Here is a 57,671-nt window from a genome sequence, read left to right as displayed (position 1 = left end):
AGGCATTTCAGAAAGAAAACTATCTGAAGTGTTTGAATATCAAGCGCCAGCAGCTTCTTTTTTAATAGTGATATTCAATACTTGCACCGCTTGCTCACGAAAGTATTCCTGCAGAAACTCCACGCAGACGCGCACCTTGGCCGAGCGCTCCAGCCGCGTCGGGTACACAGCCCAGATATTGGCCACCTGCCGCCATTCGGGCAGCAACTGCACCAATCGCCCGGCTTGCAGGTCCGCAGCCACATCCCAGAGCGAGCGCAGCACAATACCGTGGCCATCACGCGCCCATTGCACGGCCATTTCGCCATGATTGGTGGATAGCGGCCCGGTCACTTTCACACTGCGCTCTTGCGCACCCGCACGCAGCTTCCACACACCGAACGGGTGATCACGCTCCTTGATGACCAGGCAGTCGTGGCCCGCCAGCTCATCGATCGTGCGGGGGCTGCCGCGCCGCTGCAGATAGGCAGGCGCGGCACACAGTACGCGGTGGTTGTCGGCCAGATGCCGGGCAATCAGATGCGGCGCGATCTCGTCGCCCACGCGCACATCCAGATCAAAGCCTTCAGCCGCTACATCCACAATGCGGTCAAACACCTCCAGTCGCAGCTGCAGCGCCGGATATTTGGCAATCAGCTGCGATAGCGCAGGTGCCACCACCTTGCGGCCAAAGCCGAAGCTGGTGGATACGCGCAACAGCCCGCGCGGTTGGCGGCGTGTCACGTCCACCTCCTGCAGCAGGTGCTCGACCTCATCCAGAATGCGCTGCGCCCAGTGGTAGACGCGCTCGCCCTGCTCCGTCACCGTCACTCGCCGCGTGGTGCGGTGTAGCAGCTTGACGCCCAGCTCTTCCTCCAGCAGCCGAATGCGCTTGCTGACATAGGCCGCAGAGGCATTGTGCGCTGCAGCCGCTTCGGCAAAGCTGGCCTTGCGCACCACGGTGGTGAAGACGCGCAGATCTTCTGGCGAGGGCATTTTCTGCACGATATGTAAACAATCAAACCACGATCATGCGATTGTATTCAGTGCAGCAGGTTGCAAAATAGACCCAACGACCTGCAACGTCACGCACAGATACCCTCCTTCACAAAGAAACGCCATGTCCACTCCTAAAAAAATCGCAGTCATCGCCGGCGACGGCATCGGTAAGGAAGTCATGCCCGAGGGCCTGCGCGCCCTTGAAGCCGCGGCCCAAAAATTCAATCTGCCGCTGGAGTTTCACCACTTTGACTGGGCCCATTGCGACTACTACGCCGAGCACGGAAAGATGATGCCCGATGACTGGAAGCAGCAACTCTCGGGCATGGATGCCATCTTCTTCGGTGCTGTGGGCTGGCCTGCAACGGTGCCCGACCATATTTCGCTGTGGGGCTCGCTGCTCAAGTTCCGCCGTGAGTTTGACCAGTACATCAACCTGCGCCCGGTGCGCCTGTTTGAAGGCGTGCCCTGTCCACTGGCCGGCCGCAAGCCCGGCGATATCGACTACTACGTGGTGCGCGAGAACACCGAGGGCGAATACACCTCGCTGGGCGGCATCATGTTCGAGGGCACGGATCGCGAGATCTGCATCCAGGAATCGGTCTACAGCAAAAAGGGCTCCGAGCGCCTGCTGAAATACGCATTTGATCTGGCCCAAAGCCGCAGCAAAAAGCATGTGACGCTGGCCACCAAGAGCAACGGCATCGCCATCAGCATGCCCTGGTGGGACAAGCAAGCCGACGCCATGCACAAAAACTACCCAGAGATCACACTGGACAAGCAGCACATTGACATCCTGACCGCACGCTTTGTGCTGCAGCCCGGCCGCTTTGACGTGGTGGCCGCGACCAATCTGTTTGGCGACATCCTGAGCGATCTGGGCCCGGCCACCACCGGCACGATTGGGCTTGCGCCATCGGCCAATCTGAACCCTGAGCGAACCTTTCCCAGCCTGTTCGAGCCCGTGCACGGCTCGGCCCCGGATATCTACGGCAAGAACATTGCCAACCCCATCGCCATGATTTGGTCAGCTGCGCTGATGCTGGATTTTCTGGGCCACAGCCAGGGCGAGTGGCGCGCTGCGCACGACAGCATGGTGCGCGCCATTGAAGATGTGATCAAAACCGGCCCTAAGACGCCTGACCTGGGTGGCACGGCCAGCACCACCGAAGTGGGCCAAGCCATTGCACAAGGGATTGCCTTGGTTGCCAACCATAGCTGAAGTCAACCTTCGCTATCAAAAAAGCTGCCTGCGCCCTATTGATGGGCACAGGCAGCTTTTTTGCTTTGACTCTGGTCGCGGCGCGAATGCAATATCGCCAATCAGCACACAGAAAAAAGCCCCGCATTGCAGGGCTTGTTTGAGAAGGCTATTTTACCCATCAGCGCCTTAGCCAGCGCCCGCCAAACTGGTTGACCATCATACCCAGCAGCACACCCAGTGTTCCCAGCCACTGCAGGCCACTGGGCACCTCGCCCAAGAGCAGCATGGCTGACAACAGGCCAATGACCGGCACCAGCAACGACAGCGGTGCCACGGTGCTGGCGGCATAGCGCTGCAGCAGACGCGTCCACAAGCCGTAACCCAGCAGAGTCGACAAAAAGGCCAGATAGGCAATGACACCCAGTTCACGCCAGCCAATCGACTGAAGCTGGGTCACAACGGCCTCGCTGCCCTCCATCCACCAGGACAGCAGCAGCAGGGGAAGCATAGGGAACACGCTGGTCCAGACAATGAAAGACGCCGGCTCATACGAGCCTTGACGGGCTGCGACTCGCGTCAGCAGATTGGAGATCGCCCACATCGCAGCGGCGCCCACTGTCAGAACAAAGCCCAGAAGAGTCATGTCTGTTGCGCCATCGCCGTGCGCCGCACCAATCAGCACCAGCCCCGAAATGGCGATAAGCAGACCGATCCACTGCCAGCGCTGCGGCTTCTCATGCAAAAAGGCGGCCGCCAGCAGCATGGTGATGAAAGCCTGGGTCTGCAGCACCACTGAGGCCATGCCAGCAGGCATACCCAACTTCATGCCTGTGAACAGCAAGCCAAACTGCCCCACGCCCTGAACCAGCCCATAGCCCGCCAAAATACCCCAGGACAGATTGGCCGGAGGCTTTACAAACAACAGCAGCGGCAACGATGCTGCCGCAAAGCGCAGTGCGCATAGCAATAGCGGCGACAGGGTGGCCAGACCCCATTTCATGACCACGAAATTTAGCCCCCAGATCACAATGACAATGATGGCACTGAGCCAGTCAGCACGGCTCATGCCGGTGGCGGGTGAAGAAGCGGAACTCATAAAACGGTCACAACGATGATTAACGGCAAGCGCTGGAGTATGAACGGGTTGCAGCCACAGCGCCGAGCAACTTGTCGCCCAGGAAACTACTGCAGCTCATAAAGATTGCGCCGTGCGGGCATCAGTGCCAGCGCCAGTTTGGCCCCGTACAAAATAATCAGCGTGCCCATCAAGTCCCCTATCACTATGACCAGCAAGCGGTCGGGGTGCAGGCCACGCCCCATCAGCCAGCCGCCGATCTGGTGCAGCACGGCATTGGACAATGCATACAGCACGCTCAGAACCAGCAGCCGCGAAGCGGTGAGATTGTTCAGCGCATGGCCCAGCCCCATCCAGCGCCGGGCAATCAGGTACATGGCATAAGGTGCCAGCGCCGCCACAATGCCGCCAATAAAAGCGCGCGCCATGTCATCGGGGAAGAAGTAGAAAAAGCAGACCAGCCAGGATGCAATCAACAGCCCCACGCCACCTGCACCGGCAAAAAGCAAGGTACACAGCAGGCGCACACCGGCCGGCAGATAAATCCAGTTGGCCCCCTCACAAACTCAAGTGAACTAAAGAGCCACTCATTCAAAGCCAGCATCGCCACAAAGAAAATGATAGTGACGATGACCATTGCGCAGTGCTGACCGATATTTTTCATTCTTGTTACAGTTCAATATTTATCGCGAGGCAGTACTATCATCCACTCGCCTTTGGTCTGAGAGACAGATGACTTTCTGTCCGCTCCGCACTTGTGATGAAAAATTCTTTGTCCGCCGATATCTATCTACGTTTTCTGCAACTGGCAGAGTCCATACGAGGATTGCCAGCCCTGCCCCTGCTGGACCCTCTGGAGGAGCGCCTTCTGGAGCAGATCGCCAATGCTGGCACACGCCAGCAGCGGCTGTGCGTACGTGATCTGATGGCGCAACGCGAGATGGGGTCTCCTGCCACCATTCATTCCCGCCTGAAATCCATGCGCCAGAAAGGCTGGATCTTACTGGCCGATACCGAAGATGCGCGGCGCAAACAGATTGAACTCAGCCCGGATGCCCACAAGCATTTTGAAAAACTTTCCCAATGCATTGTGGAGGCTGCAGCTGAACGCTGAGCCTTCAACTCCTTAAAAAAAGCCAGCCAGATTGATTTCTGACTGGCTTTTTTTTTCAGTGCGGCCTAGGCATCAGACCTTGCGGCGGCGCAGCAGCCAGGCGATGACGCCGAGCACGATCACCAAGCCCACTGCCATGCCCACACGAACCAAGGTCAGCAAACTACTGTCCGAACCAGCTGTAGCAGAATCGCGCAGTTGAGCCACTTGCTGCTCCGTAACCTTGGCTGCGGGATTGCCGTAGCTGGTCAGCAGATAGTTGCCCAGTGCAGTGATCTGCTTGTCGCTCAACTCATCGGCAAAGCCTGGCATGACGGTATCAGCGCCGTGACGCTCAATACCGTGCAGCAGGACCTGCACCAGGTTGTTGCTGTTGGCGTGGCCGAGCGAGGTGTTGTGAAACAAGCCAGGCAAGCCACCGCCCTCTGTCCCCTGACCCTGGGCCTGATGACAGGCGGCGCAGTAGCCGTCATAGATTTGTGCGCCGGTCATGGCGTTGTAATCCTTGGGCAGATCCACACCACGCAGGGTATTCAGCGCATCGGTCTGCTTGCCAAAGCTGTCGGCCGGCTGCTTGAGGCTGCCATCATCCACAGCCGGCACAGTCTTGATGTAGACAGCGATGGCTTTCAAGTCATCCGGGCTCAAATGCCTGAGACTGTGATCCACTGCCTCGGCCATGGGCCCTGCAGCGGGGCCTTTGCCAGGAACCGGCTTACCGCTCATGTAAGCCACCAACTCATCCTGCGTCCAGTCACCAATGCCGCTGACCGCGTGCGACGTGATGTTGGGCGCATACCAGCCACCGACCTCCCCTCCGCTCAGGCTTCGCTTGAGATCCTCTGCCATCAAGGACGTTCGCGGTGTATGGCAGGTTGTGCAGTGCGCCAGGCCTTGGGCAAGATAAGCGCCGCGATTCCATTCCGGAGTTTGCGAAGCATCGGCCTTGTAAGGCGTGGCATCGAGGAACATGGCATTCCAGACACCCAGCGAAGCGCGGATGTTGAATGGGAAAGGCAAGGCGGTCTGCTTGGCCGGCGCCTCATCCACGGGCTGCACGCCTTGCATGAAGTAGGCGTACATGGCAGCGATGTCCTCGTCCGTCGTCTTGGCATAGGCTGTATACGGCATGGCCGGATACAGATTCGCTCCATCTGCACGCTTGCCATGACGCAGAGCATCGGTGAACTGCTGCAGCGTGTAGCTGCCAATGCCGTGCGTCTTGGAAGGCGTGATGTTGGTCGAATAGATAGCCCCCAGCGGGCTGGCCAGTGGCAGGCCACCCGCCATGGACTTGCCACCAGGCGCGGTGTGACAGGCCACACAGTCACCAGCCGTCGCGAGATAGCGGCCACGCTCCACATCCGAATTTTCTGCAGCGAAGGCAGGAGCCGCTGCCACAAGGACGGCAGCCAGCCAGAAGGATTTCATCAATGTCTTGTTCATGGTGTCTGTCCTCCTTCAGGCCTGTGGCTGCCATGCAGGAACCAGAGGCTTCCAGTTCGTCTGCGTGTTGCTGCGCGGCAGCATGGCGGGACCGCCGCTCTCCGCAAGGATATGAGCCGCAGTGCGCATGGCTACGGCCAGCGCATTCACGGTCGAGTTGCAGGTGGACGAGGTGGGCAGCAGGCCGGTAGAAGCCATGTAGAGGTTTTCGTGATCCCAGGCGCGGCCAAACTGGTCAACCACGCACTCCTTGGGGTCCTTGCCCATGCTCAAGGTGCCACAGATATGCTGGTTGTTGGCATAGACATGGTCCTTGGTGTAGCGCAGATTGGTGGCCCCCATCAGCTCGGCAATCTTGGCGAAATCCTTTTGCGAACGCTGATGGCCCTTGAAGGTGTATTCGTCGATCTGGTAATGCGCACGAGGCTTGGGAATGCCCATGCTGTCCTTGTCATCGGACAAAGCGATGCGGTTTTCCGGGTTGGGCAGCACTTCCAGCACATTCTTCACGTTCATTTCACGCGCTGAAATGTGGCGCAGCTTTTCCTCGAACTCCTTGCCATACACGCCTTGCTTGAGCAGGCTGCTGGTGGCACCGTCAACGCGGGAGATATTGGTGAAGTCCAGACGGTAAGGCGCATGTTCCGAGCGGAACGAACCATCGCGCATGGCGTTGATGGAGCTCGGACTTTGCGGGCCGCGGCCCAGCCACACATCCTCGTCGGCATCAAAGGTCAGCGAAGTGCTGGGGTGGTCCATGAGATTGCGACCGACCTGATCGTGCTCATTGGCCAGGCCGTTCTTGAACTTGTCGCTCTTGGACAGCAGCAGCAGGCGCGGCGACTCGATACCGTTGGATGCCAAGATAAAGGTCTTGCCAGTGACGCGGTGCACTTTCTTGTCCACGTCGTAATAGTTGGCCGCCACAATACGCCCCTTGTCGTCATGCTCGAGCTGGAACACATTGGCATGGATCTGCATCTTCACGCCTGCAGCCAGCGCCTGCTTCACGGCAATGCCGCCGTGGTATTGCGCATCAATGGGGCACACGGGCTGGCAGTTGTTGGCACCGCAGCATGGCGGGCGACCATCAAAGCTGCGGCTATTGCGCGCCACGGTATTGCTGACCACGTCGAACGTGCCTTTCAAGCGATCCGTCAGGCGCTGCATGGCATAAGGCACGGCCACTTCACCCATGGGGAAAGGCTTGCTGCGGGGCGAGCCGGTCTCGGTAGAGCCGCCCACACCCATGATTTCTTCGACTTCCTGGTAGTAGGGCTCCAGATCGTCATAGTCAAAAGGCCAGTCCTTGCCCACGCCATACAGGCTGTGGATTCGGAAGTCATTGGGCACATTGCGCCAGGCCTGAGCGGCCCAGTGCCAGCTGGTGCCGCCCACCTGGCGGATGTACTCGGCCTTGTAGGGCTCGGGGCCAGCCTGCTCGAAATAGTTATTGTCTTCAGGGCGATAGATGGGGTGCGGAGCCGTGGGGATGGACGGATAAGGAGTCATCCAGTCGCCACGACGCGAGGCGTTGTGAAAACGGGCGACAAAAACGCCGCGGTCCGATGGGCCGCCAGCTTCGAGCATCAGCACCGATGCACCGGTGCGAGCCAGCTTTGCGCCCATCATGGCGCCGACGATGCCGGCACCAATGATGACGAAGTCTGCAGATAGAGTGGAATCAGCCATGGTATTTCTCGTGGATTTTTATGAATGGGCTGTACTTCAGGCCTTGGGCTGAACCGTGATTAGCTGAAGCTTGAAGGTGGTCGGGTTGCTGCTCCAGCTGCCGTATGCGCCATAGACATAAGAAGGTGGGCGCAGCCTGTCGGCCACCACAGCGGCATTGAGCGCGTGCTCGTAGGCCACAACACGTGTGGCGGTGCCGCTGCCTGCGATGCCCTGGTACCAGAGCTGCATCACATTCATGGGGACATCGGCCAGATCGGGCTGCTCGGCCTTGAGGCGCTCGTTCAGATTGGCCAGTGCCACTTGGCTGGAGCCAATCCACTTCCACAGAGTGTCAAGTTTGCCGTTGAACTTGCCGTCCAGCTCGTTCTGAGCGGCAAGCAGCCTTGCACCTTGCGCCTGGGGCAAATCGCTGCGCTCAGTCAGATAGCGGGACAGCGCCATGAAGCTGTCGGCACCCGTTGCCGGAGCATCAGCAGCCCAGCTGCCGGGGATGAGTTGCGCCATACCGGCCGCCAGCGCGCCACCGAGCAGGTGACGGCGACTCAGGCCGAACGTCGGGAATTGAGGTGTTGAGGTCATGATAGGAATGGGTCAGTGTTTCAGTGCACAACATCACCTATTGAGGTGACAAAGACCGCCCCAATCAGTAGGACATCGCCATCAGTTATCAGCTGCCCAAAGCCGTTTGCAGGACAGAGATTGACTACAAGCTGCTCAGGAACAAAGCTTGCTGCGGCAGCGAAGCCGGACAGAACTCTGTTCCTGGGTGTTATTTGGAGAGGGGTGGCAGCACTTGTGCCGCATTGCGCGAAAAAGCCGATGTTTGCACTTGCTCTCACTTTACGTCTTATACAAGAGTGCACCAATGCACCTAGACACAATGCTTTATTACGGCATCCGTAATAATTCGAGGCCATGTGGCTATTCGAAAATGAGGGCTTGTGCTTGATCGCTTACACACCATGACGGTGTTTCTGGCCGTCGTCGATGAAGGCGGTTTCACGGCTGCAGCGCGCCGTCTGTCCATGACCGTGCCCCATGTCACGCGTCACGTGACGGCACTCGAAAAACAGCTGGACACCCGGTTGCTGCAGCGCACCACACGCAGCGTCAGCCTGACGCCTGCGGGCGAGCGCTATGCCTCCCGTGTCCGCGAAATTCTCGAAGCTGTGGACAGCGCCACAACCGAAGTACAAAGCAACACCAGCGCCCTGTCCGGCGTGCTGCGCATCGTCTCCACCCCGTCACTCACGGATGCACTGATTTCGCCGCTGGCAGCCGACTTTCGCACGCAGTACCCGGGCATTGCACTCGATGTGCATGTGGACCCCAGCCTCACACCCGATATGAACCGCTATGACCTGGGGTTCATGCAGGTGTTCGAGAACTTCAACGCCAGCATCGTGGCCCGCAAGCTCTCGACATCGGAAGCCATTCTTTGCGCTGCACCGTCTTACTTCCAGAGGTATGGCACACCGCAGACTCCTCATGAGCTGGCGCAGCACAGATGCGTGCTGCGCCGCCGCGAGGGCCAGCAGCGCGACAGTTTCTCGCTGTGGCATAGCAACCAGCCCACCAGCGAGCCACCGGTACACGACATTGAAGTGACTGCATCCATCACCATCAGCCAGACAGCAGGCATTCTGCAAATGGTGCTCGACGGCGCAGGCATTGCCGAGTTCACTCTGGATTCGGCCCGCCCGTTTCTCAATGAAGGTCTGCTGCAGCCTGTGCTGCCCGGCTGGATCACGGGCCGCCTGCATGTGCTGATGGCCCTGCCCAGCCACAAGCACATACCGCTGCGCACCAAGGCGTTCATGGACTTCATGGCGCAGGCCCATCAGGCTGGCAAGATTGATCGCTGCTGAGTAGACAACTTAAAACCATAGCAGCTAGCGACTAATGATCATGGATTTCTACATTAAAAGATGCTGAATTCATTGATGAACCAGCGCAGCTAGCTATCAAAAAATCTTTAACCTCTCTGCAATGCGCAATAAAAAAGGCGAAGTGCCATCACACTCCGCCTTGGGCTGCATCAGCCGCAAAGATCAGGCCATCAGCTGCCCGCCACCTTCATGCGGTTGATGAGGATGGAGCCCACGGTCTTAGCACCGTAGTTATAGGCATCGGCACCAATGGCTTGAATGCCCTTGAACATGTCCTTCATGTTGCCGGCGATGGTGATTTCATCCACGGGGAAGGCGATTTCGCCGTTCTCCACCCAGAAGCCGCTTGCGCCGCGCGAGTAGTCGCCGGTCACATAGTTCACGCCCTGGCCCATCAGCTCGACCACGAACAGGCCGGTGCCCAGCTTTTTCAGCATGGCATCCAGATCATCACCCGCCTTGGTGCGGCGTGAAGTCATGACCAGATTGTGCGAACCACCGGAGTTGCCCGTGGTCTTCATGCCCAGCTTGCGCGCCGAATAGCTGGAGAGAAAATAGCCTTCCACGCGGCCGGCATCCACCACCTTGCGGGCCTGCACGCGCACGCCTTCTTCGTCGAAAGGCGAGCTGCCCTTGCCGCCCAGAATGAAGGGGTCTTCTTCAATGTCGATGTGCTTGGGGAAGACGGGCTTGCCCATCGAATCCAGTAAGAAGGTGCTCTTGCGGTACAGCGCACCGCCGCTGATAGCCTGCACAAAACCACCCAGCAGGCCAGCAGCCAAAGGTGATTCAAATAGCACAGGGCATTCGGTGGTCGGAATCTTGCGGCTGCCCAGACGGCTCAGCGTGCGCTCTGCAGCGTAGCGGCCCACGGCTTCTGGCGATGCCAGCTCGGCCGCATTGCGCATGGAGCTGTACCAGTAGTCGCGCTGCATCTCACCGTTCTTGCCGGGCAGCTTGGCGATGGGCGCCACCGACAGGCTGTGGCGCGAACTGGCATAACCACCGCGGAAACCGTTGGTGTGGGCCGTGAAGAAATGGCTTTGCTGGGCCGAGACACCAGCGCCTTCGCTATTGCTCACGCGGCGGTGGGTCTTGAAGGCAGCTTCTTCGCAGCGCAGGGCCATTTCGGCAGCGGCCTCGCTGCTGATCTCCCAGGGGTGGAACAATTCCAGATCGCGGTGCGTGCCGGGCAGCGCAATATCAGCGCTGTCAGGCAGGCTGGCAAACGGGTCTTCGGCGGTGAAGCGGGCGATGTCGTAAGCAGCCTGTACGGTCTGCTGAATAGCAGCTTCAGAGAAGTCCGAGGTGCTGGCATTGCCACGGCGCTGGCCCAGGTACACGGTCACGCCCAGCGACTTGTCGCGGTTGCGTTCCACCGTCTCCAGCGCGCCCTTGCGAACGCTGACCGAGAGGCCGCAGCCCTCGGAAGCCTCGGCTCCGGCGTCCGTCGCACCCAGCTTTTTGGCGTGCTTCAGAGCCTGGTCCACCAGGCCTTCAAAAAAGGATTGGCTGAAGCTAAAACCGGCTTGCGGTTCAGATTGGGCCTTTGCACTAGAAGTGCTTGTAATGCTGGAGCGAGGTTTTTTCATAGCGGCGGATATGATAGCCGCCACTGCAGCGCCCTCTGTGCTGCCACAGATATTGCCCCCTTACCATGTCACGCAAACCTACAAAAGGCTATTTTGTTCGCGGTAAGTTCGTTGCCGAAGGCAGCGAGCTGGACGTTGAACTGAAAGCCGAACTCAAAGGCACCTACGACTCCACCAAGACGGACCTGAAGCGCGAAATGGATGCGCTGCAGGACCTTGGCAAGGAGTTGATGACGCTACGCAGCGACCTGTTCAAGCGCCTGCAAATCTCCGATCAGCTGATCGATGCTCTGGCCGAGGCCAAGCGCATCACCAACTTTGAAGGCAAGCGCCGCCAGCTCCAGTACGTGGGCAAGCTCATGCGCAAGCTCACAGATGAACAGCTCAACGCCGTCAAGCAGGCGATGGATGAGCAGCGCAACGGCTCGCCCAGCGAGAAGATGTCCGTCCAGGTCTCCGAGCAATGGCGCGACCGCCTGATCGTGGAAGACGGAGCACTGGCCATCTGGCTGGAGCACTTCCCCGAAACCGATGTGCAGCAACTGCGCTCACTGATTCGCCAATCCCGCAAGGACATCGAAAAGGCCAAGGAGCAAGCCGCTGCCGCACAGGCCGCCAGCCCCGATGCCGAGCCCAAGGAAGTCAGCAAGGGCCGCGCCTACCGCGACCTGTTCCAGCTGGTGCGTGAGCAACTGGCCAAAGCGGGCAAGTCCAGCGCCGCAGCAACTGACGGCAGCGATGAGTGAGCAAGCTCCGCACGATGCTGTGAAAATCGGCATCGTCTCCATCAGCGACCGCGCCAGCAGCGGCGTTTATGAAGACAAGGGCTTGCCCTCGCTGCAGGACTGGCTGAGCCGCGCGCTGCAAAACCCCATCACTTTTGAGGCACGCCTGATCCCCGACGAGCAGGCAGGCATCAGCGCCGCACTGATCGAGCTGGTGGATGCAGGCTGCTCGCTGGTGCTGACCACCGGCGGCACCGGCCCCGCACTGCGCGATGTGACGCCAGAGGCAACTCTGGCCGTAGCCGACAAGGAAATGCCTGGCTTTGGCGAACAAATGCGCCAGATCAGCCTGACCTTTGTGCCCACAGCCATCCTCTCGCGCCAGGTAGCGGTGATTCGCGGCAATAGCCTGATCATCAACCTGCCCGGACAGCCCAAGGCGATTGCCGAGACCCTGGAAGGCCTCAAGGACGCGGACGGCCAACAAAAGATCAACGGCATTTTTGCTGCCGTGCCTTACTGCATCGATCTGATTGGCGGGCCTTATCTTGAAACCCATGAGCAGGTCTGCAAGGCCTTTCGCCCCAAAAGCGCCATTCGCGCACCACTCAACCAGTCACGCAGTTAATAAACGGCGTAGATCACAAAAAAGCAGCCTGATGGCTGCTTTTTTGTGGCTGGAGACTCCGTAATTTGCCCTGAATATCGACAGCGTTTCTTCAGCGTAGATCAATAAAGCGCTTGGCTGATATCCAGGCTCTCGCGGGGGAAAGTGTTCTGCCAGACCGTACTTTTGCTGAAGCGCTGGAGAATAAAGTCTCCATTGAAGTCCTGAGTCAGAGGCGCATTCTGATAAGCGGCTGTGAGCTGTGCCACTTCAGTGCGGTATTTCTCAACGCCCGCCCATTTCTCCGCCACAGAGCGGCGCATCATGGCCGTGATCTTTTCTGCCGGGTTCACAGCCTTGCATGCAAAAGGCACAAGAATGCTCACCACGCCTTGTCTGACACCTTCAGTCTGAGGTTTGGCCTCGCCGGTTGTACAGACCGTGCGCTTTTGCGCATCGCGTACGCTCTGCAGCATGGCCACGGTGTCTGGCAACAAGGCTTTCTGTTCTTCTACAGTCAGCTTCATGTTCGCCAGAAATTTGGGGGCCAGATGATCTGCGTAAATGCGATCCGTCTCCTGCATTTGCTCAATGTCGATGAAATCACCGCTATTGCCCGCTTCAGCACGCGCAGGCCTTTGATATTCATTCAAGGCCTTCATGGCGGCCTCATCCGTATGCACCAGCGTCTTGATAAACAAATCCGTGACTTGCTGCGGATTCAGGGGGCCTTTACCGGCTCTTGCGCATGCACGCCCGCCGCAAAAAACAAACAAGCCATGGAGATGGGCAGAATTTTTTGGATTTTCATGAATTTTTTGAATACTTCTGGTGATTGGCCTTAAGGGCTAAGGGCAGTCTAGCAAGAGTACCCAGCCTCTCGATCCGTCGAAGATTTGGCTTGCGATAAGGCTTGCATGAGTCGCGCTAAGTGCCGGCACTTGGGATTTCCCGCAAGTGCTTGCCCCGATGTAAGAGCCGTGAGCCAGTCCTAACATGCTCGATGCAATGCAGCAGTTAGCACCACAACTATCTTAAAACCAACTTGGGGTCCTACTGCAGCAGCAGCCAAGTCGCACCTGAGCGACCGCCACGCGACTTGATTTTGCTTGTCATTGACATTCACAGGAGACTTCATGCACCGCTCGTCAACGCCTGCCTCCCTTCAATCTCCTGCCATCCAGGCCAGCCGCACCACTCTTTTGAGCATGGCCCTGGCTGCGGCATTCGCCTCACCGGCCATGGCGCAGGACAAAGTCAAGATCGGCTTCATCACCGACATGTCCAGCCTCTATGCCGACGTGGAAGGCAAGAACGGCGGCGTAGCCATCCAGATGGCGATTGACGACTTTGGCAGCAAGGTGCTGGGCAAGCCCATTGAGCTGCTGACGGCAGACCACCAGAACAAGGCCGACATCGCTGCCAGCAAGGCCCGCGAATGGATTGATACGCAAGGCATCAGCCTCGTGTTTGGCGGCACCAACTCTGCCACGGCCCTCGCCATGGCCAAGGTGGCGCAAGAGAAAAAGCGCGTCTTCATCGACAACGGCGCAGGCAGCTCTGCCCTGACCAATGAGCAATGCAGCCCCTACACCGTGCACTACGCCTTTGACACCGTGGCCCTGGCCAAGGGCACAGGCGGTGCTGTCGTGGATGGTGGCGGCAAGAACTGGTTTTTTGTGACCGCTGACTATGCCTTCGGCCACGCGCTGGAAGCCGATACCAGCAAGATCATCGAAGCGCGCGGCGGCAAGGTGCTTGGCTCGGTCAAGACACCGCTCAATGCCAGCGATTTCTCCAGCTTTATGCTGCAGGCCCAAAACAGCAAGGCGCAGATTCTGGGTCTTGCCAATGCGGGCGGCGACACCATCAACTCCATCAAGGCTGCCAAAGAGTTTGGTGTGACCAAGAACATGAAGCTGGCCGGCCTGCTGGTGTTCTTTTCGGACATTCACAGCCTGGGCCTGAAAAATACCGAGGGCATGCAGTTCACAGCGCCCTGGTACTGGGATATGAATGATGGCTCGCGCAAGTTTGCCGATGCCTTCATGGCCAAGACTCAACGCCGCCCCAGCGAAATTCAGGCCGCAGACTACTCGGCCACCATGAACTACCTCAAGGCCGTGGAAAAAGCAGGAACGCTGGATGCCGACAAGGTCATGGCGACCTTGAAAAGCACCAAGATCGACGACTTCTTCGGACAGGGCTATATCCGCGAAGACGGCCGCTATGTGCACGATATGTACCTGATGCAGGTGAAGTCGCCCGCCGAATCCAAGGGCATCTGGGACTACTACAAGATCATCAAGAAACTGCCCGCTGAGCAGATCTGGACCACCAAGGCGGAAAGCAAGTGCCAGTACTGGCGCTAAGCCAGCAAGTCACCAGCGCTTCGCTCAAAAAGGCTTTGCTCTGCACAGGCAAGGCCTTTTTTAATGGCTTTTGATACTTCAGCCGAATCCCAGACTTGCCGTTGAATAAATCCGCCTGTTACTGGTTTATGGTTGCACTATCTCGCACTCGTCCATCGAGCCGTGCGACATTGATCTGGGCACCATATGAACATCACCATCCGCAAGGAAAGCAGCGAAGACATAGACGCCACCACGGCCTTGACCGCTGCAGCATTCGAGCATGAAGAGCATTCAAGCCATACCGAGCAATTCATCGTCAATGCATTACGCCGCAGCAAGCAACTCACCATCTCCCTCGTCGCGGTCGAGAACGATAAGATCGTTGGCCATGTGGCCCTCTCTCCGGTCAGCATTTCCTCGGGGGCCACGGACTGGTATGGACTGGGCCCCATCTCCGTCAGGCCGGATCGCCAGAAAAAAGGCATAGGTTCAGCCTTGATGCACGCCGCGCTGGCCGAGCTCAAACGACTGGGTGGCGCTGGCTGCGTACTCCTTGGTGACCCTGACTACTACTGCCGCTTTGGCTTCAAGGTTCAGCCGGGGCTTACGCTTGAAGGTGTGCCGCCTGAATACTTTCAGGCGCTGTCGCTGAACGGGGACTGTCCCGTGGGCAGCGTGCAATATCAAGCGGCCTTTGATGCTACCGAATAGGCTGAACTCCCTTTTTCTGCGAGCCTGTGCTCTGCACTTGTGAATCTCTCACTGCTGCGCTTGACCGCAAGTCAGCCCGTACTTGTTGAGACCCGTCCCCATCAACTAACCGTTTACTCACCATGAAGCTTGGCTACACCATCGTCTACGTTCCCAACGTAGCAGCATCCCTGCAATTTTTCACCTCGGCGTTTGGCTTTGCCGTGAAATTCCTGCATGAATCTGGCACCTACGGCGAACTCAGCACCGGCGAGACGACACTGGCCTTTGCCTCGCATGAGCTGGGCGAAGGCAACTTCCCCGGCGGCCATGTCGCCGCCTCCGAATCCGCCAAGCCCTTGGGAATGGAAGTTGGCTTGGTAACCGATAACGTGGAGGCCGCACATGCGCAAGCTATCAGCGCTGGTGCTATGGAGCTTACCAAGCCAATCACCAAGCCCTGGGGTCAGGTCGTGTCTTATGTTCGAAGCCCTGATGGCACCTTGATAGAACTCTGCACGCCGATTGGCAATTAATTAGCCGTTAATTGGCAGTGAAGCGGATGGCTAAACCATTCCGGAAAATCGATTCTGTAATGCAAGCCTCAATAAAAAGCGCCAACCGAACCTGCGCTTTTATTTAGTAGCTGCCATTGCTTGATTTAAAAAGGCTTCAGCCCTTTTTCACCTCAAGTCAACGTACCATGGTATCGGCTTATGCATTAACGATGGGAATGCAGAGATCACTGCCCACCTTCGCTTGCATACCTGTGGTCAACACCTGTTCTTCTGCATACCTTTGGCAGCAGGGTATTTACGCACTTTCTGCGTGATTTTCATGGAGCAGAAATCGGAAGCATACATGCTGCAGAAGTGCCAAGTCATGAACGCGCTTAAAAATCCATGTATCCGGCATCTTGAAGTTTCAATCCGTAACAAATTCAATATACAGAATTTGTGCCTTATCAAAGCATATCTATGCAGATGCCAGCACTTGCGATAAAGCGCATGTTTTGCGCCAGGGACGCGCGCTACAGCCAGATACACTTCGCTTCCCGTCCTCATTTTCGCCTGCATTCATTTTCTATCTGAATGCAGCTTCTTTTGCATTGCACCAGTTCGCTGGGGTTAGACGGATGCAATGCATTCTTCGGCCTCCTTAATGCTCTCTCGCTGGACTCTCACACTTTTGGCAAGCCTTGCCCTGACCGCCTGCGGCGGTGGTGGCAATAACGACAGCGGTGGCTCTAAGCCATCAACACCTCCTCCGGTTGAACAACCAACGCCACCGGGTATTGAATCTCCGGGCACTGAACCGCCAGAGACTACCCCTCCGGATGCCGAGAAACCAGGCACAGAGCCTCCCGTGGTGCGCCCACCAGATGTGGAACTGCCTGAGACTCAACCGCCTGTGACGCTCCCTCCTGTCAGCAGCCGGATTTCGCAGGCCTTGGTCGGCGGCGACAGCCGTTTGCTGCAGGATGAAGACCGTGCACCGCTGCTGCAAACAGCCACCGACATTGTGGCCGGCATTCGCGCACAGCAAAGAGCGCTGGTCGCCAAGCTGCTGGATGACAGCACGGCGGCGACACTGGATTTTGGCAACAACAGCCAAACCGTAAGCCCCTTGCTTTCCAGCAGCGCCAGCCCTTTGCTGGTGTCCAACAACGGCCGGATATTGGCCAGCATCGGCACATCGCATGGCGGTCGTTCGCTGGGTTATGGCAAGGATTTGCTGGGTCAGCTGTCCTCTGCCACTGGCTCCAATCAGTCCCAGCTGCCGCTGTTCAAGCGCAGCTTTGCCTGGCTGGCCACGGGCGATGAAAAGAACACTCTAAGCGCCAATCTGCGCATTGCGACGCAGAACTACGGCCAAAACACCGTAAGCAATCTGGTCACCCGCCTGGGCGGCAAGGCCACGATGGTCAACTGTGCGATTGCCGATGCCAGCAACACCTGCTGGCAAGATATCGACGTCTTTGTGTTTGGCCAGGACACACCCGCCTCGGCCTCACTGAGCAATCTGGTCAGCCGTTACCTGCAGGCTGGCAAGGGCGTAATCTACCTGCACAACAACTGGGGAGACTCTGGTGGTGGCCGTCAGGTGCTGCAAGCCATGGGCATGGAGCTGGGCGGCTATGGCGGCAACTGGTGGGCCGATGGCAACGGCTATGGCATCAGCGGCAAGACGGCCAGCCAGCAACGCGAAGCCACAGACCGACTGGGTGCGCATGAAGCCGTGCTGAACGCCTTGCTCAAGGGCAGCAGCGCCAATTTGGCCAGTGATACCAGCCTGGTGACGGCGCTGGATGGCATACGCCGCGACCTGCAAGGGCTGGAAGCCCAGGGCATTAACCTGTTTGCCGACAACTATCTGCAAAAGCCGTATATGGAAGCCCACAGACGCCTGGTGCTGTGGGCCGACATGGCGCGCCAGCAGACCGACTACAGCAAGGTGCGCCGCTCCAATACCAACGAGTTCCTGCGCACTGTGGCTGCAGACTCGCTGAGCTATGCGGTGCGCGGCAGCGAAGCCGTGCCCAAGAACTTTGGGGATTGGATGCCTGCTACCTCTCCGAGCCTGGCCACCAGCCAGAGCTGGGAAACCATCGACGTCACGATTGCCCAAGCTGGCGGCCGCACCGCCATTGGCCGTGGCGCTGTGCCAGGCAAGGCTGTACAAGTCGAGATCGTGAACGCTGCAGGTGCCAATCTGGCGCTGCGCGTAGGCAATATCCGCACCCGCGGCAACCCATTGGCGCAAGAGAACTACACCCGCCCCCGCTTCCCTGATGGGCATGAAGCCGCATTGGCCGCAGGCAAGACGCTGACCTACAGCACGGCCTGGGGTGGCCCGCTGTTCCTCAACTATGGCAATGCCAAGCCCGGCTCGGTGGTCACGCTTCGCGTTCGCGGCAGCGTCAAGTACGCGCACTTTGACTTCACCCGCAACCCAGGCTCGCAGGAAATCGACGAAGCCGTGCTGGCACTGCAACGCAGCGACTTTGGCTGGCAAACCAGCAAGATGGTGGGCGGCGAAGTGCAGCAGACCATCGGTTTTGCCAAGAGCGTGATCGGCAACCAATCGCCCCGCGCCTATGTGGTCGACCGACTCAAGGGCATGATTTTTGACAGCAACCACCTGGCCAACGGTTACAACAATATGCCCTCCAGTGGCAATGTCAGCAACCTCTGCGCCACACTGGGCTGGGACTGCACAGGACCGTTGCAAGGCGCGCCCGGCGTGCAGCATTTTGTAGGCTGGCTGGCGGCCTGCGGCTTTCTGTGCTCAGGCAACCCGTCCGACGGAGCAGCAGGCCTGCAAGCGGGCTGGGGCTGGTGGCATGAGCTGGGCCACAACACGGTGATGCGCCATATGACGCTGCTGACCGAAAACGGTGGGGGTTGTGGCACAGAGTGCAACAACAACATTCTGGCCAATGCCAGCGCCCTGCGCCAGTACGCCATCACCAACGGTGCCGAGAACAATAGCGGCGACCGCATCGACCATAAAAAGCTCTACCAGGACATTTTGGCTGCACGCGCCACGGGCAAGACAGGCGACGCTTTGCAGGCCGATATGTTCACGCGCTTCTGGACCAAGGAATACAAGTCCGACAACGCCATGCGTGCCGTGCACTTCCAACTGGCCTTTATCTACACCAAGGAACGTTTGGGCCAGACCCAGCCACAGCCTGTGGATGTGATCGACTTCCTGGGAATGCTAGGCCGTGGTGAACGCCTGATCTACAACGACGCCTACTGGAATGCCAACAAGAATGCGCTGGGCATGGGCAGCTACACCAAGCGTGAGATCAGCAACCATGAGCTGCTGTATGTGCTGTCCAGCCGCATCATCGGCCGAGACATGCGCCAGGTCTTTGCCCACTACGGCATCCCCCTCAGCAGCAGCGCACTGAGCTCCATTGGAGCCCACGGTATGCCCCAGCACCCCCCGAGTTCTACGCCATGGTGCCGAACAAGGGCAACCAGCTGGAGCTGGGCCGCTGGGTCGATCTGAGCGCAGGCGTACCGAGCTACCCGTTCTGATCCAAATACCGTAGTAGCCCATACGGTATCGCTCAAGTAAAAAGGCAAGCCATCACGGCTTGCCTTTTTTCATTTTGATAGCTACCAGCGATTGATACATAAGCACTAGCGCCCTGTTTCATCAAAATAAACGCGCCGTACTAGAGCTCATGCATTACTCCTGTGTGGCGCCGCCCCCAAAACCCAGGTTGAACGGCTCCAGTTCAGATTCAGCACCGACGAGACAACACCGGCATTTTCCACGTATGAGTTATGCAAAGGCAATTTCCACGAAGAAGTATTGCTGTACCCCAACATGGGAATCACGCAAATGAATACTCAACCAAATCATTAAATCATGAAAATCATTTACAAATAATTAACACAAAAACTAATTTTCATCATCGTCCCTTCAGACTATGTACAGCAAATTTTTGAAAATATCAAAATTATTTTCTCAAACAAGCATTTCAAAATATTTAATTAACAAATAAAAATTCATTCATTTCAATCACTTGAATAAATCAAAAGCAAAGAAATAAATTAATTCAAATAAATATTTCTGACAAAATTCAGTGATGCACCTTAGTCAAAAAAGACTATCAAAATTAATTTCAAATGCTAAAAAATAAAGGACGATATCAATGGCGCACATCATCAATTATTAATTGCATACAAAAGCATTAAAGGAAGGCACTGTGATTCAACGCTTCTTTCAAACAGCCGCACTCACACTGGGAATAACCCTGTCCGCGCACGCAGCGGGTACGGCTGCCGATAGCGCCAAGCCAGACTCCCAAGCGGTCAAAAAATTCGAACTGCGCAAAGAGCTGATGCAGCAATACCCCAATGTGCTCAAGACTCTGACCTCCAATGCCAACGCAGGCTTTGGCGGAGAGCAATCCACTGCCATTGCCAACCACATGTACAGCCGCACCAATGCAGAAGCCATTGCCGATGCGCGCGCCAAGATGACGGTCGAACCTCATGGCAAGGGCACCTGGCTGCTGCGCATGCCTTACGTCAACATCGCCGTATTCGAGACCCGTGAAGGTCTGGTGCTGGTCGATGCCGGCTATGCCCCCGCAGGCCCCGCGCTGCTGGAGACACTGCGCAAGCTCAGCAGCAAGCCGGTCAACACCATCATCATCACCCACCACCATGCAGATCACGGCTTTGGCGCCTGGTCGCTGCTGGAGGCCGGCGAGAAGCCGCGCATCATCACAACCCAGGAATACTTGGCCGAGATGGATCTGGACACGCGCACAGCGAACTACTCCATCGTGCAACTGAACAGTCAGGACCCGCGCGATGTGCCGCGCAAGCTCACAGATGCCATTCTTCCTACCGAGACCTTCACCGGCCAGAAGACGCTGAAGATTGGTGACGACGAATTCGTGCTCACCCACGCGCGCGGCGAATCTGCAGACCAGCTATGGGTCAATGTGGCGACACGCAAGATTGTGGTCAGTGCCGACTACTGGCAGCCGTTCTTGCTCAACGCCGGTAATGGCAAGCGCCGCCAGCGCCACGTTGCTGAATGGGCTCAGGCTCTGCGTGATATGGCCGCCACAAAGCCCGACTTGCTTTTGCCCATGCATGGCCCGGCACTGACCAATGCCGCAGAAGTACAGGATAAGCTGCTGGCCTCGGCCAACATGCTCAGCTCCGCTGTGGATCAGGTGATTGATGGACTCAACGCCGACAAGCGCCCTGACGAAATCGTCGCCGCGGTGCAGTTGCCAGAGAACCTGCGCGGCCGCAAAGACATGGCGGAGACCTATGTGCGCTTCAAGAACGTAGCCAGCATGGTGCTCAAGGAGTACGGCGGCTGGTGGAATGGCATCCCTTCGGAATGGGACCCTGCATCTCGCGCGACTTTCAGCAAGCAGATGGTGGCCATGGCCGGCGGCGTGCAAAACGTCAACGATCAGATCAAGCTACTGAGCAAAAGCGACCCAGCTCTGGCCTGCCAGCTTGCCGATATCGCCTACTTTGCCGAGCCTACCAACCAAGATGTGCTGCAAACGGCTCTGGATGCCTATGCCTTGCGCGTACAGCCGGGCATGCCGACCCAGGAGCTGACGGTGTATATCCAGCACATGCTCACCCTCAAGAGCCAGCTCAAAACCGTCACGCAGTGATCTTCGGCGCAGTCAAAGCCCCTCGCTAGAGGTGGTGCAAGAACTGGGGCGCAGATTACAGCCGCATAGAAAAAGGGCAAGCCAAACAGCTTGCCCTTTGTTTTTAATAGCAGGTAGCGCTTGATACACAAGCGCTACAGTACTATTTCATCTCAAATCAACGCGCCGTCGTATCGCTCGATGCACTGATGATGGGAATGTAGAAATCACCGCCAGACTTGTTGAACTCCCCTGCCTTGGCTTGCATGCCAGCGGCAATCGCCTGATCTTCAGCCAGCCCCTTGGCTGCGGCGAATTCGCGCACTTCCTGCGTGATCTTCATGGAACAGAACTTGGGGCCGCACATGGAGCAGAAGTGCGCCACCTTGGCGCTGTCTTTGGGCAAGGTTTCATCGTGGTAAGCCTGCGCGGTGTCAGGGTCCAGACCCAGGTTGAACTGGTCCTGCCAGCGGAAGTCAAAGCGCGCTTGCGAGAGTGCATCGTCGCGTGAGCGGGCACCAGGATGACCCTTGGCCACATCCGCCGCATGCGCAGCAATCTTGTACGCGATGATGCCTTGCTTGACGTCGTCGCGGTCGGGCAGGCCCAGGTGCTCCTTGGGCGTCACGTAGCACAGCATGGCTGTGCCCATCCAGCCGATCATGGCCGCACCAATAGCGCTGGCGATGTGATCGTAGCCGGGGGCGATATCAATCGTCAGCGGGCCAAGGGTGTAGAACGGCGCTTCGTGGCAGTGCTTCAATTGCTCGGTCATGTTCGCCTGAATCATGTGCATGGGCACATGGCCGGGGCCTTCGATCATGGTCTGCACATCGTGCTTCCAGGCGACTTGCGTCAGCTCACCCAGCGTGGCCAGCTCAGCAAATTGGGCTTCGTCGTTGGCGTCCGATGCGCAGCCGGGACGCAGGCCATCGCCCAGCGAGAAGCTCACGTCGTACTGCTTCATGATGTCGCAGATGTCTTCAAAGTGCTCGTACAGGAAGCTCTCGCGGTGGTGGGCCATGCACCACTTGGCCATGATGGAGCCGCCGCGCGAAACAATGCCGGTGCGACGCTGGGCAGTGAGGTGGATGTACGCCAGACGCACGCCCGCGTGGATGGTGAAGTAGTCCACGCCCTGCTCGGCCTGTTCCACCAGCGTGTCGCGGAAGATGGGCCAGGTCAGGTCTTCGGCAATACCGCCGACTTTTTCCAGCGCCTGGTAGATGGGCACGGTGCCGATGGGCACGGGCGAATTGCGCACAATCCAGTCACGCGTGGTGTGGATGTTCTTGCCGGTGGACAGGTCCATCACGTTGTCTGCACCCCAGCGAATGGCCCAGACCAGCTTTTCGACTTCTTCTTCAATGCTCGACGTAACAGCGGAGTTGCCGATGTTGGCATTGATCTTGACCTTGAAATTGCGGCCAATGGCCATGGGCTCAATTTCGGGGTGGTTGATATTGGCGGGAATGATGGCGCGGCCACGGGCGATCTCGTCGCGCACAAATTCAGGGGTGATGATCTTGGGGATGGCCGCGCCCATGCTGTTGCCAGCCAAACGCAATTCACGCGCGGCGTCTTGCTGGTACTGCTCCATCCATTCGCGGCGGCCGTTTTCGCGCAGCGCCACGTATTCCATCTCGGGCGTGATAATGCCGCGCTTGGCGTAGTGCATCTGGGTCACGTTCTGGCCGCTCTTGGCGCGGCGTGGCTGGCGTTGCAATGCAGCGGCTTCGGCACGCAGCTGGTCTACACGCAGGTCTTCTTCTCCGCGCTTGCCGCCGTCATCCAGCGCCACGCGCTGGCGGCCCACGTAATACTCGCTGTCGCCACGCGACTCAATCCACGCGCCGCGCAGGCTTGGCAGGCCCTGACGCACATCGATCTGCACAGCAGGGTCTGTGTAGGGGCCTGAGGTGTCATACACGCTGACCTGCTCGCCATTGGTGAGCGCAATATCACGCACCGGCACACGCAGGTCGGGATGGACCACGCCGTTCAGATAGCTCTTGGTGGATGCCGGAAACGGCTGGCGCGACTGGGCCAGCAACTCGGCAAAACGGGTGGCATCAGGGGCGTTGCCAGCAGCTGGCGTAAAGATGGAATCAGGGGCGTTCATCGCAGTCTCCGTAAAGCGTGTGAAGTTGTCTCAACGCTCCGTGGAGTGCGGCCCTGTGCTGATCTCCCTGCACTGGCGCTGCACCCTGTGAGGATGTCTGGCCTGTGCTGCTGAAATGCATGGATTTCAGCCTTGTCCTCTGCGCGCCGGGTGCCTTTAAAAAGACAAAACCCCAGTACGCGAGAAGCGCCTGGGGTTTGCTGTGCCAAAGTGTCTGGGGCTGTGGCGTAGTGGCGCCTTGCCTTTAATTCTCTGGCCCTGCGTCAGGGTCCCGCTCTTCTTCCGCCGGTATGAACCGGATCAAGTTCGTCGGGTTGGCCTTGATCGAGCAGTCTTTCAACAGCTCGATCTCTGGTCTCTCAGCGCTTTCGCACACCCCGGAGCAGCACTCAGTATAGGCCTGATTCGGCACAAAAGGCGAAAGATGGCAGCGGTTTAACTGTGGTGACCGTCAAGTGCTTAATCCAGCCCCTGCAGCGCCAGCCACTCACCGCTGGTCGCCCGGCTCGATCGCCACTGGTTGATGGGCGCGCTCGTATCTTCGTAGCCCAGCGCAATACCAAAAGCGATCTGGTAGCCGCCCGGCAGCGCCAGTTGCTCAATCAGCATGTCGTTGTACATGCGCCAGAAGCCCTGTGCGCAGCTAGCCAGCCCCTTCTCGGCCGCCAGCAGCATGAAGGATTGCAGGTAAATGCCCAGATCCACCCACTGCGCATAGCCCAAGCGCTCTTCCACAGCAATAAAGATGCCTACGGGGGCGCCAAACATCTCGCCATTTTTGGCCAATTGCGCAAGGCGAGCGCCCTTGTCTTCGCGGCCGATGTTCAGGGCCTGGTACAGCTCTTCGCCGTTTTCAAAACGGCGGCTGCGGTAGGGCTCCCACAGTCCGGGTGGGTAGGACAGACCAGGGCGCTGCACGGGCTCAGTCACCTTGGCCCTGGCACTCAAGTCCTTGAGAGCTTGACCGCCCACCGCCGTCACGCGCCAAGGCTGCATATTGCCACCGGAAGGGGCCTGAGATGCAGTTTCCAGCAGGGTTCGCACCACTTCGCCGGGGACAGTCTGGGGTGTGAAAGCACGCACGGAGCGGCGTTGCTGCAAGGCTTGTTCGATGTTCATGGGTTTTTTCCTGATTTGCTGCACTGCAGTGTAAAAGCTGTGGCACTTTTCACAAGTCACCACGGATACGTATCCGCCGCAGCAGCCCCGTGCTTGCCCTGATGGCGCAGCGCGCGACGGCTGCGACCATGCGTTCTGCCCGTCGCCATGCATAGGCGCTTACTACCTCAGGAGATGACTTTGATGAAGCCTCGCTCTGTTTCCGCTGCCACCGTTTTCTCGCCACGCACCTTGACGCTGGCACTGGGCTGCCTGCTGGCCGCCGCAAGCGCTCAGGCGCAGGACAAGATTCGCATAGGCTTCATCACCGACATGTCCGGCCTCTACTCCGATGTAGACGGCAAGGGCGGCGCGTTGGCCGTGCAGATGGCGGTGGACGACTTTGGCGGCAAACTGCTGGGCAAGCCCATTGAAGTGCTGACGGCCGACCACCAGAACAAGGCCGATATTGCCGCCAGCAAGGCCCGCGAGTGGTTTGATACGCAGGGCCTGAATATGCTGATTGGCGGCACCACCTCCAGTGCCGGGCTGGCCATGGGCAAGGTGGCCGATGAGAAAAAGAAGGTCTACATCATCAACGGCGCGGGCACCTCAGCCCTGACCAATGAGCAATGCAGCCCCTACTTTGTGCACTACGCCTATGACACCGTGGCGCTGGCCAAGGGCACGGGCAAGGCCGTGGTGGAACTGGGCGGAAAGAACTGGTTCTTTTTGTCTGCGGACTACGCCTTTGGCCAGGCGCTGGAGGCCGATACCACCCGCGTCATCAACGCCTCAGGCGGCAAAGTGCTGGGCAGCGTCAAGCACCCGCTGAACACGGCCGATTTTTCATCCTTTCTGCTGCAGGCCCAGAACTCCAAGGCCCAGATTCTGGGTCTGGCCAATGCCGGCGGCGACACCATCAATGCCATCAAGTCAGCGCGTGAATTTGGCCTGACCAAGACCATGAAGCTGGCAGGCTTGCTGCTGTTCAGCTCCGACATTCACAGCCTGGGCCTGAAAGCCACCGAAGGACTGATGTTTACCGACAGCTGGCACTGGGACCTGAACCCCGAAAGCCGCAAGTTCTCGGATCGCTTCTTCGCCAAGTTCAAGAAAATGCCCACCTCGCTGCAGGCAGCCAACTACTCGGCCGCCATGCAATACCTGAAGCTGGCCGAAAAGCTGGGCACCACGGACGCCGACAAAATCATGGCCAGTTTCAAGGCCACGCCGCTGTCGGACTTCTATGCCAAGGGGGTGATCCGCCCCGATGGCCGCTATGCCCACGACATGCACCTGCTGCAGGTCAAGAGCCCGGCAGAGTCCAAAAAAGCCTGGGATTACTTCAAGGTGCTCAAGACTCTGCCCGGCGACCAGGTCTTCACCACCAAGGAAGAAAGCAAGTGCGCGCTGTGGAAGTAAACGGTTGACGCAAAAAAAAGAAGCCGGGCCACTACAAAGCGGTCCGGCTTTTTTGATTCAATCACTACCAAAACAAGAGCTGCTTGCGCTTTATTGACAAGCGCTAGACAAGGATTCAAGCCTTATTTACCCAAAATCTGGTCGATCTTTTCTTTCTGGAAGGCCTCGGGCCGTTCGGACTCGCAGGGCATGCAGTCCTTGACCTGACCTTGAATCGACAGCTTTTCTATCGCGGCCCACAGCAGCGCAATCTGCTTTTCATGGCTTGATGCGCCTTCAGACAGGGAGCGCATGGCCTGCGCCACAGGGTCCACTTCCGTGGTCACACCATAGGCGCTGAAGCCGCTCTTGCCGCAGTCTTCATCAATCACACCCGCTGGCTGCGCAACCACCTTGGGGGCGGCCTCGTGCTCCGTCACATCGGCGCTCTGACCGCTCTTGCTGGCAATGATGCGTGCAGGAATGCCCACGGCAGTCGCTCCCGCAGGCACGGGCTTGATGACCACGGCGTTGCTGCCGATCTTGGCGCCATCGCCCACTTCAAAGCCGCCCAGCACCTTGGCACCGGCGCTGACCACCACGTTCTTGCCCAGCGTGGGGTGGCGCTTGGCCCCCTTGTACAGCGATGTACCGCCCAGCGTTACGCCGTGATAGATGGTGCAGCCGTCGCCCACCACAGCCGTCTCGCCAATCACAACGCCCATGCCGTGGTCGATGAAGACCTCTTTGCCGATGACAGCGCCGGGGTGAATTTCAATGCCGGTGAACCAGCGGCCCATGTGCGAGATGAAGCGGCCCAGCCATTTGAAGCCATGCGTCCAGCACCAGTGCGCCGGGCGCTGCAGCCAGATAGCGTGCAGTCCGGGGTAACAGGTGATGACCTCCCAGGTACTGCGAGCCGCAGGGTCGCGGTCGAGGATGCACTGGATGTCGGAGCGCAGGCGATCAAGCATCAAATATCGAGAAATGTTTAGCAGGTCATCGAGTCTAGCGGGTTGGCGGCTCGCACTTCAGCATGGCTTTGGCAACACCGCGAAGAATATGGATTTCTTCCTGCGTCAGCTGCGCGCGGTTGAAAAGCTGGTTAAGCCGGGGCATGAGCTTTTTGGGCGCTGCCGGGTCCAGAAAGCCGACATGGGCCAGCGCCTGCTCAAGGTGGCTGAGCATGCCCTGGACCTGAGCCATGTCGGCACGGTTGACCTCGGGCGTGTGCTCTTCGACCTGGAAGCCGCCCAGCGCCGCGCGCCAGTCATAGGCAACGACTTGAATCGCCGACGCCAGATTGAGCGAGCCAAACTGCGGATTGGACGGAATGGTCAGCGCCACATCGCAGCGGTACACATCGTCGTTGCTCATGCCAAAGCGCTCACAGCCAAACAAAAAGGCCACACCCTTCTGGTTACAGGCAGCGCCAGGGGTGACTGCGTTATCCGTCAAATCGCCATCTACCGCTGGTGCAGAGCGCACATCAAGCTCACCTTTCAGTAGCAGCTCAAAATGCTCGCGCGGCGTGCGGGTGGGCGGGCCAAAGTCGCGCGGCGTCATGGCCGTGGCGCACATATGGCTGATGCCGTCCAGCGCTTCTTCCAGCGTGTCGACAATGCGGGCCTTGTCCAGCACATCCAGTGCGCCGCTGGCACGCTGAATGGTTTCTTCCTTGCGCAGCACATTCTTGTAGCGCGGGCGCACCAGCACCAGGTCGTCAAAGCCCATGGTCTTGAGCGCGCGGGCAGCAGCGCCCACATTGCCAGCGTGGCTGGTTTCAATCAGTACGAATCGGGTTTTCATCACAGCAAAAGGCCCCACTTGTGGCCTTGATAAAACAGTACAGAGACAGCACCCACACTCTTGGTGGCTCATTGGAGGGCCGCAGACAAGACCCTCTGGTCTCTGGGCCACACAAGCAAAAAAAGTGCAGGCTGGGTAGAATTGCGCCTATTGTCGCCGCCCCGCATCGCCGGTCGCGGCTTTTTACGTTCTTACCCGCGTAGTTCAGCCCGCCTTTGCGCCGGGCTGAGCCGCCAAGGCACTCACAATCTATGTCGAACTCCCTGCACCCCATGCTCAACGTGGCCATCAAGGCTGCTCGCGCCGCTGGCGCCCTCATCAACCGTGCCGCACTGGATGTGGAATCGGTGCGCGTTGCGCAAAAGCAGGTGAACGACTTTGTGACCGAGGTAGACCAAGCCGCCGAGCGCGTCATCATCGAGACGCTGCTGAACGCCTACCCCCAGCACTCCATCCTGGCCGAAGAGTCGGGTGAAGAGCACGGTGCCAAGAACTCTGACCACGTCTGGATCATCGATCCCCTGGACGGCACCACCAACTTCATCCACGGCTTCCCTGTGTACTGCGTCAGCATCGCTCTGGCTTACAAGGGCAAGGTCGAGCACGCCGTTGTGTATGACCCCAGCCGTAACGACCTGTTCACCGCCACCAAGGGCCGTGGTGCTTACCTGAACGAGCGCCGCATCCGCGTCTCCAAGCGCACTCAGCTGCGTGACTGCCTGATCTCCACCGGCTTCCCATTCCGCCGTGGCGACAACTTCAAGCAATACATGCTGATGCTGGGCGAAGTCATGCAACGCACTGCTGGCGTGCGCCGCCCCGGCTCTGCCGCTCTGGATCTGGCCTACGTGGCCGCCGGTTTTGCCGATGGTTTCTTTGAATCCGGCCTGTCCATCTGGGACGTGGCTGCAGGCTCGCTGCTGGTCAGCGAAGCCGGTGGTCTGGTTGGCAACTTCACCGGCGAAGCCGACTTCCTGGAACAAAAGGAAATCTTGGCCGCCGCTCCCCGCATCTATGGCGCACTGATCCCCGTGATTGGCAAGTTCAGCAAGTTCGCCTCTGCCGGTGAAAAGGCTGCCGTGCGCCAAGCCGTGAAGTCTGACGACTTCGAAGTGCCTGCTGACAAGAGCGCCGAAACCGAATCTAAAGCTGCTGAATAAGCGCTCAATATAAAAAGGCAGTCGCCCCACGACTGCGAAAAGAGCCCGGCTCCTGTGAGTCGGGCTCTTTTTTTATCTCCACAGAATCCACAAGTTCACTGTCCAGAATCGGCCCCAACGACAAACGGGCAGATCAATATGATGGATTTTTTCAGCCAGCACTGGACGCTGGCCATTGACTGGGTTTCCCTGCACGCGGTGACGCCCGTGGTCAATGCTCTGAACATTGCCGAGGCCGCCGGGGACCCGCGCGAGGTTGCGGCGGGCATCTTGATCGCGCTGCTGCAGCTGTTTCTGATCGGCGGCGTGATGCGCCCACTGGAAAGCCTTTTGCCAGCCGAGCGCTGGGCCGACCGGCGTCACACCACGGTGGACCGCAACTACACCCTGCTCATGCTGCTGGGCCTGTTTCCGCTGTTCAGCTTTCTGATCCTCATGCCAATAGCCCATATGCTGGGCGGCGGGCCAGCTACCGAAGAGGCCAGCGGCCTCAAGGCTTGGATACCGTGGTTTGAAGACCATCCCTACATTTTGTTTGCCGTGTACTACGTGATCTACGACCTCACGTACTACTGGATGCACCGCGCCCAGCACGTCATTCCCTGGTGGTGGGCCATGCATAGCATGCACCACAGCCAGCGCCAGATGAGCTGCTGGAGCAATGACCGCAGCAACTATCTGGACGGCATGCTGCAAAGCTTTGTCCTGGCCACCGTAGGCCTCGTCATGGGCGTTGAGCCATCCGAGTTCGCCATGCTGGGCCTGCTCAGTGAGTTGGTGCAGAACTTCTCGCACGCCAACGTCGCCCTGCGTCTGGGCTGGGTTGGCAAGATAGGCGAGCGGCTGTTTGTCGGCCCGCGCTTTCACCGCAACCACCATATGCTGCGCGATGCAGAGCGGCCCGAGCGCCACAACTGCAACTTTGGCCAGGTTCTGCCCTGGTGGGATCAGCTGTTTGGCAGCGCCCTGTATCACGACGAAGCATTGCGCCCCACCGGCGTGAGCGACCCCGAAGTCGATGCCGACAACGAGCGCGGCCTGATCGCCATGCAGTGGTACACGCTCAGGCGTTTCTGGGGCGCAGTCACCTGCCGCGCAGGCTGGCGGCTGGGTGATGTGTCTTTTGGCCCCGGCTACCGACCCATTCATGATGAGGATGAAGCCGCTGCGCCTGATGCTGAAAGCGCTAAAAGCGGCCACAAGATCAGCTTTTGACCATGGCCGATAATGCGTAGTTTGGCGCGCGCCCTAATCAGCGCAGCGCCCCACGAATTGCATACCGCTGAAGCGATGACCCAGAAAAGCACAGAAACCCCGTCGTCGGCCCATTTTCCCGATATGACGAACCTCTCGGCACACACGCCGATGTTCCAGCAATATCTCCCCATCAAGGCGCAGTACCCCGACACGCTGGTTTTCTACCGCATGGGGGACTTTTACGAGCTGTTCTTTGGCGATGCCGAAAAAGTTACGCGCCTGCTCGACATCACGCTGACCTCGCGCGGCCAGACCGCAGGTCAGCCGATTCCCATGGCGGGCGTGCCGTTTCATGCGCTGGAAAACTATCTGGGCCGCCTCATCAAAATGGGCGAATCGGCGGCGATTTGCGAGCAGGTCGGCGAAATTGGCCTGGGCAAAGGTCCGGTGGAGCGCAAGGTAGTGCGCGTAGTCACGCCCGGCACGCTGACGGACAGCGAGCTGCTTTCCGACAAAAGCGAAGCCATGCTGGTCGCCGTGCACACCGCAGGCCGTCAGCGCTGCGGCCTGGCCTGGATGGCCGTGACACAGGGCCGCATCCACATGGCCGAATGTTCGGCCGATGAGCTGGGCGCATGGCTGTCTCGCATCAGCCCCAGTGAAGTCATTTACAGCGCCGGTGTGACTGAGCGCTTTGAGCAAAACCTGCTGGCCATCAAGCACAGCAGCGCCATTGCCTGCCCGCTATCGCCCCGCCCCGACTGGCAATTTGACTCCGGCCTGGGCGAGCGCAAGCTGCTGGAGCTGTTGGGTGCCGCCAGCCTCAAAGCCTGGGAGGCCGAAGACATGCCACTGGCCCATGCGGCCAGCGCTGCCCTGCTCTCGTATGCCGAGCACACGCAGGGTCGTAACCTCACCCATATCCACGCCATTCAGGTTCAGCGCGACGATGAGCTGATCGCCCTGCCGCTGGCCACGCGCCGCAATCTGGAGCTGATCAAGACGCTGCGTGGCGAGGACTCGCCCACGGTGTTTTCGCTGCTCGACACCTGCATGACCGGCATGGGCAGCCGCTTGCTCAAAACCTGGCTGCTGGAGCCAGAGCGCAACCGCAAGAGCGCCATGCAGCGCCTTGAAGCCATTGGTGTGTTGCGCGGCACGGGCGCAGGCATGACACCCTGGCAAGCCCTGCACGCCGAGCTGAAAGGTGTGAGCGATGTGGAGCGTATTACCGCCCGCATTGCCTTGCGCCAGGTACGCCCGCGCGAGCTGGTAGGCCTGTCCAAAACGCTACAAAAATCGCAGCTGCTTGCGCAATCAGGAAAAGCGCCATCGGCCTATTTGACTCAGATTTTCACCGATCTGATTCCGCCCCAGGGCTGCGCCGAGCTACTGGCAAGCGCCATCATGGAAGAGCCCGCTGCACTGGTGCGCGATGGCGGCGTGATTGCCGCCGGTTTTGATGCCGAGCTCGATGAGCTGCGCGCCATTCAGAACAACTGCGACGAGTTTCTGCTGGAGCTGGAGTCCAAGGAAAAGCTGCTGACCGGCATTCCCAACCTGCGCGTGCAGTTCAACAAGGTGCACGGCTTCTACATCGAGATTACCAACAGCTACAAAGATGCGGTGCCCGAGCGCTACCGCCGTCGCCAGACGCTGAAAAATGCCGAACGCTACATCACGCCAGAGCTAAAGGCCTTTGAGGACAAAGCACTGTCCGCACAAGAGCGTGCATTGCAGCGCGAGAAATTCCTGTTCGAGCAGGTGCTCGATCAGCTTCAGCCCCATGTGCCACAACTTACCCGTGTGGCGCAGGCCATCGCCGCGCTGGATGTGCTGTGCACGCTGGCCGAGCGCTCGCTGACGCTGAACTGGGCCGAGCCGCAATTCGTCAGCCAGCCCTGCATAGAGATCGAAGCCGGTCGCCACCCCGTGGTGGAAGCGCGCATGGCCGAGACATCGAGCGGCAGCTTCATCGCGAACCACACGCGCATGAACCTCAACACGCGCATGCAGATCATTACCGGCCCGAATATGGGTGGTAAATCGACCTATATGCGCCAGGTGGCCCTGATCACGCTGCTGGCCAGCATGGGCAGCTATGTACCCGCTGCCAGCTGCCGCCTTGGCCCCATTGATGCCATCCACACCCGCATCGGCGCGGCCGATGATCTGGCCAATGCCCAGTCCACCTTCATGATGGAGATGACCGAGGCCGCGCAGATTCTGCATTCGGCCACACCGCATTCACTGGTGCTGATGGATGAAATCGGCCGTGGCACCAGCACCTTTGACGGTCTGGCGCTTGCCAGCGGTATTGCCACGCAGCTGCATGACAAAACCAAGGCCTTCACGCTGTTTGCGACCCACTACTTTGAGCTGACCGAGCTGCCCGCCAAGGCCAAAGCCGCCGTCAACGTGCATGTGGGTGCAGCTGAATCAGGCAGCGATATCGTGTTTCTGCACGAGATTCAGGCCGGCCCCGCCAGCCGCAGCTACGGTATTCAGGTCGCCAAACTGGCGGGCATGCCCGCAGGCGTGCTCAACCACGCCCGCCATGCGCTGGAGGCTCTGGAGTCGCAGGCCGGTGAAAACGACATGCAGGTCAACCTGTTTGATGCGCCCGAGCTGGTAGACGATATTTCCGCCCCCAGCCGATTGCAGCAAGCGCTTGCTGCTATCAATCCTGATGTATTGAGCCCCCGCGAAGCGCTGGAAGCGCTGTACCAGCTCAAAAACATCAGCGTGGCATAAGCGAAACGGCCTGGAGGATTCAACTCCGCCAGGCCGTGCAATCGGGCAGCCGTTAATGCTTTGCCGACTCGCCCAGCTTGAAGGCCGAAACTTCGCCCAGCAGGCGGACCGCCTGCTCGCGCAAGCTGGCAGCCGCTGCTGCCGATTCTTCGACCAATGCCGAGTTCTGCTGCGTAGCACCATCCAGCGCCGCCAATGACTCATTGATCTCGGTAATACCGCGCCCCTGGGCTTACGAGGTCTGGCTGATCTCACCAATGATGTGAGTGACCTGGGTCACCGACTGCAGCAGCTCGCGCATGGTCACACCCGCGCTTTGCACCAGCTGCGAGCCTTGATCGGCTTGCTCGACCGATGCCGTAATCAGCTGGCGCACTTCCTTGGCTGCCTCGGCCGAGCGCTGGGCCAGGCTACGCACCTCCGCCGCCACTACGGCAAAGCCGCGCCCCTGCTCACCAGCGCGCGCGGCTTCCACGGCTGCATTCAAGGCCAGGATATTGATCTGAAATGCAATGCCGTCAATCACCGAGCACCTGCGCTTCAGGCAGCTCTGCCAACACATACAAGTCCAGCTCGGGCACATAAGACGAAGCAACGATGTGCGGTCCCTCTGCCGTGTCATACACAGAGTGCACGAACGGCTTCTTGTCCAGCAAGGCAGAGCTAAGAGATGCGGAAAATCCGGGTAAATCCTTGAGCCAGTGGGCACCATCAGCCAGAGCCGAGTCCCGGTGCATCAGAATGCTGCCGTTGCCGCGCACCAGAAACACGCTGCCGGACTCTCCCACCTTGTATGAGCGCACGGTCTGAGCCAGCGGATCCACGGACAGGCCCAAACCAGCAATGCCCTGGCGCTTGTCACCCGCATCGAAGCGGATGTTGATAAACATCATGTATTGGCTGGAGATGGCGTCTTTATCGATGGCCAGCATCTGGCTAGTACCCTTCTCCAGAAAATCATAGAACCATTGCTCACCCTGCCCCTTGGACGAGAGCATGCGTCCAAGCCCTTCGTTCGTCAGATATTTCTGCGTGCTGCCCGACACCCAGAGCACGGTCTCGGCACCCGCTTGCTTCTTGACGGAGCTGGCGTACTTCACCCAGGCGGCACCCCTCTCGGCAGGCTGATTGCAGCCTCCCAGTCCAGCAAAAAGCTGTTGCTGGCCGTGGTTTTGGCAATGGCCAGGGGCGTAGCGATCTGGCGCAATATGTCGTTGCGGATTTCACCCACCACGGCCGGCAACTCCAGAGTCACCACCCGTTCACGCAGGTTGGCACCCGTCAGAAAGAAACCCAGAGCCGTGGCGATCGCGACAAAGAGCAGCAGGCAGGCCAGCATGCCGGACATCAGCTTGTAGCGAATGGAAAGGTTGCGTAATACGCTCAGCAAAATCGTCAAAATGAAAGTAAATGTAATTAAAAGGCGCGGAATTCTCTCATGTTCAACAGCAGTGCGACCTCATCCCGGACGGGCAACAGTTTTGCCCTCGTTAGCACTTGCTATGTGGCAGCAATGCCCGGGCGCGCTGCAACTGTGACGACTCTCTTTTAAAATCCCGCAGTGGTTTTCATACGGCTGGCGCTGGCTCGGCCTTGCGCTGACGAGCCCCAGGCGAGCGCCTCACCACTACACTTCAAATCTTTACCGTACCGCTTTCTGTCATGACCTATTGCGTCGCCCTCAAACTCAATGCAGGCCTCGTCTTTCTGTCCGACTCCCGCACCAATGCAGGGCTCGACCAGATCAGCACTTTCCGCAAGGTCATGCTTTATGAGCAGCCGGGCGAACGCTTTATGGTGCTGCAGTCTGCAGGCAATCTGTCCATCACCCAGTCGGTGCGCGAGCTGCTGGAAAGCTTTCAGCTGCACGACACGACCACGGACGAGATGCTCACCATCTGGAATGTACGCAGCATGTTCGACGCTGCCCGCGTACTGGGCGCAGCCGTGCGCCATGTGTATGAACGCGAAGCCGCCGCCCTGCAGCGCGCAGGGGTGGACTTCAATGTGTCCATGATTTTTGGCGGCCAGATTCAGGGTGAGCAGATGCGCCTGTTTCAGGTCTATTCGGCCGGTAACTTCATCGAAGCCACGGGTGAGACGCCTTACTTCCAGATCGGCGAATCCAAATACGGCAAGCCCGTGCTGGACCGTGTCATCACCTCAGAGACCCCGCTGGATGAAGCCGCCAAATGCGCCCTGGTGTCCATGGACAGCACGCTCAAGTCCAACCTCTCGGTGGGCCTTCCGCTGGACTTGATCGTCTACGAAAACAACCGTTTTGCCACCGACCGCATTGTCTGCCTGGACGCCGACAACCCCTATCTGCGCATGCTGCACGACAGCTGGGGCGAGCGTCTGCGCAATGTGTTCGACAGCATTGACGACCCGGCCTGGGATGGCGGCCAGACGGACTCCCCCATCCGCATTCACAGTCCGCGTGCGCATCCGCTGGTAAAGGTGGGAACACCCACTGCCATGAAGTCCGTACTGGGCAATGGTGCAGGCAGTATCCCGCCCGCAGCACTGCGCCAGCCGCCTGTTCCCGCGCAGGCAGGCCTCAGCACCGCCACCGAATACCAGCGCATGCAGACCAGCGAGGAGCAGGCCAGGCTGCAGCGGCAAGCATCGCTCTCTAACCGATAAGATGAACGCACCTAAGGGTGCGTTTTTTCATGACAGGCGCACCCGCCGCCCGATTCATTATTCTGTGCCCCACAGCTCTCACACCATGGTTCCTGCCAGAGATTTGAATACCCTGCCCGTGGTGTTCGCGCACGCCAACAGCTTTCCTCTCGGTACCTACCGCCTGCTATTTTCTCTGCTGCGCCAGCGCGGCATTGACGCCAGTGGCGTGCAGCGCTTTGGCCATGACCCGGCACGCCCGGTCACCAATCACTGGCCGCATCTGGTGGATGAGTTGATCGAATTTGTCGAGCAAAAAGTGCAGCAGCATGGCCAGCCCATCTATCTGGTGGGCCACTCGCTGGGCGGCATTCTGAGCTTTCAGGCGGCCACCAAACGACCCGATCTGGCGCGCGGCGTACTGCTGATTGACTCGCCCCTGCTTGGCGGCTGGAAGGCCAATGCTGTCGGCATTGCCAAGCAGACGCAGATTGTGGCCTCGGTCTCGCCGGGAAAAATCAGCCAGCGCAGGCGCAACACCTGGGCCAGCAATGCCGAGGCGCTGGAGTACTTTCGCAGCAAAAAAGCCTTTGCTCAGTGGCACCCACAGGTGCTGCAAGACTATGTGGAGCATGGCCTGCAGGACGACGATCAGGGCAAGCGTAGCCTGCTGTTCACCCGCGAGGTGGAAACCGCCATCTACAACACCCTGCCCAGCAATCTCAACCACCAGCTCAGGCGCAACCCGCTGCGCTGCCCCGTGTCCTTTATCGGCGGGCGTTCATCGGTAGAAATGCGCCAGGTCGGCATGGAGATGACGCAGCGCATGACACGCGGACGCATCATGATGCTGGACGGCGGTCACCTCTTCCCCATGGAGCGCCCACAGGCCACAGCCGCGGCCATCGAGGCTTCGCTGCTCAATATGGAGCAAAGCATTCTGCAAAAAGCGGGCTCAGATGCTCATAAATAGATAGCTGGTAGCGCCTTTTAATTATTGGATTCATTCATAAAACATGCTGATATCCAATGAATAAAGGCGCTAGCGGCTATGAAAAAAGCCACTTGCAATCACGCAAGTGGCTTTTTTATGTGCTCTAGCAAGCTAGCTTAGAGGCGCTAACACCACCCAGCAAATCACAGATTTGCGGTTGAGACAAGGCATGAAGCCGCAGGCAGTACAAACGTACGACAAGGCGAAATAACGACGTATCAAGGGTGGTGTTAACGACTCTTAGTGGTGCCAGTTCACCACACCGGTATAGGCCGTCACCAGCACAATGATGCCAAAGACGATGCGGTACCAGGCAAACGGCACAAAGCTGTTGGTGGAGATGAAACGCAGCAGCCAGCGCACGCACAGCCAGGCGCTGATGAAGGAGAAGACCAGACCCACGGCGAACAGCGGCACATCGTCCATGCTTAGCAATGCGCGGTCCTTGTAGAGGCTGTAGACGCCTGCGCCAATCAGCGTGGGCATGGCCAGAAAGAAGGAGAAGTCCGTCGCCGCTTTGCGCGATAGGCCCATGACCATGCCGCCAATAATGGTGGAGCCGCTGCGACTCATGCCGGGGATCAGCGCCAGACATTGCACCAGGCCGACCTTGAGCGCATCGACGGGCGTCATATCGTCCACCGACAGCACGCGGGTGGCGGCAGCGGGGCGGTTTTCAGCCCACAAGATGATGAAGCCGCCGACGATGAAGGTGGTTGCCACAATCACGGGCGTGAACAGGTGCTCTTGCACATACTTGCCAAACAGAAGCGCCAGGACCACGGCCGGCAGAAAGCCAATAAAGACATTGAGCGCAAACTTCTGCGCCTCACGGCTGGTGGGCAGCTCGACCAGCGTGCTGCGAATCTTTTGCCAGTACACCAGCATCACCGCAAAGATGGCACCGGTCTGAATGGCGATCTCAAACACCTTGGCCTTGCCACCGACAAAGCCCATCAGCGAGCCCGCCAGAATCAGGTGACCGGTTGAGGAAATCGGCAAGAACTCGGTCAGCCCTTCCACAACGCCCATGATGGCGGCCTTGAGCAGCAATAAAGTATCCACGCGAATCGTCCTTTGGGTGCAGGGTTGAGAGCAAAGCTGCTCATTATCCACTTGTCGTTTTCGCTATTTTGGGCCGCAGCTCTCTTACGACCCCTTAATCGCGCTGCAATCGCAAACTTTTACAAGCCATGGTTTGCGGCCATGGGCAAATTACCCAAGCTGTGCTGCAATAACTGCGCGTCCGTTGTCGGCGTTTTCACAAACATCACACCATCATGAAAAAACTCGTTGTCCTGGCTTTCGTGTCCATGGCTTGCAGCATGAGCATGGCTGCTGACGAAAAACCCAAAACCGCCCAGCAGCAACTCATGGGCACCTGCAACACCGAAGCCACCGGCAAAAAAGGCGACGAACGCAAGGAGTTCATGAGGTCCTGCCTGTCTGACGGCAAGAAGCGCCAGCAAGAACGCATGAAGAGCTGCAATGTCGACGCCACCGGCAAAAAGGGTGACGAGCGCAAGGCGTTTATGAGCGAGTGCCTGAAAAAGAACTGAGAGCCGCTCTTCTCAAAACAAAAAAACGCCATGGGTCAGACCATGGCGTTTTGTATTCTGCGAGTGCGGCCTTAGCGCGCTGCCAGTTGTGCCCGTCTGCCGCGCCGTTTGCGCCACCAGATGACGACTCCGGTGATGGACAACATGGCCACCATCACGCCCACAAAGGACATGAGAACGCGCCCGAAAGTGCCCAGAATGCGTCCGCTGTGCAGCGGCAGTTGCAGCTGCACGAACACATCGGCACCCGTGCCATGCCAGGGCCGATAGCTGCCCAGCAACTCGCCGGTCTCAGAACTCACATAGACGTTGGACAGGCCCATGCCCATGGCTCCGGTCTCGTCATCAGGATCGAAAAAGGACACGTTGTAGAACGGAAAATCTCCGCCATACCAAATGCCACCGGCTTCGGTCTTGATACCCAGCTGCACGGCCTCCTTCTTGGCAATGTCTATCGCCGAGGCGAAGCTGATCTTAGGCTCGATATAGCTGCCAAAGGGAGCTGGCTTGAGCGTTTCGTAAGGGCCCGGCGTGGTGGTCGAGACCTTGCTCATCACGGGATAGAACACCTCGCGGTAGAGATTAATCGAGAACGAGGTGAAGGCCACCACAACGATCACGCCCCAGATCCAGAGCCCGCCCGCACGGTGCAGGTCGAAGTTGAGCTTGTAGGCACCAGCGCCCCAGCGCAGACGCCAGGCCGGCATCCAGCGTGACCACCAGGACTTCCCGGAATCACCCTGTGCTTTGGCCGAAACAGGCTTGCGCTTCGCAGGCAGGGTCAACACCAGCGCCCAGAAGCTGTCGGCCAGCCACAGCAAAGCCAGGCCGCCCATGAACCAGTAGCCCCAGCGATCGCTGCCCGCAAAAGTGGGGCTGAGCAGGCTTTCATGCAGATGGCGCAGCCAGGGCATGAGGTTGCGCCAGCTCAGGGCCAGACTCTTGGAGTCCCGGTGACCGGTGATGGCACCCGTCACCGGGTCCACGAACACCGTGTTGTAGCTCAGCACATGCGGCTTGCCAGTGCCCTGGTCCAGCAGCGGGCGCACCAGAAAGGAAGCCACCTCCCCCTCGCGCAGACCCAGACTCATATAGGAGATTTCGACGCGTGGATCAGCCGCCTGCACGGTTTGCGCCAATTGCAGCGGCGTCTGCAGCTGGCCGCGCCCCGGCGTATGCAGCATGCCGGCGTTCAGCCAGTCGTCGATTTCATGATCCCACGAGAGCACCGCTCCCGTGAGGCCGGCCATGATCAGGAAAGCCGCGAGAAACAGGCCCACCCAGCGGTGAACCACGGTCCAGAGAGCGCGCATATATCCGTTCAACCTCAGAAGTTGACCGTAGCGCTCACCGACAGAGTGCGCGGAGCCGATTGCACCAGATAGTTAGCCCCCGGATAGCCGCCCACCGACGCCCAGTAGTTCTTGTCGAACACATTGTCCAGACGGGCACGCAGCGTCAGCATGCGGTCATTGCCCAGATCAACCAGATAGCGGGCACCGATGTCGGTGCGCGTCCAGCCGGCCACTTTCATGGTGTTGGCGGCATTGGCGTACTGACTGGAGGTGTGCGTCACACGCGCATTGAGCGCCAGACCGGACACACCGGGCACATCCCAATCCACGCCCAGCGTGGCCTGAGTCTTGGGTACGCCGATGGCATAGCGATCGACCTGAGAGGCATCGGCTGCCTGTTTGATCTTGGCCTGGGTCAGCGTCAGACCGCCCAGCACGCGCAGTCCCTTGGCGGCTTCACCAAAGACGGTGAATTCCATGCCCTGGTTGCGCTGCTTGCCGTACTGACCGTACATCTGATTGACGACATAGCTGCTGGGCACATCGGTGGTGTACAGGGCCGCCGTCGCACCCATGGTGCCGCGCTGCCATTTCACGCCCAGCTCTTTCTGCTTGGACTTGTAGGGCGAGAACACCTGACCGGCGTTGAGCACGGGCAGGCTATTGGCCGTGGAAGGCGCTACGGCACCCTTGGTCAGCGCCTCGATGTAGTTGGCGTAGACAGAGACATCATCGGTGACCTTGAACACCGCACCCAGTGCTGGCGTGGTGGCGGACTTCTTGTAACTGTCGGTCTGCAGGCCGCTGTTGTAGTCATAGCTGGTCTGGTCTATGCGCTGACGGCGCAGCCCAAGCGTCACTTGCAGGCGGTCGTCGTACATCGACAGCGTGTCGCTCAAAGCCAGGCTGTCGAAGCGGGTCTCACCCACCTTGTAGGGGTTGGCCAAGGAGCCACCGAAAGAGGTGTTCTGCGGCATGAGGCTGGCATAGGGGTTGTAGAGGTTGTTGCGCACCCCAGAAGCCATGGCCCAGGCACCGCTTTCCGTCGCTGAATAGGTGCTTGCCGAAGCCACCAGCTCATGACCGACGCTGCCCGTCTGCAGTCGGGTGCGAATGCCAGCCTCGGCCGTGCCGACGCGGTCCTTGCGCACGTTATCGAAGCGCGTTCCCGTGGTATCGCCGTTCGCGCTGAGCAGCGTCACGCCGCTGTTGATATTGTCTTCCTTGCTGCGGCGCAGGCCGCCCGCAGCCCAGGCGGTGGTTGTGGCATTGAGATCCCACTCGCCGCGCATGGTGGCAAACAGATCACGCTCGGTGGAGCGCGTCCAGCTTTGAGCGTAGTTGGTCTTGTTGTCCGGAACCGCAGGAATGAAATCCGAAGGCGTCACGCTGGGACGGCCACCACGATAGCTGTTGCGCTGATAACCCACATCGGCCGACAGGCGCACATCACGGCTGCGCCAGTCAAGGCCCACACCCAGTGCCGTCAAGCTGCGGTCCTCGCCCTTGATGCCCGTGCCGCCATCGCGACGCACAGCATTCAGGCGTACGCCTGTGCTCTGGTCCGGGCCGAAGCGACGCGACACATCGGCCGAAGCATAGGCCTGACCACCGGTTTGTATGCCGGTGCTGACTTGGGTAAGTGGCTCGTTGCCAGCGCGCTTGGGCAGCAGACTGATCACGCCCCCCACGCCGCTGCCGCCGGGAGCGGCACCGTTAAGAAACGCATTTGCACCGCGCAGCACTTCTACCCGCTCGAAAAATTCAGAGGCAACATACTGGCGCGGCAGCAGCCCGTACAGGCCGTTATAGGCAATATCGTCGGAGTACACGGGCATGCCGCGCAGCATGTACAGCTCCTGGAAGTTGCCAAAACCACGCGCCTGGCGCACCGACGGATCGCTCAAGAGCACATCGCCAACGCTTTTGGACTGCGTGTCCTCGATCAGCTGACTAGTATAGGCCGTGGACGAAAACGAGGAATCCTTCCAGTCCCGGGTTCCCAAAATGCCGTTGCGCGCTCCGGTGGCTACCTGCCCGCCCGCAAAAGGCTTGGCCAGGCCCTGCGCCGATGCGTCGGCGCTGGCTTCCACGGTCACGGTCTGCAAGGAGGTTTCTTGTTCTGGCGCCTGAGCAGAGCTGGCGGTCTGGGCCCAAAGAAGCTGAGGGCTGCACAGAACAATGGCAGCCAGTGAAATTCGACGAACAGGGAACATTTTTAGATGCTATTGAGAATGATTTTCAGAATCATTAGATTCTAAAGTTCAATCATTTATGCAGCAGCAAACACCCTGATTTTTCAACGGAATCCAAACCAGATCGAAAAGCATGCAGGCGCTACGTGCTATGTGTGTGCGCACAAACAAGCGCTACACCCGGCTCTTGCACTATGCAACTGGCTCCCGGATTTGGCCGCTTCGTCGCAAAGCGCTGGCCGAGCCAATCTCCGACGCGCACAGTCCTGCTCATCGCAGGAGAAAACCATGCAACTGACGCCTTTGATCGCTTTTCATATGAGTTCAGCCATCGCTGCCACTGTCGTCGGAGCCCTCACCTTCTGGGCACGCCGCAGCGGCAGACCGCGCCCTATGCTGCATCGCATTGCCGGCTACGCCTTTGTTCTGCTGATGCTAGGCGCAGCGATCTCGGCCTTGTTCATACGCGACTTCAGCTTGCCCAACTGGTCGGGCTTCACGCCCATTCATCTGCTGGTGCCCGTCACGCTGGGCGGGCTGGGGCTCTCTTTCTGGCATCTGGCGCACCGACGCATAGACAAGCACCGCAGCATCATGCGCAAGCTCTACATCGGAAGCTGTGTCGTCGCAGGACTTTTCACCCTGGTGCCAGGACGCCTGCTGGGCGACCTTCTCTGGCAAAAACTGGCATGACCCGAACCGTTCAAGGAGCGCTACATGAACCCCATTTCACATGACACCCTGCAGCAGCAGGCCCGCCGCCGCGCAGGCATGAAGCTGGGCTGGTACATCCACGCCTCGGTCTATGTACTGGTCAATCTGGGACTGATGAGTCTGGCCCTGAGCCAAGGCCGCCACTGGGCTATCTACCCGGCCCTGGGCTGGGGTCTAGGACTGCTGATACATGGCTGTGTGGTCTGGCTGACAGCACCGGCAAGCCCTCTCTTTGGCCGCCTGGTGGAGCGCGAACTGCGATCCCTGCAGCAGCGCGAGAAAAACTAGGCGCGGAACCTGCTCTCACCTACGATGGCTTCCATGCAACCCGCTTTATTCCCCGCCTTGCTACGCCATGGTGCCATCACCGTGACCGCCTGTCTGCTGATTACCGCCGCCCTGACCGCACTGGGCCAAGGCCTGTGGGATGTCAACCTGGCCTACTCTCTGGCAATTGGTCTGATCAGCTGGCTGACGATTGACCTGGCCAGACTGCGCTGGCGCGAGTCCGACGCAATTGCCTGGCCGCGCGGAGCCAAAGGGCTGGCCCTTGTGCCGCTGGGCATTGCGCTGGGCCTGGTTCTGGGCAGTTCGCTGGGCAAGCTCTATGTACAGCAGCGGCACCCGGAGCTGCAGGCTGCAGCCCAGCCGTCGCTATGGCTTCCTGTGCTCATCACCATCGGCACCAGCATTGCCATGTCCTGGGGCTTCTATGTGGTCGGCAAGGCGCGCCATCTTCAGGTTCAGGCCGAACAGGCCCAGCGTCAGGCGGCAGAGGCCAGACTGAGCCAGCTGCAGGCGCAGCTTGAGCCCCATATGCTGTTCAATACCTTGGCCAATCTGCGCGTGCTGATCGCCAGCGATGCGCCGCGCGCCGAGCAGATGCTGGACCATCTGATTGCCTATCTGCGTGCCACGCTGGCGGGCTCACGCAGCGGCACGCACAGCTTGCAGGCCGAGTTTGCGCTGCTCGGCGACTATCTGGCGCTGATGCAAGTGCGCATGGGCGCACGCCTGAGCTATAGGCTGGATTTGCCGGCCGAGCTGCGCGATGCGCACGTGCCCACCTTGCTGCTGCAGCCGCTGGTAGAAAACAGCATTCGCCACGGACTGGAGCCACAACTGGCAGGCGGCCACATCCATGTGACGGCAGCGCTGCTGAAGGGCGGGCGGCTGGAGCTGACGGTTGTTGACAACGGCTGCGGCCTGTCTGCATCCCCGCACCCTACCAGCAAGAGCACCGGCAACCCCCGCAGCGGCTTTGGCCTGCAGCAAATCCGCGAGCGGCTGGCCACACGCTATGGCGATCAAGCCACTTTTGAATTAATAGCTGCCAGCGCAGGCGGGACAAGCGCCAGCCTGATATTTCCTTTAAAAATCGAGCCATGAGCCACACCCACCCACGCGGCCTGATTGCCGAAGACGAGCCCCTGCTGGCACAGGCGCTTGTACATATGCTGAGCACGCAATGGCCTGAGCTGCAGATTCAGGCCGTCGCTGGCGACGGTATCAGCGCAGCGGCGCAGGCACTGCAGTTATTGCCCGATGTGCTGTTTCTCGATATCCGCATGCCGGGCCAGAGCGGACTGGAGGCTGCCGCAGAGATTGCCGATGCATGGCCGGAGGACAGACCGCTGCCCGCCATCGTCTTTGTCACCGCCTACGACCAGTACGCGCTGGCCGCGTTTGAGGCCTGTGCTATGGACTATGTGCTCAAGCCCGTGCAGCCCCTGCGACTGGCACAGAGCGTGCAGCGCTTGCAGCACTGGTGGCAGCAGCGCCAGTCGGCGCAGGAAGCACCGCAGCCCCAGACGCTGGAGCAAACACTGAAACAGTTGCTGGCCTTGCAGCAGCGCATGCAGACCAGTGCAGCCACGCCGCTGCAAATCATTCAGGCCAGCGTGGGCGCGCAGATTCATATGGTGCGGGTGCAGGACATCGTGTATCTGGAGGCTGCCGACAAATATCTGCGCGTGCTGACGCCTCAGCAGGAATATCTGCTGCGCACCCCGCTCAAGGATCTGCAGCCCCAGCTCGATGCCCAGCAGTTCTGGCAAGTTCACCGCGGCACCGTGGTGCGCGCCGACGCCATTTCCAGTGCCCAGCGCGATGAGGCAGGGCGCCTGTGGCTGCAACTGCGGGGGCGCGGCGAAAAGCTGCTTGTCAGCCGCCTCTACGCCACGCGCTTCAAGGCGATGTAGCGCCTAATTACGCAACTCCATCACATCATCCCAGTCCACGTCCTGCATGGCATCCCAGTGCGCCACGATGACGCTACGCGGGCGCTTCGGGTCTTTGAGTGCGCGCGCCATTGCAGCCAAGGCCTGTTGTACATAGCGCTCTGAAGGCTTGTCCAGCGCGGCCAGTGGTTCATCAATCAGCACCAGCTCTGCACCGCTGGCCCAGCCCGCCGCCATCCATAGCTTGCGCTGCGTGCCTGATGACAGCGCCAGCAACAGCTTTTTCAAATGCGGCTCCAGCCCGAAACCCTGCACATGCTGCTCAAACTGCGCAGCGGACCAGTGCGGGTAAATGCTGCGCTGCAAAGCCACCCAACTACTGGCCGTCATGTGGCTGTGCACATCATTAAGGGACTCGCGCGGGTCCTGCCAGAAGCAGGATGCAGCGGGCAAGCTTGCATCTTCTGAAAACGCGTAGTGCAGCACACCGCGGCCCAGAGGCAGTTGCCCGGCCAGCGCTTTGAGCCAGCTGGTCTTGCCTGCGCCCTCATCGCCTTGCACCAGGCACAGTCCTGCGGGCCAGCAATGCGATGCCAGATTCGCCACCGCGCGGCCCGGATAGCCGAAACTGACTTGCAGGGCCTGCACCATGCAACGCATCTCGCGGCAGTCATCCGTCTCAGAATTCATAGCTAGAAACGCCTTATAAGTATGGATTTACGGCTGATTTCATCCAAAGCACCTACGCACTTGCTGCAGACAAGGCGCAGGCACAATGGCGTCCCCTCAACAGCGCGCAATATGCCATGGCTCTGGACTATTTGGAATTCGACTACAGCGAAGATGAAGAAGGCACCGGCACATGGGATGCCATGGCCTGCGTCAAAGCCGAGCGTGTGCCTGCGCTGGCCGCCGAAATCGAAGCCGTGCTGCGCTGGGCCAGCCAGAAGTTTTCAGGCCGCCAGGGCGCTGTGGAAGACGGTTTTGACTGGGACTACGACCTGCAGGCCCAGGACGATGATGGCGAACCTTTGGCTGCCCGCTTTGACAAGGCCGAAGGCAAGCTGACGCTACAGGCCTCGGCAACCGGCCGCACCTCAGTCAATCTCTCGCTATCCGGTTCTGCTCATTTTGGTGATGCACTGCGTGAGAAATTCGACATTGAAGATTGAGAAACAAGGATTGCTAACGGGGGCTAAACCCCTGGAAAGTCATGACCACCCCATGCAAAATGAGGCCGCCTGAAGTGACTTTTCAAAGGGGTTCCCCATGACTGATCGACTCTCTGCGCCATTTGTCTTCGAGAAATTCGTGAAGGCTCCACGCGAGCTGGTGTACGCGGCCTTTACCGAGGCAGAGCATCTGAGCCACTGGATGCGCCCACCCGGCATGGTGATGACGCAATGCGAGGTCGATGCCCGCGAAGGCGGCAGCTTTCACTATGCCTTGCGCGCCGAGGCCATGCCACTGGCACCTGTCATGTGGGGAAAATGGACATTCAGAGAACTGAAAGCGCCTGAGCGCATCGTCGCCGTCGTGCAGTTCAGCGATGCCGCTGGCGGCGTCACACGTCACCCCATGGTGGCGCAATGGCCGCTGTACACCTTGTCAACCACCACATTGGTTCAAGAGTCTGAAGGCACACGCATTCACCTCGAATGGCAGGCCCTCAATGCTGACGCAATAGAAGAAGCGGTCTTCAACAGCTCGCACGCCGGTATGACAGTGGGCTGGAGCAGCAGCATGCAGCTGCTGGCCAGCTATCTGAGCAAAATTCAGGCCGCTTAATTCAGGCCGTTTGACTTAGAGCCACTAACGCAAGCCTTGATAGGTCTTTGCTTCGCCTTGTCGTACTTTGGTACTGCCTGCGGCTTCGCGTCTCGTCTCAACCGTCAAGCTGCGGTTTACTGGCTTGCGTTAGTCGCTCTTGGTGAGGCAGTGACATTTGGACGGGCCAGAAACCGCCGCACTTCAGTTATCCATGTCCTGCTTGCGCTTGGGCGCGGCAGTAGCGTTCTTGCGGCTGGCACCGGCACGGCCTGCCTTGCTCCACTGATAGTCAAAACCATCGGGCGTCTTGCCGTCTTCCACGGCAGAAACGCCCACCAGGCCGACCATGTCGCGCAGCTCTGACGAGATGACGACATGGGCGTTGCTCTGGTCCTTGCGCAGCAGCTGGCACAGCGCCAGCGCCTCGCCCATCTGCGTATCAGAAAAGGCCTGGCATTGCGACTGCCAGGCAGGCGTCTGGCCCTCGGGCTCGGAATTACGCAGGTAAAAAACAGCAATGCTCATGGCGTGATCTTCACAACAAAACAGTGCTAGTTGTAACCCAGAGCGCAAGCCTGCACAGTGAACTCACTCTTTCTCAGTCTTTACGTGCTGGGACGTTCAGCGGCTCCCAGCGGCCGGCCACATTCTTGAGCAAGGTATTTACTGCCGTCAGCCTGCGGTTTTTGACATTGTTGAGCGTGTTTTGCGCACTCAGCACCGAAGTCTGGGCCGAGAGCACATTCAGATAGGCCACGATGCCGGCCTTGTACTGGTTGTTGGCCACCGTGAGCGACTTCTGCGCCGCCACCAGGGCCTCGGTCTGCACCTGTTCCTCCTGCGCCAGATTGACGGCCGCGACCAGATTGTCTTCCACCTCCTGCAGCGCCGTCAGCACGGTCTGCTTGTAGGTCGCGGCATTCAGGTCCAGCGTGGCACGGGCCGACTCAACAGCCGCCGAGCGCGCACCGCCATCAAAAAGGCTCATGGCCAGCGCAGGGCCCAGCGACCAGAACAGATTGGGCGCATTGAGCAGATCAGACAGGATGGAGTTGCGATAACCACCCGATGCTGACAGGGTAAGTGAGGGGAAGAACGCCGCACGCGCCACGCCCACCTGTGCATTGGCCATGGCCACGCGGCGCTCTGCCGCCGCTATGTCGGGGCGACGCTCCAGCAGGGTGGATGCCAGCATTTCAGGCACCACGGGCGGCGTGGGCAGCACTGCGGTCACCGGCAGGCTGAACTGCGCCGGAGCCTTTCCCAGCAAGGCGGCCAGTGCGTGCTCGTACTGCGCGCGGGTGATCTGTGCATCCAGCAAGCTGGCCTGCGTGCTTTTGTACTGCGACTGGGCCTGCGCCACATCGGCAGAGGACACCACGCCCGACTGGTAACGGTTTTGCGTCAGCTTCAGACTTTGCGCATAGGCGTCCAGACTCTCCTGCAAAAATTGCATCTGCGACTCTGCAGCACGCAGCGAGAAATAGGTCTGCGCCACCGATGCCTGAGCCGACAGGCGGGCCGCCGCCAGATCATCCGCACTGGCCTGGGCCGAGGCACGGCTGGCATCGACTGCGCCCGACAGCTTGCCCCACAAGTCCAGCTCCCAGCTGGCGCTCAAGCCCAACGAGAAGTTGTTGTTGATGCTGCCGCTACGGGCCACGTTATCGCCATTGGTGTTGCTGTAGGTGCCGCCCCCCGTCAGCGCACGCGTGCCGCTGCCCGTGGTGCTGAGCGTGGGCAACTGCGCAGCCCGGCTGCTGGCGATTGCGGCTTGCGCCGAGCGCAGGCGGGCCACGGCCTGCTCCACGCTGGGGTTGCCTGCGGCAGCGGCATCTTGCAACTGGTTGAGCACGGCGTCGCCATACACCGTCCACCACTGATCAGGCACGGTGACTGCAGGGCTGCCTGCCACGGTCTGCGCGGGTTGCCACACGCCAAACTGTGCCGCCTGAGGCGTGGCTTCCTTGAACTGAGCGGGCACATCCAGCTTGGGGACTTCATAGGCAGGCTGGGTGGAGCATGCCGCCAGCAAAACAGCTGCAACAATCGGCAATAGCCGGGGAAGCGAGCGAGGCAGCGCCATGGCGGATTTCTTCATAAAAGTGAGCTGCTTGCGCTTTACCTGATTGGGCTTGAGGCCGATTTGATTCAAAAACTGTGTGGACATATTCATCTCACTTCACCTCGGCCACGGCGGCGACAACTGCTTTTTGCTGTGCCTTGGGAGCACGTGAGCAAAGGCGCATGACACGATTGCGTGCACGGTCCAGCAATACATAGACCACGGGCGTGGTGTAGAGCGTGAGCAACTGGCTAAGCAGCAGACCACCCACAATCGCAATGCCCAGCGGCTGGCGCAGCTCCGCACCATCACCACGACCCAACGCCAGGGGCAGCGCGCCAAACAAGGCAGCCATGGTTGTCATCAGAATCGGGCGCAGCCGCAGATTGCAGGCGCGGTAAATGGCCTGCGCAGCTGTGGCGTGGCCGCCCTTTTCTCGCTCCAGCGCGAAGTCGATCATCATGATGGCGTTTTTCTTGACAAGCCCGATGAGCAAGATGACACCGATAAAGGCGATCAGCGAAAACTCGGTCTTGAACAGCATCAGCGCCAGAAGAGCGCCCACACCTGCGGATGGCAGCGTGGACAGAATCGTCAGCGGGTGCACCAGGTTTTCATAGAGGATGCCCAGCACCAGATAGATGGTGATGATGGCGGCCAGAATGAGCAGCGGCTGCCCGGCCAGCATCTGCTGGAAGGCCCCGGCCGAACCACTGAAGCTGCCGCGAATCGACACGGGCACACCCAGCTCCACCATGGCATTGCGAATTGCATCGTTCGCCTGCGACAGGGAGATATTCGGTGCGAGGTTGTAGCTCACCGTGCTGGCTGGCGTGCCGCTCTGGTGCTGCACAGACAGTGGCGTGGTCGATGTGGTGATCTTGGCAAACGCCGTCAGCGGAATCTGCTGGCCCGCGCTGTTGACAAAGAAGAAGCCGCGCAGTGCTTCCGGGCTCTGCAGATACTGGGTTGATGCCGTCATCACCACCCGGTACTGGTTCAGCGGGTTGTAGATCACGCCCACCTGACGCTGACCAAAGGCATCATTCAGCGTGTTGTCGATCTGCGAAACCGTCAGCCCCAGGCGCGTGGCCTGATCGCGGTCGATCACCAGCATGGTCTGCACGCCGTTGTCCTGCACATCGCTGTTGACATCGGTCAGCTCGGGCAGGGTGGAGAGCACCTGGCGAATGCGCGGCTCCCACAGGCGCAGCTCGGCCGTGTCGTCGGCCTGCAGCGTGTACTGATAGGCCGACATGCTTTGCCGTCCGCCGATGCGCACATCGCTCTGGGTCACCATGAACAGGCGCGCACCCGGCTCGTTCTTGAGCTTTTCACGCAGGCGGTTGATGACTTCGTCGCTGGAAACCTTGCGCTCGGCCATGGGCTTGAGCGACATGAACATATTGCCCGAGTTGGCCTGACCGCCGCCGGTAAAGCCGGTCACATATTCCACAGCCGGGTCCTGCTGCACGACATCCAGAAAACGCTTGATACGGCGCTCCATGGCCTGAAAGGATGTGGACTGGTCAGCGCGGATAAAGCCCATGACGCGACCCGTATCCTCGCTGGGCATAAAGCCTTTTTCAATGGCCGTGTAGAGATAGACATTGAGGCCAATGACCGCGACCAAGGCCGCCATCACCACGGGCTGGTGGCGCAGACCCCATGCCAGAGACTTGCGGTACAGCGCGGTCAGCCCTTTTTCGAAATGATCCATTGCCTGCGAGACACGCAGCCAGAAGGTATCCCAGCGGCGCGAGAACGGGCTCTTGGCGCGCTCGGCGCGGCGGCGCTCTTCTTCGGCGGGCGTGCGCAGCAGAGCTGCACACATCATGGGGGTGGTGGTCAGCGAGATGATCATGGACACCAGAATGGCTGCCGACATGACCACGGCAAACTCACGAAAGAACCGCCCCACCACGCCCGCCATGAACAAAATGGGCACGAACACGGCGATCAAAGACAGGCTCATGGAGACCACGGTAAAGCCAATCTCGCGGGCACCTTCAATGGCCGCCTGCATGGCGCTCTTGCCGCGCTCCATGTGGCGCATGACGTTTTCAAGCACCACGATGGCGTCGTCAACCACAAAGCCGGCTGCCACCGTCAGCGCCATCAGCGAGAGGTTATCCAGCGTGTAGCCGCACAGATACATGATGCCGAAAGTGCCCAGCAGCGATGCGGGCACGGCCACAGCCGGAATCAGCGTGGCGCGCAGGCGGCGCAAAAAGACGAACACAACCATGATGACCAGCGCCACCGAAATCAGCAGCGAGTTCTGCACCTCTTTGACCGAGGCTCGCAGCGTGGGCGTGCGGTCCGAGATCACCGTCACATCAATGGCTGGATTGATGGAGGCCCTGAGCTGCGGCAGCATGGCGCGCACCTTGTCCACGGACTGCAAAATATTCGCATCCGGCTGCTTGAAGACTTGCAGCAGCACCGCAGGCTTGCCGTTCATCACGCCATAGTTGCGCACATCCTGCACAGAGTCGCTAACGTCTGCCACATCGGACAAACGCACGGCGTTGCCGTTGTTCCAGCGCAGCACCAGCGGGGCATATTCAGCAGCAGTGCGGGCCTGGTCGTTGGTGGCAACCTGCCAGTATTGGTCTTCACGCTCTACCGCGCCCAGCGGGCGGTTGGCGTTGGTGGAAGTGATGGCCGTACGCACGGAATCCAGCGACACGCCTTTGGCAGCCAGCCGCACCGGGTCCAGCTCCACGCGCACGGCGGGCAAGGCGCCGCCGTTGATCGAGGCCTGCCCCACGCCATCCACTTGCGCCAGCTTCTGCGCCAGCACCGTGCTGGCCGCGTCATACATCTGGCCACGGGTCAGCGATTCAGACGTCAACGCCAAAATCATGATGGGCGCATCTGCCGGGTTCACCTTGCGGTAGGTCGGGTTGCTGGGCATGCCGGATGGCAGCAGAGTGCGCGCCGCGTTGATAGCGGCCTGCACATCATGGGCCGCGCTATCGACCGTGCGCGTCAGGTCAAACTGCAGCGTAATGCGCGTGTTGCCCATGCTGGAGCTGGACGTCATCTCGTTGACGCCCGCAATCGCGCCCAGCGCCCGCTCAAGCGGGGTGGCCACGGTGGCTGCCATGGTGTCAGGGGCGGCGCCAGGCAAACTGGCGGTGACAGAGATCGTCGGGTAGTCCACCTGCGGCAGCGGGGCCACGGGCAGCAGAAAGTAGGCCACGCCACCCACCAGCGCCATACCTATGGTCAGCAAGATGGTGGCGATGGGGCGAAAGATGAAAGGCGTGGAAATGCTCATGGCTTTGTTCCACCCTGCTCAGCCATGACTTCCGCTTCGGAATGCGGCAGATGCTTGACGGCAGACAGGCCGCGTTTGGTACGCCAGTTCTCAGCCCAGCTCTCAAAGGTCAGATAGATAACAGGGGTGGTGAACAGTGTCAGCAACTGGCTGACCAGCAGACCGCCCACCAAGGTTACGCCCAGCGGGTGGCGCAGCTCGCTGCCCACCCCAGAACCCAGCATCATGGGCAGCGCACTCAGCAAGGCGGCCAGCGTGGTCATGATGATGGGGCGAAAACGCAGCAGGCAGGCCTGATAGATGGCATCGCGCGCATTCATGCCCTCTTCACGCTGGGCATCCAGCGCGAAGTCAATCATCATGATGGCGTTCTTCTTGACGATACCAATCAGCAAGATGATGCCGATGATGGCAATGATGTCCAGATCCAGCCCCGCAACCAGCAAAGCCAGCAGGGCACCGACGCCAGCCGATGGCAGAGTGGAGAGAATCGTGATCGGGTGAATCGTGCTTTCATAGAGCACACCCAGCACGATATACATGGTGATCACAGCCGCCAGCACCAAGAGCAGCGTGTTGGACAGCGAAGCCTGAAACGCCAGTGCTGCGCCCTGGAACTGCGCATCCACCGACAGCGGAATCTGCCCTTCATCACGCAAGGTCTGAATGACTTGCTTGGATGCATCCACCGCATGGCCCAACGACACGCCTTGTGCGGTGTTAAAGGAGATAGTGGCCGCAGGCAACTGGCCCACGTGGTTGACAGCCAGCGCCATGGGACGCTCACTCACCTTGGCAATCGACGACAACGGCACGGGAGCGCCGGTGGAGGATGCGGCATAAATGGTCTGTAATGCCTCGGGGCCCACCTTGAACTGTGGCGCCACTTCCAGCACCACGCGGTACTGGTTGGACTGGGTGAAGATGGTGGAGATCAGCCGCTGTCCAAACGCGTTGTAAAGAGCTGAATCCACCGATGCCACCGTCACACCCAGACGGCTGGCCTGCGCACGGTCAATCTGCACATAGGCCTGACGGCCCTGGTTCTGCAGATCGCTGCTCACATCCAGCAGCTCGGGCAGTTGCTGCAGTTTTTCAACCAGCGCCTTGGTGCTGGCCATCAGCTGTGTCATGTCGGGCGAAGACAGCAGCAGCTGGTACTGGGTGCGCGCTTGCCGGTCTTCAATCGTCAAATCCTGCACGGGCTGGGCGTAGAGGCGAATGCCTGGTACATGCTGCGCATCTTCGGCCAGACGATTGAGCACTACGGGCAAGGTATCGCGCTTAGCATGGGGCTTGAGGTCGATCTGAATGCGGCCAGTGTTGAGCGTGGTGTTGGTGCCATCCACGCCAATAAAGGACGAGATGGAAGCCACGGCCGGGTCTTTGAGTAACTGATCGGCCAGCGCCTGCTGGCGCTCGGCCATGGCAGCGAACGAGATGGACTGATCGGCCTCGGTGGTCGCGGCAATCGTGCCCGTGTCCTGCTCGGGGAAAAAGCCCTTGGGCACGACGAAATACAGCAGCACCGTCACGGCCAGCGTGGCCAGAAACACCAGCCAGGTCAGCTTGCTGTGGTTCAGCACCCAGGTCAGCATGCGGCCGTATTCAGCAATCACTTTGTCAAAGAAACGTGCAATGGCCGCGCCCATGCCTTTGGATTCTGCAGCCTGCTCGGCCTCAGGCTTGTGGCGCAGCAAGCGCGCGCACAGCATCGGCGTGAGCGTGAGAGAGACCACGGCCGAGATCAGAATCGCCACCGTCATGGTGATGGCGAATTCGTGGAACAGACGCCCCACTACGTCGCCCATGAACAGCAATGGAATCAGCACCGCCACTAAAGAGATGGTCAGCGAGATGATGGTGAAGCCGATCTGCTTGGCCCCCTTGAGCGCGGCCTGCATGGGTGGCTCGCCCTTTTCCACATAGCGGGCGATGTTCTCTATCATCACAATGGCATCGTCCACCACAAAGCCTGTGGAGATGGTCAGCGCCATCAACGTGAGGTTGTTGATGGAGTAGCCGGCCAGATACATGACACCAAAGGTGCCTATCAGCGACAGCGGCACCGCCACGCTAGGGATCAGCGTGGCCGAAGCGCTGCGCAGGAACAGGAAAATCACCATCACCACCAGAGCAATGGCCAGGCCCAGTTCAAACTGCATGTCCTCGACCGAGGCGCGGATGGTCACGGTGCGATCCGTCAGCACCTGCACATCGATGGAGGCTGGCAGCGTTTCCTTGAGCTGAGGCAGCAAAGCCTTGATGGCATCAACCGTGTCGATCACGTTGGCACCGGGCTGACGGCGAATGTTCAAAATCACTGCCGATTTGGAACCCGTGTCTGGCGTGCCCGACCAAGCGGCAAGGCGGGTGTTTTCGGCGTCATCCACGGTCTGCGCCACATCGGACAAGCGCACGGGGTTGCCGTTTTTAAAGGCGATGATGAGATTGCGGTACTCGGCCGCAGACTGCATCTGGTCGTTGGCATCGATGGTGGATGCGCGGTTAGGGCCGTCAAAACTGCCCTTGGCGGTCTTGACGTTGGCCGCTGAGATGGCAGAGCGCACATCATCAAGCGTCATGCCAAAGCTGGCCAGTGCCGCAGGGTTGGCCTGAATGCGCACCGCAGGGCGGCGCGCACCGGCAATGGCAACCAGACCCACGCCCTTGACCTGCGAGAGCTTGGGCGCAAGCCGGTTTTCCACCAGATCATTGATCTTGATAACGGGCTGCGAAGGCGAGCTGATGGCCAGCGTCAACACCGGCGCATCAGCCGGGTTGACCTTGCTGTACAACGGGGGCATGGGCAGGTCGCTGGGCAGCAAATTGCTGCCGGCGTTGATGGCGGCCTGCACCTGCTGCTCGGCCACGTCCATGGACATGGACAGCGAGAAGCGCAGGTTAATGACCGATGCGCCACCAGAGCTGGTGGACGACATCTGGTCCAGCCCCGGCATCTGACCAAACTGCCGCTCAAGCGGCGCTGTGACGTTGGAGGTCATCACATCAGGACTGGCGCCCGGATAAAGCGTGGTGACCTGAATCGTGGGGTAGTCCACCTCGGGCAGAGCTGAGATGGGCAACAGTCGGTAGGCAAGAATGCCCGCAATCAGCACCGCGACCATCAGCAAGCTGGTGGCAATGGGTCTAAGAATAAAGATGCGCGAGATATTCATGATGGCCGCAGCTTCTGCCTATGCTTAGCGGCCTGCGCTGTTTGCGCCACCATTTGCGTTACCACTGGCTTCGCCCTTGGCTTCACGCTCGGCACGCATTTTCTGGAAGAAGGCCTTGCGCTCTTCAGGCGACATGGCATCCAGCTTCTCGCGCTGGTCGGGGGTCAGCTGGGGACGGTCGCCCCGCCCTTCGCCTCGTTCCTCGACTCTGCCTTCACCACCGCGCTCTCCACGTCCTTCAGCACGCTGTGCCGCAGGTGCTGCCGATTCCGGCTGAGCTTGTTGAGGCTTGGCTGGCTCTGCAGCTCCCGCTTTGCCCTGTGCCTCAGGCTTGCGGGGCTGATCTCCGCTGCGGCCTTCACCGGCTGGGGCTGCTCCTGGCCCCGCATTTGCGCCATTGGCACCACGCTCGGCGCGCAGCTTCTGGAAGAAGGCCTTGCGCTCGTCAGGTGTCATCTTGGAGAGTTTTTCGCGCTGCTCAGGCGTCAGGTTGCGCATGCCGCGCGGCTGGCCGGCGGCGTCCTGCACGGCCTGATCGACCTTTTTGACCTTTTCAGAATCCACCACCGTGACCTGAGCGCCTTCACGCAAGCGGTCGATACCGTCGGTCACCACCTTGTCGCCCGGCTCCAGCTCGCCGCGCACGCTGACAAAGTCACCATCAGCCACACCCACGGTGATCTTGCGCTGGGTGACGGTGTTATCGGGCTTGACCAGATACACATAGTTGTTCTGAACGGCATTGGCCGGAACGGCCAGCACCTGATCGAGCTGACGCACCTGCAGCTTGACATTGACAAACTGATTGGCAAACAGCCTGCGCTCGGTATTGTCAAAAGCGGCCTTGGCCTTGACGGTGCCGGTGGTCGTGTCAATGCTGTTGTCCAGCGCATTGAGCAGGCCCTTGGCCAAAATCTGCTTTTGCTCGCGGTCCCACAGCTCCACCGGCATGGGCTGGCCTGCGCTCAATTGCTGGGCCAAGGTGCTGACATGGGCTTCGGGGATGGAGAAGACCGCATCGATAGGCCGCACCTGCGCAATCGTCACCAGCCCGTTGGTATCCGAGGGGTTGACCACATTCCCAAGGTCGGCCTGACGCAGACCCAGACGACCCGAGATGGGTGCCGTGATCTTGGTGTAGCTCAGCTGCAGCTTGGCCGCATCGACCTGACCCTGGTCTGCGGCCACCGTGCCTTGCAACTGGCGCACCAGCGCTTCTTGTGTATCCACCTGCTGGCTTGCAATGGAGTCTTGCGCCAGCAAATCCTTGTAGCGCTTCAGATCCAGCTGCGCATTCGTGAGCTGCGCCTGATCGCGCAGCAGCGATCCCTGCGCCTGCGCCAGCGCTGCGGTAAAGCTGCGCGGATCAATCTCGGCCAGTAACTGTCCCGCCTTGACCTCGTCACCTTCCTTGAAATAAAGCTTGAGCAGCTCGCCCGAGACCTTGGCCCGCACGACAGCCGTGGCCCGCGCATTCATGGTGCCTATGGCGCTGATGAGCACGCGCATATCACGCCGCTCCACCACACCCACAGACACAGGCTGGGACTGCCCCGCACCGCCCGGGCCACCCGGGCCCATGCGACCACCGCGCCCGCCAGGTCCTGATTTAGGAGCAGTTTGCGCTGATGCATCCTCCCCTGCACCCTGTTTTTGCTTGTACCACCAGTAGCCCCCACCCGTTGCAGCCAGCGCCAGAACGACGGCAGCCAAAATGACAGGACTGGCTTTGCCCAGCTGTGAAGATTGAGGGGTTGGAGTCAAAGAAGGTGTGCTGGGCATGGTGTGAGCGCAGGAAGTTCGAGCCTGAATTGCCACCAATGGTATCTATTTGCAATTCAACCTTCGGTCAGGCAGCGCCGGCTTTGCCTGCATTTACCCCCGCTTTACCTTGGGTTTACCTGTGTCACCCCGCAAAAAACAGTGCTGACTTTCATCAAACCAATACCCTGGATTTCAGGCCTCATGCTTGACTGCTGACACTGCCACGGGTGCGCCCGCACTAGGGCAGCCACGAATCTCGCTCCAAGGAGAAACCGATATGAGCACCGAACGCCTGACCAACCACCCCGAAGAAGCCGCTGTGCGCGCTCCCCTGGAGCTGTACATGCGCGGCCACGCCGAAGACAACGCCGAGCATATGCGCGCTGCCTTCATGCCCACGGCCCGCCTGGAGTCGGTGCGCGAAGGCCCGCTGACATCCTGGGATGTGGACTTCTACTGCCAGCGTTTCAAGAACACGCCCGCCGCTGACGAAGCCAAGCGCCGCCGCGTGATCGAATCGCTGGACATCGTGGGCACCGCCGCCATGGCCAAGGTCACCCTCTATCACGGTGCCGTGACTTTCACCGACTACTTCCTGCTGCTCAAGACCGAGCAAGGCTGGAAGATTGCCAACAAGGCTTTCCACGCTCAGCCCCAGTAATTGGGCAACAGCAAGCCGAAACGGCTTTGAAACAAAGGCCTCTGCCCGTACGGCAGAGGCCTTTTTTGTTGGCTCACATGTTGATGCTGGACTCTTGTTCGCAAAATCGCGCAGCCCTCAAGGCTGTCGAAAAAAATCAGTACCGCACCTCAAGCTGACGCAGCTCAAGCCCTCTACTGATTTCCCCTAACCCCTTACCCGCAAAGCCCCTGAATGACAGCAGGCGCACACTGATTCACAGACTCAGGAAACCTGTCAAATATTCAAATAAAACAAGGCTCTAGTGCTTGATTGGATTGCATCACCAGCTATCAAACCAG

Annotated in this window: 46 protein-coding genes, 1 pseudogene and 1 riboswitch; of the genes and pseudogenes, 24 read left to right on the top strand and 23 right to left on the bottom strand. The window is 59.5% G+C overall.

The annotated features are described in order from the left end of the window. Positions 1-39: 39 nt before the first annotated feature. Positions 40-975 carry a LysR substrate-binding domain-containing protein gene (locus CLU84_RS04695; RefSeq protein WP_099736160.1) on the bottom strand — a complete coding sequence of 312 codons (936 nt, stop codon included), beginning with the start codon at positions 973-975 and terminating at the stop codon, positions 40-42. A gap of 124 nt (positions 976-1,099) precedes the next feature. Between CLU84_RS04695 and CLU84_RS04690 the strand changes: the two genes are divergently transcribed. After that, positions 1,100-2,200, top strand: coding sequence for a tartrate dehydrogenase (locus tag CLU84_RS04690; protein ID WP_099736159.1), 1,101 nt, complete (start codon positions 1,100-1,102; stop codon positions 2,198-2,200). A 160-nt stretch (positions 2,201-2,360) separates the two neighbouring features. Here CLU84_RS04690 and CLU84_RS04685 read toward each other — a convergent pair whose 3' ends face one another. Continuing rightward, positions 2,361-3,278, bottom strand: coding sequence for an EamA family transporter (locus tag CLU84_RS04685; protein ID WP_099736158.1), 918 nt, complete (start codon positions 3,276-3,278; stop codon positions 2,361-2,363). A gap of 86 nt (positions 3,279-3,364) precedes the next feature. Further along, positions 3,365-3,784 carry a hypothetical protein gene (locus CLU84_RS04680; RefSeq protein ID WP_369826798.1) on the bottom strand — a complete coding sequence of 140 codons (420 nt, stop codon included), beginning with the start codon at positions 3,782-3,784 and terminating at the stop codon, positions 3,365-3,367. A gap of 233 nt (positions 3,785-4,017) precedes the next feature. Between CLU84_RS04680 and CLU84_RS04675 the strand changes: the two genes are divergently transcribed. Next, the gene (locus CLU84_RS04675; protein ID WP_099736157.1) at positions 4,018-4,371 is read left to right on the top strand and encodes a MarR family transcriptional regulator; all 354 of its coding nucleotides are present in this window, start codon (positions 4,018-4,020) and stop codon (positions 4,369-4,371) included. 72 nt (positions 4,372-4,443) lie between these two features. On the opposite strand, the gene CLU84_RS04670 is transcribed toward CLU84_RS04675, so the two are convergent. From CLU84_RS04670 to CLU84_RS04660, 3 genes are read right to left on the bottom strand one after another with little or no spacing between them, the layout of a single operon-like run. Further along, entirely contained in the window at positions 4,444-5,817 is a 1,374-nt protein-coding gene (locus tag CLU84_RS04670; protein ID WP_099736156.1) for a cytochrome c, read from the bottom strand. Between the two features lie 15 nt (positions 5,818-5,832). After that, positions 5,833-7,509, bottom strand: a complete 1,677-nt coding sequence (locus CLU84_RS04665; RefSeq protein ID WP_099736155.1) for a GMC family oxidoreductase — start codon at positions 7,507-7,509, stop codon at positions 5,833-5,835. A 36-nt stretch (positions 7,510-7,545) separates the two neighbouring features. Next, positions 7,546-8,091 carry a sugar dehydrogenase complex small subunit gene (locus CLU84_RS04660; RefSeq protein ID WP_099736154.1) on the bottom strand — a complete coding sequence of 182 codons (546 nt, stop codon included), beginning with the start codon at positions 8,089-8,091 and terminating at the stop codon, positions 7,546-7,548. A 362-nt stretch (positions 8,092-8,453) separates the two neighbouring features. On the opposite strand from CLU84_RS04660, the gene CLU84_RS04655 reads away from it, so the two are divergent. Next, entirely contained in the window at positions 8,454-9,380 is a 927-nt protein-coding gene (locus CLU84_RS04655; RefSeq protein WP_144445410.1) for a LysR family transcriptional regulator, read from the top strand. Between the two features lie 191 nt (positions 9,381-9,571). On the opposite strand, the gene pmbA is transcribed toward CLU84_RS04655, so the two are convergent. After that, a complete protein-coding gene (pmbA, locus tag CLU84_RS04650; RefSeq protein WP_099736152.1) occupies positions 9,572-10,993 on the bottom strand; it encodes a metalloprotease PmbA in 1,422 nt (473 codons plus the stop codon). Between the two features lie 65 nt (positions 10,994-11,058). Between pmbA and yjgA the strand changes: the two genes are divergently transcribed. Next, positions 11,059-11,739 (top strand): ribosome biogenesis factor YjgA, encoded by a 681-nt coding sequence (gene yjgA, locus CLU84_RS04645; protein ID WP_099736151.1) that lies wholly within the window; start codon positions 11,059-11,061, stop codon positions 11,737-11,739. Continuing rightward, on the top strand, positions 11,732-12,346 hold the full coding sequence (gene mog / locus CLU84_RS04640; RefSeq protein WP_099736150.1) for a molybdopterin adenylyltransferase: 615 nt from the start codon (positions 11,732-11,734) through the stop codon (positions 12,344-12,346). The genes yjgA and mog overlap by 8 nt, the downstream gene beginning before the upstream one ends. A gap of 101 nt (positions 12,347-12,447) precedes the next feature. Here mog and CLU84_RS04635 read toward each other — a convergent pair whose 3' ends face one another. Then, positions 12,448-13,026, bottom strand: a complete 579-nt coding sequence (locus tag CLU84_RS04635; protein ID WP_099736149.1) for a hypothetical protein — start codon at positions 13,024-13,026, stop codon at positions 12,448-12,450. Positions 13,027-13,461: 435 nt separating this feature from the next. Here CLU84_RS04635 and CLU84_RS04630 point away from each other — a divergent pair, with 435 nt between their 5' ends. From CLU84_RS04630 to CLU84_RS04610, 5 genes are all read left to right on the top strand, one after another. Beyond that, the gene (locus tag CLU84_RS04630) at positions 13,462-14,697 is read left to right on the top strand and encodes an ABC transporter substrate-binding protein (protein WP_369826797.1); all 1,236 of its coding nucleotides are present in this window, start codon (positions 13,462-13,464) and stop codon (positions 14,695-14,697) included. A 186-nt stretch (positions 14,698-14,883) separates the two neighbouring features. Continuing rightward, complete coding sequence (locus CLU84_RS04625) at positions 14,884-15,390, top strand: GNAT family N-acetyltransferase (RefSeq protein ID WP_099736148.1); 507 nt, start codon at positions 14,884-14,886, stop codon at positions 15,388-15,390. A gap of 122 nt (positions 15,391-15,512) precedes the next feature. Beyond that, positions 15,513-15,905, top strand: a complete 393-nt coding sequence (locus CLU84_RS04620) for a VOC family protein (protein WP_099736147.1) — start codon at positions 15,513-15,515, stop codon at positions 15,903-15,905. Between the two features lie 874 nt (positions 15,906-16,779). Continuing rightward, positions 16,780-19,389 carry an ImpA family metalloprotease gene (locus CLU84_RS04615; RefSeq protein ID WP_233209927.1) on the top strand — a complete coding sequence of 870 codons (2,610 nt, stop codon included), beginning with the start codon at positions 16,780-16,782 and terminating at the stop codon, positions 19,387-19,389. 706 nt (positions 19,390-20,095) lie between these two features. Continuing rightward, complete coding sequence (locus tag CLU84_RS04610; protein ID WP_199173686.1) at positions 20,096-21,541, top strand: alkyl sulfatase dimerization domain-containing protein; 1,446 nt, start codon at positions 20,096-20,098, stop codon at positions 21,539-21,541. 157 nt (positions 21,542-21,698) lie between these two features. Here the strand turns inward: CLU84_RS04610 and thiC are convergent, their stop codons facing one another. Next, on the bottom strand, positions 21,699-23,642 hold the full coding sequence (gene thiC / locus CLU84_RS04605; protein WP_099736146.1) for a phosphomethylpyrimidine synthase ThiC: 1,944 nt from the start codon (positions 23,640-23,642) through the stop codon (positions 21,699-21,701). 260 nt (positions 23,643-23,902) lie between these two features. Further along, positions 23,903-24,032: riboswitch (TPP riboswitch) on the bottom strand. 69 nt (positions 24,033-24,101) lie between these two features. After that, positions 24,102-24,761: a nitroreductase gene (locus tag CLU84_RS04600; protein WP_099736145.1), complete on the bottom strand. Its 660-nt coding sequence runs from the start codon at positions 24,759-24,761 to the stop codon at positions 24,102-24,104. A 183-nt stretch (positions 24,762-24,944) separates the two neighbouring features. Here CLU84_RS04600 and CLU84_RS04595 point away from each other — a divergent pair, with 183 nt between their 5' ends. Continuing rightward, positions 24,945-26,165, top strand: coding sequence for an ABC transporter substrate-binding protein (locus tag CLU84_RS04595; RefSeq protein ID WP_199173685.1), 1,221 nt, complete (start codon positions 24,945-24,947; stop codon positions 26,163-26,165). Between the two features lie 122 nt (positions 26,166-26,287). Here the strand turns inward: CLU84_RS04595 and cysE are convergent, their stop codons facing one another. Next, complete coding sequence (gene cysE, locus CLU84_RS04590) at positions 26,288-27,118, bottom strand: serine O-acetyltransferase (protein WP_099736144.1); 831 nt, start codon at positions 27,116-27,118, stop codon at positions 26,288-26,290. A gap of 34 nt (positions 27,119-27,152) precedes the next feature. Continuing rightward, complete coding sequence (locus tag CLU84_RS04585) at positions 27,153-27,953, bottom strand: RNA methyltransferase (RefSeq protein ID WP_099736143.1); 801 nt, start codon at positions 27,951-27,953, stop codon at positions 27,153-27,155. Between the two features lie 251 nt (positions 27,954-28,204). Between CLU84_RS04585 and CLU84_RS04580 the strand changes: the two genes are divergently transcribed. The 3 genes from CLU84_RS04580 to mutS all read left to right on the top strand — a co-directional run bounded on the left by CLU84_RS04580 (position 28,205) and on the right by mutS (position 33,064). Next, positions 28,205-29,113 carry an inositol monophosphatase family protein gene (locus tag CLU84_RS04580; RefSeq protein WP_099736142.1) on the top strand — a complete coding sequence of 303 codons (909 nt, stop codon included), beginning with the start codon at positions 28,205-28,207 and terminating at the stop codon, positions 29,111-29,113. A gap of 138 nt (positions 29,114-29,251) precedes the next feature. Further along, positions 29,252-30,328: a sterol desaturase family protein gene (locus CLU84_RS04575; RefSeq protein WP_099736141.1), complete on the top strand. Its 1,077-nt coding sequence runs from the start codon at positions 29,252-29,254 to the stop codon at positions 30,326-30,328. A 150-nt stretch (positions 30,329-30,478) separates the two neighbouring features. Further along, positions 30,479-33,064 (top strand): DNA mismatch repair protein MutS, encoded by a 2,586-nt coding sequence (gene mutS / locus CLU84_RS04570; protein ID WP_199173755.1) that lies wholly within the window; start codon positions 30,479-30,481, stop codon positions 33,062-33,064. Positions 33,065-33,116: 52 nt separating this feature from the next. On the opposite strand, the pseudogene CLU84_RS04565 reads toward mutS, so the two are convergent. Beyond that, positions 33,117-33,590 (bottom strand): annotated as a pseudogene (locus CLU84_RS04565) (methyl-accepting chemotaxis protein); the annotation flags it as partial. 570 nt (positions 33,591-34,160) lie between these two features. Continuing rightward, positions 34,161-34,412, bottom strand: a complete 252-nt coding sequence (locus CLU84_RS04560) for a hypothetical protein (RefSeq protein ID WP_158235168.1) — start codon at positions 34,410-34,412, stop codon at positions 34,161-34,163. 314 nt (positions 34,413-34,726) lie between these two features. Here CLU84_RS04560 and CLU84_RS04555 point away from each other — a divergent pair, with 314 nt between their 5' ends. Both CLU84_RS04555 and CLU84_RS04550 read left to right on the top strand, forming a co-directional pair. Beyond that, positions 34,727-35,710 carry a proteasome-type protease gene (locus CLU84_RS04555; RefSeq protein ID WP_099736138.1) on the top strand — a complete coding sequence of 328 codons (984 nt, stop codon included), beginning with the start codon at positions 34,727-34,729 and terminating at the stop codon, positions 35,708-35,710. Between the two features lie 85 nt (positions 35,711-35,795). Then, a complete protein-coding gene (locus tag CLU84_RS04550) occupies positions 35,796-36,662 on the top strand; it encodes an alpha/beta fold hydrolase (protein WP_099737858.1) in 867 nt (288 codons plus the stop codon). Between the two features lie 261 nt (positions 36,663-36,923). Here CLU84_RS04550 and CLU84_RS04545 read toward each other — a convergent pair whose 3' ends face one another. After that, positions 36,924-37,748, bottom strand: coding sequence for an undecaprenyl-diphosphate phosphatase (locus CLU84_RS04545; protein ID WP_099736137.1), 825 nt, complete (start codon positions 37,746-37,748; stop codon positions 36,924-36,926). Positions 37,749-37,963: 215 nt separating this feature from the next. Between CLU84_RS04545 and CLU84_RS04540 the strand changes: the two genes are divergently transcribed. Beyond that, positions 37,964-38,242 (top strand): PsiF family protein, encoded by a 279-nt coding sequence (locus CLU84_RS04540; RefSeq protein ID WP_099736136.1) that lies wholly within the window; start codon positions 37,964-37,966, stop codon positions 38,240-38,242. A 71-nt stretch (positions 38,243-38,313) separates the two neighbouring features. Here CLU84_RS04540 and CLU84_RS04535 read toward each other — a convergent pair whose 3' ends face one another. Both CLU84_RS04535 and CLU84_RS04530 read right to left on the bottom strand, forming a co-directional pair. Then, positions 38,314-39,555: a PepSY domain-containing protein gene (locus tag CLU84_RS04535; RefSeq protein ID WP_099736135.1), complete on the bottom strand. Its 1,242-nt coding sequence runs from the start codon at positions 39,553-39,555 to the stop codon at positions 38,314-38,316. Between the two features lie 14 nt (positions 39,556-39,569). Continuing rightward, entirely contained in the window at positions 39,570-41,753 is a 2,184-nt protein-coding gene (locus CLU84_RS04530) for a TonB-dependent siderophore receptor (protein WP_099736134.1), read from the bottom strand. 267 nt (positions 41,754-42,020) lie between these two features. Here CLU84_RS04530 and CLU84_RS04525 point away from each other — a divergent pair, with 267 nt between their 5' ends. The 4 genes from CLU84_RS04525 to CLU84_RS04510 are packed head-to-tail and all read left to right on the top strand — an operon-like array spanning position 42,021 to position 44,647. After that, positions 42,021-42,425, top strand: coding sequence for a DUF2306 domain-containing protein (locus CLU84_RS04525; RefSeq protein ID WP_099736133.1), 405 nt, complete (start codon positions 42,021-42,023; stop codon positions 42,423-42,425). Positions 42,426-42,449: 24 nt separating this feature from the next. Then, on the top strand, positions 42,450-42,734 hold the full coding sequence (locus CLU84_RS04520) for a 2TM domain-containing protein (protein WP_099736132.1): 285 nt from the start codon (positions 42,450-42,452) through the stop codon (positions 42,732-42,734). A 33-nt stretch (positions 42,735-42,767) separates the two neighbouring features. Continuing rightward, positions 42,768-43,835 carry a sensor histidine kinase gene (locus CLU84_RS04515; protein ID WP_233209925.1) on the top strand — a complete coding sequence of 356 codons (1,068 nt, stop codon included), beginning with the start codon at positions 42,768-42,770 and terminating at the stop codon, positions 43,833-43,835. Then, positions 43,832-44,647: a LytTR family DNA-binding domain-containing protein gene (locus CLU84_RS04510; protein WP_099736130.1), complete on the top strand. Its 816-nt coding sequence runs from the start codon at positions 43,832-43,834 to the stop codon at positions 44,645-44,647. The genes CLU84_RS04515 and CLU84_RS04510 overlap by 4 nt, the downstream gene beginning before the upstream one ends. 3 nt (positions 44,648-44,650) lie before the next feature. Here the strand turns inward: CLU84_RS04510 and CLU84_RS04505 are convergent, their stop codons facing one another. Next, a complete protein-coding gene (locus CLU84_RS04505) occupies positions 44,651-45,316 on the bottom strand; it encodes an ATP-binding cassette domain-containing protein (RefSeq protein ID WP_099736129.1) in 666 nt (221 codons plus the stop codon). 116 nt (positions 45,317-45,432) lie between these two features. Between CLU84_RS04505 and CLU84_RS04500 the strand changes: the two genes are divergently transcribed. Together CLU84_RS04500 and CLU84_RS04495 are read left to right on the top strand one after the other, a co-directional pair. Further along, entirely contained in the window at positions 45,433-45,798 is a 366-nt protein-coding gene (locus CLU84_RS04500; protein WP_099736128.1) for a hypothetical protein, read from the top strand. 97 nt (positions 45,799-45,895) lie between these two features. Beyond that, the gene (locus tag CLU84_RS04495; RefSeq protein WP_099736127.1) at positions 45,896-46,414 is read left to right on the top strand and encodes an SRPBCC domain-containing protein; all 519 of its coding nucleotides are present in this window, start codon (positions 45,896-45,898) and stop codon (positions 46,412-46,414) included. Between the two features lie 183 nt (positions 46,415-46,597). Here the strand turns inward: CLU84_RS04495 and CLU84_RS04490 are convergent, their stop codons facing one another. From CLU84_RS04490 to CLU84_RS04470, 5 genes are all read right to left on the bottom strand, one after another. Further along, complete coding sequence (locus CLU84_RS04490) at positions 46,598-46,921, bottom strand: hypothetical protein (protein WP_099736126.1); 324 nt, start codon at positions 46,919-46,921, stop codon at positions 46,598-46,600. A 73-nt stretch (positions 46,922-46,994) separates the two neighbouring features. Beyond that, complete coding sequence (locus CLU84_RS04485) at positions 46,995-48,572, bottom strand: efflux transporter outer membrane subunit (protein ID WP_099736125.1); 1,578 nt, start codon at positions 48,570-48,572, stop codon at positions 46,995-46,997. Between the two features lies 1 nt (position 48,573). Beyond that, the gene (locus CLU84_RS04480; RefSeq protein WP_099736124.1) at positions 48,574-51,747 is read right to left on the bottom strand and encodes an efflux RND transporter permease subunit; all 3,174 of its coding nucleotides are present in this window, start codon (positions 51,745-51,747) and stop codon (positions 48,574-48,576) included. Beyond that, on the bottom strand, positions 51,744-54,926 hold the full coding sequence (locus CLU84_RS04475; RefSeq protein ID WP_099736123.1) for an MdtB/MuxB family multidrug efflux RND transporter permease subunit: 3,183 nt from the start codon (positions 54,924-54,926) through the stop codon (positions 51,744-51,746). The genes CLU84_RS04480 and CLU84_RS04475 overlap by 4 nt, the downstream gene beginning before the upstream one ends. Positions 54,927-54,950: 24 nt before the next feature. Continuing rightward, positions 54,951-56,708, bottom strand: coding sequence for an MdtA/MuxA family multidrug efflux RND transporter periplasmic adaptor subunit (locus CLU84_RS04470; RefSeq protein ID WP_099736122.1), 1,758 nt, complete (start codon positions 56,706-56,708; stop codon positions 54,951-54,953). A gap of 259 nt (positions 56,709-56,967) precedes the next feature. On the opposite strand from CLU84_RS04470, the gene CLU84_RS04465 reads away from it, so the two are divergent. Then, a complete protein-coding gene (locus tag CLU84_RS04465; protein WP_099736121.1) occupies positions 56,968-57,351 on the top strand; it encodes a nuclear transport factor 2 family protein in 384 nt (127 codons plus the stop codon). Positions 57,352-57,671 lie beyond the last annotated feature (320 nt).

It is taken from the genome of Comamonas sp. 26 (genome assembly GCF_002754475.1).
Taxonomy (GTDB): Bacteria; Pseudomonadota; Gammaproteobacteria; order Burkholderiales; family Burkholderiaceae_C; genus Comamonas.
The sequence above is the reverse complement of the archived record's forward strand: the minus strand, read 5'-3'. Positions and strand labels throughout refer to the sequence as shown.

Excerpts from the sequence above, each read along its gene's own strand:
- CLU84_RS04580 (WP_099736142.1), top strand. The coding sequence starts at position 28,205 with ATGTCGAACTCCCTGCACCCCATGCTCAACGTGGCCATCAAGGCTGCT.
- CLU84_RS04515 (WP_233209925.1), top strand. The coding sequence starts at position 42,768 with ATGCAACCCGCTTTATTCCCCGCCTTGCTACGCCATGGTGCCATCACC.
- CLU84_RS04675 (WP_099736157.1), top strand. The coding sequence starts at position 4,018 with ATGAAAAATTCTTTGTCCGCCGATATCTATCTACGTTTTCTGCAACTG.
- CLU84_RS04520 (WP_099736132.1), top strand. The coding sequence starts at position 42,450 with ATGAACCCCATTTCACATGACACCCTGCAGCAGCAGGCCCGCCGCCGC.
- CLU84_RS04525 (WP_099736133.1), top strand. The coding sequence starts at position 42,021 with ATGCAACTGACGCCTTTGATCGCTTTTCATATGAGTTCAGCCATCGCT.
- mutS (WP_199173755.1), top strand. The coding sequence starts at position 30,479 with ATGTTCCAGCAATATCTCCCCATCAAGGCGCAGTACCCCGACACGCTG.
- CLU84_RS04480 (WP_099736124.1), bottom strand. The coding sequence starts at position 51,747 with ATGAGCATTTCCACGCCTTTCATCTTTCGCCCCATCGCCACCATCTTG.
- CLU84_RS04575 (WP_099736141.1), top strand. The coding sequence starts at position 29,252 with ATGATGGATTTTTTCAGCCAGCACTGGACGCTGGCCATTGACTGGGTT.
- CLU84_RS04550 (WP_099737858.1), top strand. The coding sequence starts at position 35,796 with ATGGTTCCTGCCAGAGATTTGAATACCCTGCCCGTGGTGTTCGCGCAC.
- CLU84_RS04530 (WP_099736134.1), bottom strand. The coding sequence starts at position 41,753 with ATGTTCCCTGTTCGTCGAATTTCACTGGCTGCCATTGTTCTGTGCAGC.
- CLU84_RS04540 (WP_099736136.1), top strand. The coding sequence starts at position 37,964 with ATGAAAAAACTCGTTGTCCTGGCTTTCGTGTCCATGGCTTGCAGCATG.
- pmbA (WP_099736152.1), bottom strand. The coding sequence starts at position 10,993 with ATGAAAAAACCTCGCTCCAGCATTACAAGCACTTCTAGTGCAAAGGCC.
- CLU84_RS04535 (WP_099736135.1), bottom strand. The coding sequence starts at position 39,555 with ATGCGCGCTCTCTGGACCGTGGTTCACCGCTGGGTGGGCCTGTTTCTC.
- CLU84_RS04475 (WP_099736123.1), bottom strand. The coding sequence starts at position 54,926 with ATGAATATCTCGCGCATCTTTATTCTTAGACCCATTGCCACCAGCTTG.
- CLU84_RS04690 (WP_099736159.1), top strand. The coding sequence starts at position 1,100 with ATGTCCACTCCTAAAAAAATCGCAGTCATCGCCGGCGACGGCATCGGT.
- CLU84_RS04500 (WP_099736128.1), top strand. The coding sequence starts at position 45,433 with ATGGCTCTGGACTATTTGGAATTCGACTACAGCGAAGATGAAGAAGGC.
- CLU84_RS04485 (WP_099736125.1), bottom strand. The coding sequence starts at position 48,572 with ATGAATATGTCCACACAGTTTTTGAATCAAATCGGCCTCAAGCCCAAT.
- CLU84_RS04495 (WP_099736127.1), top strand. The coding sequence starts at position 45,896 with ATGACTGATCGACTCTCTGCGCCATTTGTCTTCGAGAAATTCGTGAAG.
- CLU84_RS04585 (WP_099736143.1), bottom strand. The coding sequence starts at position 27,953 with ATGAAAACCCGATTCGTACTGATTGAAACCAGCCACGCTGGCAATGTG.
- CLU84_RS04620 (WP_099736147.1), top strand. The coding sequence starts at position 15,513 with ATGAAGCTTGGCTACACCATCGTCTACGTTCCCAACGTAGCAGCATCC.
- CLU84_RS04505 (WP_099736129.1), bottom strand. The coding sequence starts at position 45,316 with ATGAATTCTGAGACGGATGACTGCCGCGAGATGCGTTGCATGGTGCAG.
- mog (WP_099736150.1), top strand. The coding sequence starts at position 11,732 with ATGAGTGAGCAAGCTCCGCACGATGCTGTGAAAATCGGCATCGTCTCC.
- CLU84_RS04510 (WP_099736130.1), top strand. The coding sequence starts at position 43,832 with ATGAGCCACACCCACCCACGCGGCCTGATTGCCGAAGACGAGCCCCTG.
- CLU84_RS04490 (WP_099736126.1), bottom strand. The coding sequence starts at position 46,921 with ATGAGCATTGCTGTTTTTTACCTGCGTAATTCCGAGCCCGAGGGCCAG.
- CLU84_RS04595 (WP_199173685.1), top strand. The coding sequence starts at position 24,945 with ATGAAGCCTCGCTCTGTTTCCGCTGCCACCGTTTTCTCGCCACGCACC.
- cysE (WP_099736144.1), bottom strand. The coding sequence starts at position 27,118 with ATGCTTGATCGCCTGCGCTCCGACATCCAGTGCATCCTCGACCGCGAC.
- CLU84_RS04600 (WP_099736145.1), bottom strand. The coding sequence starts at position 24,761 with ATGAACATCGAACAAGCCTTGCAGCAACGCCGCTCCGTGCGTGCTTTC.
- CLU84_RS04470 (WP_099736122.1), bottom strand. The coding sequence starts at position 56,708 with ATGCCCAGCACACCTTCTTTGACTCCAACCCCTCAATCTTCACAGCTG.
- thiC (WP_099736146.1), bottom strand. The coding sequence starts at position 23,642 with ATGAACGCCCCTGATTCCATCTTTACGCCAGCTGCTGGCAACGCCCCT.
- CLU84_RS04660 (WP_099736154.1), bottom strand. The coding sequence starts at position 8,091 with ATGACCTCAACACCTCAATTCCCGACGTTCGGCCTGAGTCGCCGTCAC.
- CLU84_RS04695 (WP_099736160.1), bottom strand. The coding sequence starts at position 975 with ATGCCCTCGCCAGAAGATCTGCGCGTCTTCACCACCGTGGTGCGCAAG.
- CLU84_RS04625 (WP_099736148.1), top strand. The coding sequence starts at position 14,884 with ATGAACATCACCATCCGCAAGGAAAGCAGCGAAGACATAGACGCCACC.
- CLU84_RS04630 (WP_369826797.1), top strand. The coding sequence starts at position 13,462 with ATGCACCGCTCGTCAACGCCTGCCTCCCTTCAATCTCCTGCCATCCAG.
- CLU84_RS04465 (WP_099736121.1), top strand. The coding sequence starts at position 56,968 with ATGAGCACCGAACGCCTGACCAACCACCCCGAAGAAGCCGCTGTGCGC.
- CLU84_RS04665 (WP_099736155.1), bottom strand. The coding sequence starts at position 7,509 with ATGGCTGATTCCACTCTATCTGCAGACTTCGTCATCATTGGTGCCGGC.
- CLU84_RS04560 (WP_158235168.1), bottom strand. The coding sequence starts at position 34,412 with ATGTCCGGCATGCTGGCCTGCCTGCTGCTCTTTGTCGCGATCGCCACG.
- yjgA (WP_099736151.1), top strand. The coding sequence starts at position 11,059 with ATGTCACGCAAACCTACAAAAGGCTATTTTGTTCGCGGTAAGTTCGTT.
- CLU84_RS04555 (WP_099736138.1), top strand. The coding sequence starts at position 34,727 with ATGACCTATTGCGTCGCCCTCAAACTCAATGCAGGCCTCGTCTTTCTG.
- CLU84_RS04670 (WP_099736156.1), bottom strand. The coding sequence starts at position 5,817 with ATGAACAAGACATTGATGAAATCCTTCTGGCTGGCTGCCGTCCTTGTG.
- CLU84_RS04685 (WP_099736158.1), bottom strand. The coding sequence starts at position 3,278 with ATGAGTTCCGCTTCTTCACCCGCCACCGGCATGAGCCGTGCTGACTGG.